This is a genomic window from Nonomuraea sp. bgisy101 (genome assembly GCF_057708945.1).
Genome location: NZ_JBYITD010000023.1, coordinates 54161 through 110441 on the forward strand (window position 1 = coordinate 54161; position 56281 = coordinate 110441).

The 56281-nt window shown below is 69.5% G+C and carries 53 protein-coding genes and 1 pseudogene (2 of these 54 cut by a window edge); 28 read left to right on the forward strand and 26 right to left on the reverse strand.

The features are described from left to right. Positions 1-224, forward strand: partial view of a carboxymuconolactone decarboxylase family protein gene (locus AC3EO4_RS35880; protein WP_431899864.1) — the 3' portion only. Its footprint begins 250 nt before the window's first position; only the last 224 of its 474 coding nucleotides appear in the window; its start codon lies beyond the left edge, outside the window; it ends in the stop codon at positions 222-224. Next, positions 221-775 (forward strand): HPP family protein, encoded by a 555-nt coding sequence (locus tag AC3EO4_RS35885; RefSeq protein WP_379573303.1) that lies wholly within the window; start codon positions 221-223, stop codon positions 773-775. Before AC3EO4_RS35880 ends, AC3EO4_RS35885 begins: the two co-directional genes overlap by 4 nt. 80 nt (positions 776-855) lie before the next feature. Here the strand turns inward: AC3EO4_RS35885 and AC3EO4_RS35890 are convergent, their stop codons facing one another. From AC3EO4_RS35890 to AC3EO4_RS35905, 4 genes are all read right to left on the reverse strand, one after another. Beyond that, positions 856-1749 (reverse strand): alpha/beta fold hydrolase, encoded by an 894-nt coding sequence (locus AC3EO4_RS35890; protein ID WP_431899866.1) that lies wholly within the window; start codon positions 1747-1749, stop codon positions 856-858. 174 nt (positions 1750-1923) lie between these two features. Continuing rightward, on the reverse strand, positions 1924-3561 hold the full coding sequence (locus AC3EO4_RS35895; protein ID WP_431900009.1) for a LuxR C-terminal-related transcriptional regulator: 1638 nt from the start codon (positions 3559-3561) through the stop codon (positions 1924-1926). Positions 3562-3902: 341 nt separating this feature from the next. After that, entirely contained in the window at positions 3903-4679 is a 777-nt protein-coding gene (locus AC3EO4_RS35900) for a DUF899 family protein (protein WP_431899868.1), read from the reverse strand. Positions 4680-4921: 242 nt separating this feature from the next. Continuing rightward, entirely contained in the window at positions 4922-6088 is a 1167-nt protein-coding gene (locus AC3EO4_RS35905) for a hypothetical protein (RefSeq protein WP_431899870.1), read from the reverse strand. 277 nt (positions 6089-6365) lie between these two features. Between AC3EO4_RS35905 and AC3EO4_RS35910 the strand changes: the two genes are divergently transcribed. The 5 genes from AC3EO4_RS35910 (at position 6366) to AC3EO4_RS35930 (ending at position 9723) form a co-directional block, all read left to right on the forward strand. Beyond that, positions 6366-6764: a VOC family protein gene (locus tag AC3EO4_RS35910; protein ID WP_379573298.1), complete on the forward strand. Its 399-nt coding sequence runs from the start codon at positions 6366-6368 to the stop codon at positions 6762-6764. A gap of 41 nt (positions 6765-6805) precedes the next feature. Then, a complete protein-coding gene (locus AC3EO4_RS35915) occupies positions 6806-7144 on the forward strand; it encodes a YciI family protein (protein ID WP_379573297.1) in 339 nt (112 codons plus the stop codon). Beyond that, positions 7141-8412, forward strand: a complete 1272-nt coding sequence (locus tag AC3EO4_RS35920; RefSeq protein ID WP_431899872.1) for an RNA polymerase sigma factor — start codon at positions 7141-7143, stop codon at positions 8410-8412. The genes AC3EO4_RS35915 and AC3EO4_RS35920 overlap by 4 nt, the downstream gene beginning before the upstream one ends. Before the next feature lie 103 nt (positions 8413-8515). Continuing rightward, a complete protein-coding gene (locus AC3EO4_RS35925) occupies positions 8516-8767 on the forward strand; it encodes a hypothetical protein (protein ID WP_431899874.1) in 252 nt (83 codons plus the stop codon). Then, positions 8761-9723 carry a helix-turn-helix domain-containing protein gene (locus AC3EO4_RS35930; protein ID WP_379573294.1) on the forward strand — a complete coding sequence of 321 codons (963 nt, stop codon included), beginning with the start codon at positions 8761-8763 and terminating at the stop codon, positions 9721-9723. Before AC3EO4_RS35925 ends, AC3EO4_RS35930 begins: the two co-directional genes overlap by 7 nt. Positions 9724-9726: 3 nt before the next feature. Here AC3EO4_RS35930 and AC3EO4_RS35935 read toward each other — a convergent pair whose 3' ends face one another. Both AC3EO4_RS35935 and AC3EO4_RS35940 read right to left on the reverse strand, forming a co-directional pair. Next, complete coding sequence (locus tag AC3EO4_RS35935) at positions 9727-13125, reverse strand: S8 family peptidase (protein WP_431899876.1); 3399 nt, start codon at positions 13123-13125, stop codon at positions 9727-9729. A 310-nt stretch (positions 13126-13435) separates the two neighbouring features. Then, positions 13436-14026: a TetR/AcrR family transcriptional regulator gene (locus AC3EO4_RS35940; protein ID WP_379573292.1), complete on the reverse strand. Its 591-nt coding sequence runs from the start codon at positions 14024-14026 to the stop codon at positions 13436-13438. 148 nt (positions 14027-14174) lie between these two features. Between AC3EO4_RS35940 and AC3EO4_RS35945 the strand changes: the two genes are divergently transcribed. The 6 genes from AC3EO4_RS35945 to AC3EO4_RS35970 all read left to right on the forward strand — a co-directional run bounded on the left by AC3EO4_RS35945 (position 14175) and on the right by AC3EO4_RS35970 (position 22441). After that, a complete protein-coding gene (locus tag AC3EO4_RS35945) occupies positions 14175-15194 on the forward strand; it encodes an aldo/keto reductase (RefSeq protein ID WP_431899877.1) in 1020 nt (339 codons plus the stop codon). Between the two features lie 153 nt (positions 15195-15347). After that, a complete protein-coding gene (locus AC3EO4_RS35950; protein ID WP_431899878.1) occupies positions 15348-15983 on the forward strand; it encodes a TetR/AcrR family transcriptional regulator in 636 nt (211 codons plus the stop codon). A 507-nt stretch (positions 15984-16490) separates the two neighbouring features. Next, positions 16491-18221, forward strand: a complete 1731-nt coding sequence (locus AC3EO4_RS35955; protein WP_431899880.1) for an L-aspartate oxidase — start codon at positions 16491-16493, stop codon at positions 18219-18221. Between the two features lie 380 nt (positions 18222-18601). Beyond that, positions 18602-19042: a carboxymuconolactone decarboxylase family protein gene (locus tag AC3EO4_RS35960; RefSeq protein ID WP_379573288.1), complete on the forward strand. Its 441-nt coding sequence runs from the start codon at positions 18602-18604 to the stop codon at positions 19040-19042. 369 nt (positions 19043-19411) lie between these two features. Further along, entirely contained in the window at positions 19412-21607 is a 2196-nt protein-coding gene (locus AC3EO4_RS35965; protein ID WP_431899881.1) for an alpha-L-fucosidase, read from the forward strand. A 177-nt stretch (positions 21608-21784) separates the two neighbouring features. Beyond that, complete coding sequence (locus AC3EO4_RS35970; RefSeq protein ID WP_431899882.1) at positions 21785-22441, forward strand: maleylpyruvate isomerase N-terminal domain-containing protein; 657 nt, start codon at positions 21785-21787, stop codon at positions 22439-22441. A 24-nt stretch (positions 22442-22465) separates the two neighbouring features. Here the strand turns inward: AC3EO4_RS35970 and AC3EO4_RS35975 are convergent, their stop codons facing one another. Continuing rightward, a complete protein-coding gene (locus AC3EO4_RS35975; protein ID WP_431899883.1) occupies positions 22466-23842 on the reverse strand; it encodes a PepSY-associated TM helix domain-containing protein in 1377 nt (458 codons plus the stop codon). 140 nt (positions 23843-23982) lie between these two features. Then, on the reverse strand, positions 23983-24522 hold the full coding sequence (locus AC3EO4_RS35980; RefSeq protein WP_379573284.1) for a hypothetical protein: 540 nt from the start codon (positions 24520-24522) through the stop codon (positions 23983-23985). A gap of 152 nt (positions 24523-24674) precedes the next feature. Between AC3EO4_RS35980 and AC3EO4_RS35985 the strand changes: the two genes are divergently transcribed. Then, complete coding sequence (locus AC3EO4_RS35985; RefSeq protein ID WP_431899885.1) at positions 24675-24878, forward strand: hypothetical protein; 204 nt, start codon at positions 24675-24677, stop codon at positions 24876-24878. Positions 24879-24940: 62 nt separating this feature from the next. Here AC3EO4_RS35985 and AC3EO4_RS35990 read toward each other — a convergent pair whose 3' ends face one another. The 5 genes from AC3EO4_RS35990 to AC3EO4_RS36010 form a co-directional block, all read right to left on the reverse strand. Next, positions 24941-25123 (reverse strand): CDGSH iron-sulfur domain-containing protein, encoded by a 183-nt coding sequence (locus AC3EO4_RS35990; protein ID WP_379573282.1) that lies wholly within the window; start codon positions 25121-25123, stop codon positions 24941-24943. A gap of 31 nt (positions 25124-25154) precedes the next feature. After that, entirely contained in the window at positions 25155-25814 is a 660-nt protein-coding gene (locus AC3EO4_RS35995; protein ID WP_431899887.1) for a HemK2/MTQ2 family protein methyltransferase, read from the reverse strand. Between the two features lie 33 nt (positions 25815-25847). Further along, positions 25848-26861, reverse strand: a complete 1014-nt coding sequence (locus AC3EO4_RS36000; protein ID WP_431899888.1) for an iron-containing redox enzyme family protein — start codon at positions 26859-26861, stop codon at positions 25848-25850. Further along, positions 26858-27982 carry a carboxylate-amine ligase gene (locus tag AC3EO4_RS36005; RefSeq protein ID WP_431899890.1) on the reverse strand — a complete coding sequence of 375 codons (1125 nt, stop codon included), beginning with the start codon at positions 27980-27982 and terminating at the stop codon, positions 26858-26860. The genes AC3EO4_RS36000 and AC3EO4_RS36005 overlap by 4 nt, the downstream gene beginning before the upstream one ends. A gap of 477 nt (positions 27983-28459) precedes the next feature. Then, entirely contained in the window at positions 28460-28810 is a 351-nt protein-coding gene (locus AC3EO4_RS36010; RefSeq protein ID WP_431899892.1) for an STAS domain-containing protein, read from the reverse strand. 430 nt (positions 28811-29240) lie between these two features. Between AC3EO4_RS36010 and AC3EO4_RS36015 the strand changes: the two genes are divergently transcribed. Continuing rightward, entirely contained in the window at positions 29241-29588 is a 348-nt protein-coding gene (locus tag AC3EO4_RS36015) for a PRC-barrel domain containing protein (protein ID WP_379573277.1), read from the forward strand. A gap of 63 nt (positions 29589-29651) precedes the next feature. On the opposite strand, the gene AC3EO4_RS36020 is transcribed toward AC3EO4_RS36015, so the two are convergent. Continuing rightward, positions 29652-30026, reverse strand: coding sequence for a hypothetical protein (locus AC3EO4_RS36020; RefSeq protein ID WP_431899893.1), 375 nt, complete (start codon positions 30024-30026; stop codon positions 29652-29654). After that, positions 30017-30811, reverse strand: a complete 795-nt coding sequence (locus AC3EO4_RS36025) for a hypothetical protein (RefSeq protein WP_431899894.1) — start codon at positions 30809-30811, stop codon at positions 30017-30019. The genes AC3EO4_RS36020 and AC3EO4_RS36025 overlap by 10 nt, the downstream gene beginning before the upstream one ends. 697 nt (positions 30812-31508) lie before the next feature. Here AC3EO4_RS36025 and AC3EO4_RS36030 point away from each other — a divergent pair. Genes AC3EO4_RS36030 through AC3EO4_RS36040 form a run of 3 tightly spaced genes read left to right on the forward strand, consistent with a single transcriptional unit; the run spans position 31509 to position 33937 of the window. Continuing rightward, positions 31509-32366, forward strand: coding sequence for an ABC transporter substrate-binding protein (locus tag AC3EO4_RS36030; protein WP_379573274.1), 858 nt, complete (start codon positions 31509-31511; stop codon positions 32364-32366). 3 nt (positions 32367-32369) lie between these two features. Then, positions 32370-33197, forward strand: a complete 828-nt coding sequence (locus AC3EO4_RS36035; protein ID WP_431899896.1) for an amino acid ABC transporter permease — start codon at positions 32370-32372, stop codon at positions 33195-33197. Further along, positions 33194-33937 (forward strand): amino acid ABC transporter ATP-binding protein, encoded by a 744-nt coding sequence (locus AC3EO4_RS36040; RefSeq protein ID WP_379573272.1) that lies wholly within the window; start codon positions 33194-33196, stop codon positions 33935-33937. Before AC3EO4_RS36035 ends, AC3EO4_RS36040 begins: the two co-directional genes overlap by 4 nt. A 214-nt stretch (positions 33938-34151) precedes the next feature. Here AC3EO4_RS36040 and AC3EO4_RS36045 read toward each other — a convergent pair whose 3' ends face one another. Further along, positions 34152-34484, reverse strand: a complete 333-nt coding sequence (locus AC3EO4_RS36045) for a hypothetical protein (RefSeq protein WP_431899898.1) — start codon at positions 34482-34484, stop codon at positions 34152-34154. 360 nt (positions 34485-34844) lie between these two features. On the opposite strand from AC3EO4_RS36045, the pseudogene AC3EO4_RS36050 reads away from it, so the two are divergent. Together AC3EO4_RS36050 and AC3EO4_RS36055 are read left to right on the forward strand one after the other, a co-directional pair. Beyond that, positions 34845-35557: pseudogene (locus tag AC3EO4_RS36050) on the forward strand (alpha/beta hydrolase); the annotation flags it as partial. 97 nt (positions 35558-35654) lie between these two features. Further along, entirely contained in the window at positions 35655-36239 is a 585-nt protein-coding gene (locus tag AC3EO4_RS36055; protein WP_379573270.1) for a mycothiol transferase, read from the forward strand. Positions 36240-36309: 70 nt separating this feature from the next. On the opposite strand, the gene AC3EO4_RS36060 is transcribed toward AC3EO4_RS36055, so the two are convergent. After that, on the reverse strand, positions 36310-37305 hold the full coding sequence (locus AC3EO4_RS36060; protein ID WP_431899900.1) for a DUF4386 domain-containing protein: 996 nt from the start codon (positions 37303-37305) through the stop codon (positions 36310-36312). On the opposite strand from AC3EO4_RS36060, the gene AC3EO4_RS36065 reads away from it, so the two are divergent. After that, positions 37202-40048 (forward strand): AfsR/SARP family transcriptional regulator, encoded by a 2847-nt coding sequence (locus AC3EO4_RS36065; RefSeq protein WP_431899901.1) that lies wholly within the window; start codon positions 37202-37204, stop codon positions 40046-40048. The two genes, AC3EO4_RS36060 and AC3EO4_RS36065, sit on opposite strands and share 104 nt — an antisense overlap. Positions 40049-40209: 161 nt before the next feature. Then, positions 40210-41679: a serine/threonine-protein kinase gene (locus tag AC3EO4_RS36070; RefSeq protein ID WP_431899903.1), complete on the forward strand. Its 1470-nt coding sequence runs from the start codon at positions 40210-40212 to the stop codon at positions 41677-41679. A 182-nt stretch (positions 41680-41861) separates the two neighbouring features. On the opposite strand, the gene AC3EO4_RS36075 is transcribed toward AC3EO4_RS36070, so the two are convergent. The 5 genes from AC3EO4_RS36075 to AC3EO4_RS36095 form a co-directional block, all read right to left on the reverse strand. Further along, the gene (locus AC3EO4_RS36075; RefSeq protein WP_431899905.1) at positions 41862-43238 is read right to left on the reverse strand and encodes a serine/threonine-protein kinase; all 1377 of its coding nucleotides are present in this window, start codon (positions 43236-43238) and stop codon (positions 41862-41864) included. A gap of 63 nt (positions 43239-43301) precedes the next feature. Then, positions 43302-44141, reverse strand: a complete 840-nt coding sequence (locus tag AC3EO4_RS36080) for an alpha/beta fold hydrolase (RefSeq protein ID WP_431899906.1) — start codon at positions 44139-44141, stop codon at positions 43302-43304. Next, positions 44138-44731 carry a TetR/AcrR family transcriptional regulator gene (locus AC3EO4_RS36085; protein ID WP_431900011.1) on the reverse strand — a complete coding sequence of 198 codons (594 nt, stop codon included), beginning with the start codon at positions 44729-44731 and terminating at the stop codon, positions 44138-44140. Before AC3EO4_RS36085 ends, AC3EO4_RS36080 begins: the two co-directional genes overlap by 4 nt. A 466-nt stretch (positions 44732-45197) precedes the next feature. Beyond that, the gene (locus AC3EO4_RS36090) at positions 45198-45710 is read right to left on the reverse strand and encodes a hypothetical protein (RefSeq protein ID WP_431899908.1); all 513 of its coding nucleotides are present in this window, start codon (positions 45708-45710) and stop codon (positions 45198-45200) included. Positions 45711-45886: 176 nt separating this feature from the next. Continuing rightward, positions 45887-46222 (reverse strand): YidH family protein, encoded by a 336-nt coding sequence (locus AC3EO4_RS36095; RefSeq protein ID WP_379573263.1) that lies wholly within the window; start codon positions 46220-46222, stop codon positions 45887-45889. A 274-nt stretch (positions 46223-46496) separates the two neighbouring features. Between AC3EO4_RS36095 and AC3EO4_RS36100 the strand changes: the two genes are divergently transcribed. Further along, positions 46497-48299 (forward strand): alkyl/aryl-sulfatase, encoded by a 1803-nt coding sequence (locus AC3EO4_RS36100; protein WP_379573262.1) that lies wholly within the window; start codon positions 46497-46499, stop codon positions 48297-48299. Between the two features lie 355 nt (positions 48300-48654). Beyond that, a complete protein-coding gene (locus AC3EO4_RS36105) occupies positions 48655-49467 on the forward strand; it encodes a Rossmann-fold NAD(P)-binding domain-containing protein (protein ID WP_431899910.1) in 813 nt (270 codons plus the stop codon). A gap of 206 nt (positions 49468-49673) precedes the next feature. Here the strand turns inward: AC3EO4_RS36105 and AC3EO4_RS36110 are convergent, their stop codons facing one another. After that, positions 49674-50024 carry a hypothetical protein gene (locus AC3EO4_RS36110; protein ID WP_431899912.1) on the reverse strand — a complete coding sequence of 117 codons (351 nt, stop codon included), beginning with the start codon at positions 50022-50024 and terminating at the stop codon, positions 49674-49676. On the opposite strand from AC3EO4_RS36110, the gene AC3EO4_RS36115 reads away from it, so the two are divergent. Beyond that, positions 50014-50244, forward strand: a complete 231-nt coding sequence (locus AC3EO4_RS36115) for an ROK family protein (RefSeq protein ID WP_379573259.1) — start codon at positions 50014-50016, stop codon at positions 50242-50244. The genes AC3EO4_RS36110 and AC3EO4_RS36115 overlap by 11 nt on opposite strands. Before the next feature lie 35 nt (positions 50245-50279). Here AC3EO4_RS36115 and AC3EO4_RS36120 read toward each other — a convergent pair whose 3' ends face one another. Then, on the reverse strand, positions 50280-51449 hold the full coding sequence (locus tag AC3EO4_RS36120; protein ID WP_379573258.1) for an ROK family transcriptional regulator: 1170 nt from the start codon (positions 51447-51449) through the stop codon (positions 50280-50282). Between the two features lie 78 nt (positions 51450-51527). On the opposite strand from AC3EO4_RS36120, the gene AC3EO4_RS36125 reads away from it, so the two are divergent. Genes AC3EO4_RS36125 through AC3EO4_RS36135 form a run of 3 tightly spaced genes read left to right on the forward strand, consistent with a single transcriptional unit; the run spans position 51528 to position 54612 of the window. Beyond that, the gene (locus AC3EO4_RS36125; protein ID WP_431899914.1) at positions 51528-52883 is read left to right on the forward strand and encodes an extracellular solute-binding protein; all 1356 of its coding nucleotides are present in this window, start codon (positions 51528-51530) and stop codon (positions 52881-52883) included. Then, positions 52880-53794: a carbohydrate ABC transporter permease gene (locus AC3EO4_RS36130; protein WP_431899916.1), complete on the forward strand. Its 915-nt coding sequence runs from the start codon at positions 52880-52882 to the stop codon at positions 53792-53794. Before AC3EO4_RS36125 ends, AC3EO4_RS36130 begins: the two co-directional genes overlap by 4 nt. After that, positions 53791-54612, forward strand: coding sequence for a carbohydrate ABC transporter permease (locus AC3EO4_RS36135; protein WP_379573255.1), 822 nt, complete (start codon positions 53791-53793; stop codon positions 54610-54612). Before AC3EO4_RS36130 ends, AC3EO4_RS36135 begins: the two co-directional genes overlap by 4 nt. Before the next feature lie 84 nt (positions 54613-54696). On the opposite strand, the gene AC3EO4_RS36140 is transcribed toward AC3EO4_RS36135, so the two are convergent. After that, positions 54697-55416: a DUF1045 domain-containing protein gene (locus AC3EO4_RS36140; protein WP_431899918.1), complete on the reverse strand. Its 720-nt coding sequence runs from the start codon at positions 55414-55416 to the stop codon at positions 54697-54699. A gap of 211 nt (positions 55417-55627) precedes the next feature. Then, a protein-coding gene (locus AC3EO4_RS36145) for an esterase-like activity of phytase family protein (protein ID WP_431899920.1) crosses the window boundary here: on the reverse strand, positions 55628-56281 show its 3' portion. It continues 465 nt past the right edge of the window; the window shows 654 of its 1119 coding nt (coding positions 466-1119); the start codon falls outside the window, past its right edge; the stop codon is at positions 55628-55630.

Below are 56281 nucleotides of genomic sequence, written 5' to 3' on the forward strand. Positions count from 1 at the left end.
AGCTGGCCAAGCAGGGCAGCGCCGAGGACGCCAAGGAGGCCGCAGCGGTCGAGTTCGCCCGGGCACTGACGGAGACGCGCGGCAACGCCGACCCGTCGAAGGCGCGAGCCGCGGGATGGAGCGACGAGCAGATACTGGAGATCATCGCGCTGGTGGCCCTGCAGACGATGACGAACTATGTCAACAAGGTGGCGGAGACCGAGAACGACTGGCCGGCGGCATGACGATCGCGCGCCTGGACGACGGTCGCGCCGAGGGCGCCGGCCGGAAAGAGCGGGCGGGCCGAACGGCGGACGCCGGCCGGATGGGGGGCGGCCGGGTGGGGGGCGGCGAGTGGGCGGCCAAGATCGGACGGATGCGGCCTGTGGGGATGACGCTGGTGCTGCTCGCGCCGCTGGCGGTCGTGCAGGCGGTGGCCGGGGAGCCCACGCTCGCACCACCGCTCGCCGCCTCGGCCGCACTCATCGCCGTCACCCCCGGCACCCCGGCGGCCCGCCCGCTCGCCGTGCTGCTCTCCCACCTCATGGCAGCCGCGGCAGGGCTCGGCGCGGCGTTCGCCGCCGGGCCCGGCACAACGGCCGCGATGCTGGCGGTGGGGGTGGGAGTCGTGGCGATGCTGGTCACCGGCACCTTCCACGCCCCCGCCGCGGCGTCGGCAGCGCTACTGGGCGTGACCGGCCAGCTGGTCCCCGCCCTCGCCCTGGCGGCCGGTGCGGCCACCCTGGCCGTCCTGGCCATCGCCCCTCGCCTTGCCCGCCTTCGCCGTACGGGTTGACCTGGAAGCTGTCGCCCGGCTGTGAACCGATCAGCCCTCGCTGCGCAGCCGCTCGGCCGTCAGGTTCCCTCCCTTGCCGGTCAGCGTCCGAGCGCGGGACGCATCGCCGCCATGAACGCTTCGGGCTGTTCCATGGCCGGGTCGTCGCCACAGTTCTCGATCACGTGCAGCGGCCAGCCGTAGCGGGCGCTCGCGGCCTCGGCGACGCTCAGCCGTACCTGGAGATCCTGCCGTCCCCAGATCAGCATCGTGGGGACGGCGATGCGTGCGAGGTCCGCCGATGGGATCGCGGGCACGCCGATGTGCGGCATGAGGCGGCCGAGTGCGGTCTGCTGGCTCGGCGTGCGGGCCCGCTCGAGCGCGTATCGCCCGAGCGGCTCCCAGCGCACGCCCATCTGCTCTCGCAGCCCGTCCAGATCGACGAAGCACTGCTGGAAGAGGCCGTCGCGCGTGTGCTCGGTCGGTTCGGCGAGGAAGTCGGTCAACGCGGCCCCGAAACTCGGCGCCGGTTCGAACGAGTCCAGGCCGAAGGAGTCCACGAGCACGAGCCGGCCGAGCCGGTCTCCCTGGTAGCCGGCCAGCCGGGCCGCGATGGCGCCGCCGAGCCCGTGCCCCACCAGGGTGGGCGGCGACGGGCAGGTCCGTTCGATCAGTTCGCCGAGCCAGGCGAGCACCTGCGCGGCGTTCAGCGGACCGGCGACCACCACCGAGGCGCCGTGACCGGGCAGGTCGGGGGCGACCACCCGATGGGTCGTCACCAGGTCAGGAATCACTCGCGTCCACAGGGCCGCGAACTCCCCTGAACTGTGCAGAAGAAGCACCGGCGGACCGTCACCGCCCTCCAGCACCGCGGTGGAGACGCCGGCCAGGCGCAATCGCCGATCCCTGACCGGGACCCCGGCCAGCAGCGCCCTACGGCAACCGTCATCGGCGAGAGCACGGCCGCGCTCGCTCACATCGAGTTTGCCCTTCATCCCCGCCTCCTCGTGACGCGCTCACCATCTCTCGACCATCACGCTAGGTGAGGGGCCCGATACGACGCATCGGCAGGATCACGCACTCCGGTGCGTGGGTATTTCTGTGTAGCGGCAGGTCGGTTCTCGCTGACACTCGACATCATGGCGGCCGCGGCTGGGCTCTCTGGAGGATCAGACGAGGCCGTGCTCGTAGGCGTACGCCGTGGCCGCTGATCGGGACGAGACTCCGAGCTTGGTGAAGATGTTGCTCACATGACGAGCCACCGTCTTCTCGCTGAGGAACAGGTCCGCGGCGATCGCCCGGTTGGTCTTGCCCGCCGCCACGAGGCGGAGCACCTGCGCCTCGCGCATGGTGAGCGGGCTCGTCGTCCTGGCGGCCGTCTTCCTGGACAAGGCCTCCACCCGGGCCACGTCGGGCCCGGCCCCGAGCTCCTGGAAGACCCAGCGCGCCGCGTCCAGCTCCATGGCCGCGCCGTCCTCGTCACCGAGCAGTCGGCAGGCGAGTCCCATGAGGACCCGGGCACAAGCGGTCTCGTACGGCGCGTCGAGTTCGTGCCATGTCCTCCACGCACGTCGCAACGCCTCCAGAGCGGCCTGCCCGTCGCCCTCGCCGACGAGGACGGCTCCCGTCGCATGCGCGGCCACCGCGTGCAGGAACGGCATGTCCACGTCAGCGGCGATCGTCCGCAGCTCGTCGGCGGCGACGCCGGCCGCCTTCACGTCACCGGCGGCCAGCATGATCTCAACGTGCGCGGCGAGCAGCTTGGACCGGGTCACCCGGTCCCGCGCCTCGGCGACCAGGCGGCGGATCGCCCCCTGCGCGGCATCGACGTCCCCCTGAACCAGCCGCAGCAGCGCCAGGCCAGGCTGCGGCTCTCGCCCCAGTTGGTTGGCCCGGCGGTATGCCTCCTCGGCCTTCACGAACTCGCCCCGCAGCCGGTGCAGCTCCGCCTGCAGATACAGGGCCGCGCCGACTGCCGGCTGGCGAGTCGGCCGAGAGAGCGGTTCGCACGCGCGCCGGGCTTCCGCCATGGCGTCCGACCACGCGCCGTGCACCTGCATGATCTCGGCGCGGTGCACCAGGCACTGCCCTCGGTAGAGGATCAGCTCAGGCTGGGAGGCACACCAGTGGCTCAGCGCCGCCGTCCACTCCTGCGCCCTGCGCAGGTCGAAAGCCTCCTGGCATCCCTCGATCACCGTGCAGTAGACGTCCCCGGCGATGACCGCGGACACCTCCCCGGCTGTGACGGCGACCATGACCTCATCGAGCAATGCCACACCAGGAGCGGTCTCCCCCATGCGGATCAGAGCCCTGCCCTGGCCAAGCCGGGCGAGGGTCACCAGATCCGGGTCGCGGAAGCGCTCGCCGATCTCCGCTGCCGAGCCGAAGGTGTCGTGCGCGGTCGCCGAGTCGCCGCCGAAGATGCACCGCAACGCGACCCCATACAGCAGGTACCCCTGTTCCACGCAGTCCCGCAGACCGTCGTCGAGCAGCCGCTGCCCTCGGGCGATCCAGCCGCCGCCGCGGGCCAGATCACCCTTGTTCAGCAGCTCGAAGCTCAGCCAGAACGCACACCTGACGGCCTGCGCCGCCTCGCCCCGGCGCAGTGACTCGTGATAGGCACGCGCCCACACGTCGGTGCTGTCAGCGTCCCTGCCGACCAGATAGGCGGCCGTGGCGAGCCGCTGGAGATCCTCGAGCCGGAGCGGCGACTCCCGGTCCGCCGCCGACAAGAGAGCGAAGGCCTCCGCCCACGCCTTCCGGCCGAAGGACTCGCGCGCCCGATCGAGGATGCCGGCCGTCGTCATCACCGTCCCCCACTACAAGAGCCGTCCCCCGCGGACACCCGGCCCCTCCCCCGATTCTCGACACTCCCCCGGGGACGGATGCCGGTACGCGTGCGTGCCGGAGACCATGTCCTCTATTCAACCCGGCCCTGCTCGCGGTCGTGAGAAGCCCCTCGCGACCGGAAGGGCGCTGAGCGGGTTCGGCTCGGCGAGATCGTCCGCTTCGTCGCCGTCGTCCGGCGCGACGCGTGGCCGGTCGCCGGGGTTGAGGGGCCGGCACTGGAGGAGGACCCGGCCGCCGCATCTGGTGGTGGCCCGGGAGCCGGCGGAAGCTGCGCTCGGTGTTGAGGAGCACGTGACGATCAGGGCCCGGCGGAGAGGTCGTCAGAGCGCCCGGCTTCGAGTCGCGACCATTGGGCGATGGGGCGTCCGCCGGTCCGCAGGTTGGAGCCGTCGACCTGCCACTGTTGTGGCCAGCCGGGAGGCGAGTCCTCCCACGGCTCCTGGCGTCCGTACACGGTGAGGTCCATGAGCGCGTAGCTGTAGTCCATCGCCTCTACGCCGCGGCGGGTCGTCCAGTAGGTTTCGAAGACGCGGTCGCCGTCCCGCAGGTAGCACACGAGGTGCATCATGCCGATGTGGCGCCCGACGAGGAGCGTGTCGAGGGAGGCGTGTGCCGAGTACCACGGCATGTCCCAGCCCATGAAGTCGCGGTAGCGGACGCCTTCGTAGTAAGGCCCCTGGCAGAAGACCGCGTAGGTGATGTCGCGAGAATGAAGGTAGGACAGCTCCGCGACCTGGGTGGTGTACCCCGTGCAGCCTTCGCACTGCTCGGGCGCGGGCCGGCCGGGGTTCCACATGAAGTAGTAGGCGATGAGCTGTCGGCGCCCTTCGAACGCTTCGAGCAGGGTGAGCGGCCCGTGCGGCCCGGTCAGCGTGAGGTCCGCGGCCACCTCGACCATGGGTAGGCGCCGTCGGGCCGCGGCGATCGCGTCGCCTTCCCGGGTGTGCGCCTTCTCCCGGACCCGCAGCCTGTCCAGTTCGGCTTGGAAGGTGGCCCGGTCGACGGCCGCGGGCAGGCTCGGTGCGTTGGTGGCGCCGGCCGCCTGCCCGACGAGGTTCGTTGATTCATCCTTCATGACTGTCCCCCCGAATCGTTCCGGCGACCATGCTCGTCGGCCGGCCGTGAGCGAGGCACCTCGCCGGGCAGGCGCTCACTCACGCCTGCCCGGCCAGAACGCACGGAAACGACTCGCCGCGGTGCCGCCGGGCCCGCTTCCTCGGGGCGGTGCGTCGCTGCCGTGGCGGGGACGGTGAAGACGATCCGCTGTCAGGCCGGGCAGGTCTGCCCGGCAGCGGCCCTCTCGGGAGGACGGACGGTTCAACCGATGAGATCCGGCCAATCGCCGCTGCGAACCCGTACCTCCGCGGCCACCTCTTCCACCGTTCGGCCTTCGGTGTCGACACGCAGATCACCTGCTCCGGCACGGTCGAGCGCCTCGGCCTCGCGCGCCGCTCGTTCGGCGATCCGGTGCAGGGCGGCCGGGCCCAGCCCTCGCAGTTCGTCACCCGGTATGGCCGGTCCTCCTCCCCGGCCACGCCGCGTGACGCGCTCGGCCAGCGTTGCCGGCCCGGCATGCAGACGACACACGGTCAACGCGGTTCCGGGAAGCAACGCGGCGTAACCCCGGACAGCGTCGTCGGAGTCGGCCTCGCCGGAGACGATCAGACACCGGGCACCGGCCGCGCGATATCCCGCCCAGACGGCCGCGAGGTTGCGCGATTTGAGGCGATGGCTGTCCAGGTCGTCGTCCGCGACGGGACGCAGCGCCGCGAGCTGCTTCACATCGACATAGGCGGCTCGCACGCCGGTCCGGTAGACCTGCGTGAAGATCTCGTAGCCGACCGTCGACTTCCCGACCGCCGTGGCACCGCAGAGCCACAGCACGGGTACCGGTGCGGCGTCCACCTGTGGTGTCGGCGTGCGGCTCGGCCGGTCGCCGAAACCGTGGAACGTCGCGCTGGGGAGGCCGCCCGGCCATCCCCCGGCTCGCTCACGGATCAGCCGGGCCGTCTCGGATACCGCGAAGCCGTCGGTATCCACGCACACGTCGGCGTAGTCGCTGCGTTCCAGGGCTTGCGCCTCCGCGACCGCATCCTCCACCAGATCCGGACGCCACCCCCGCCCGAGAAACCGTTCTTCGAGCTCAGCGCTGTCGACGCGCAGCCGGCACAACGTGAAAGCGGCGTCCGGAAGAAGGGCGGTGTACTCACGAACCTCCTCGGGAGTGTCGACGAAGCCCGCAAGGACCAGACACTGCACTCCTTCCTGCCGAAAGTGCGGCCACATCGCAGCCAGACTCCGCGCGCGGATGCGATGCGTCATACCCTCCGGCATGGGGTGACACAGACTGATCTGGTCAGCGTCGACGAACGCCACCTTGACCCCGCCACGACTCAGCTGCGCGAACACCTCCCAGCCGACCGAGGACTTCCCGACACCCGTGGGCCCCGACAGCCACAGCAGAGGCAGACGCACGTCATTCATCCGCGCGACACTAGCGGGCTGCCGGTGAAGCGAGCGAGCGCATTTCCCCGCGCGCGGGCCGCGCCCAGCCGGTTCGGCTCCTGCCGCGTGGCCATGGGCGACGACCTTGGGCACGGGCCCGGGGCCGTACTGGGCAGAACGCTGTTGAAAGTCCGCGTCGGAGGTGTCGTATCGGGGCCTGCCCCGATCGTCGTGCTGGTAAAGGGGCCGGTTCCCGCCACCGCCGACGCGGCGGGGCGGCGCGCCCGGCACGACCATGGACCACAGGAGCCCGATCATGAATCCGACGCTCAGCACCATCGACATCGTGGTGTCCGACCTGCAGACTTCGATCGCCTTCTACGCCCGTCTCGGGCTGGAGTTCAAGATCGACGAGCACTCGCCCGAGCACGCCGGCTGCGACCTGCCCGGCGGGATGCACGTGATGCTCGACACCGAGAGCTTCCGCACCCCGTTCCTGCCCGGCTGGACGAAGCCGTCCGGCGGCCCGCGCGCCCTGCTGTGCTTCGAGTTCGAGACCCCGGCCGACGTCGATGCCAAGTACGCCGAACTCCGCCAAGCCGGGTATCAGGGGCTGGCCGAGCCGTTCGACGCCTTCTGGGGCATGCGCTATGCCACGGTGGCCGACCCGGACGGAGGCGGCGTCGACCTGTACGCCGCCCTTCCGGCCGGCTGAGCCCGCCCGGGTACATCATCGTCGAGAAGGAGGTCCAGAGCGTGAAGTACGTGTTGATGTTCATCGAGACCGAGCAGTTCGCCCGCGAACTCGAGGCGATGGGCGAGCTCGAGCAGCGCCAGGCGTATGAGGCGGTGGGCCGGTGGTTCGCCGAGCACGCCGACAAGATCACTCACCATACGCATCTGGCGCCGGTGCACACCGCCACCACGCTCCGCCTGGACGGTGCTGAGCCGGTGGTCACCGACGGGCCGTTCATGGAGGGCAAGGAGGTGGTGAGCGGCATCGCCGAGGTCGAGGTGGCCGATCTGGACGAGGCGTTGAAGTTGGCCCGCTCGTGGCCGGCGTGCCCGATCGTGGAGATCCGCCCCGTCGCATGACGCCCCCTGCGGACCAGCCCACCGGCCACCCGGCCCGTTCTCTCGACGGCCTCGGCGACCTCGACGGCGTCAGCGGCGAGAGCGGGCGGGTGCTGGCCCGCGTGGTACGTGAGCACGCGGGCCGGCTGGCCGCGAGTCTGATCTCGCTGCTGGGGGACTTCTCCGCGGCCGAGGACCTGGTGCAGGACGCCATCGAGACGGCGCTGCGCCGCTGGCCGGTCGAGGGGATTCCGGAGCGGCCGCAGGCGTGGCTGTACACGGTGGCGCGGCGGCGGGGCCTGGACGTGCTGCGGCGCGAGTCGAACTATCGGGCCAAGCTCGCCCAGCTGGACTGGCCCGAGCCGGAGGCGGCCGATGACCGGTTGCGGCTCATCTTCACCTGCTGCCACCCGGCGCTCGCCCCGGCCGCGCAGATCGCCCTCACGCTACGGGTGGTGTGCGGATTGTCGACGGCCCAGATCGCCGCGGCGTTCGTCGTGCCGGAGACGACGGTGGCGCAGCGCATCACCCGGGCGAAGAAGAAGATCGGTCAAGCCGGCATCCCCTACCGCGTCCCCACCGAGGACGAGCTGCCGGAGCGACTGCGCTCGGTGCTGGCGGTCGTCTACCTGCTGTTCAACGAGGGATACCTGTCCAGCACGCCCGAACGCGCGCAGGCGCGCGACCTGGTCGACGACGCCGAATGGCTGGCCGCGCTACTCGCCAACCTGGCGCCGGATGAGCCTGAGGCGGCCGGGCTGCTGGCACTGATCCGGCTGCACCGGGCGCGCGGCCCGGCCCGCTTCGACACCGGCGGCCGTCTGGTGCTGCTGGCCGATCAGGACCGCGCCCGCTGGGACCGGCAGGCGATCGAGCAGGCGACCGCGCTGTTGACGCGGGCCGCGCGTGCGCATCGCCGGCCGGGGCCGTACCAGTTGCAGGCGGCGATCGCGGCCTGTCACGCGGAGGCGGCCTCGTTCGAGCAGACCGACTGGGCGCAGATCCTCGTGCTCTACGACATGCTGCTCCACCTGGCCCCCTCGCCGGTCACCCGGCTGCACCGGGCGATCGCCCTGCGGCACGTGCACGGGGCCACGGCGGCACTGGCCGAACTCGACGAGCTGGAGCAGGATCTGGCCTCGTATGCGCTCTGGCACGCCACCCGCGCCGAGCTGCTGCGCGAGCTGGGCCGCGCCGACCAGGCGCGGGCCTGTGACGAGCGGGCGCTGGCGCTGACCGCCAACCCCGCCCAGCAGGCGCTGCTGGCCGAGCGGCTCACCTGGAGCTGAGGTCCCGGTACGGCCGGCGCCCCTGACCAGGTCGAAGCCCTGCGGATCCTGTTAGGCCACGTGCGCACCCCTTTACCCGCGCTTCCTCGCTACGCTGGCCCCGATGAACCGCCTGGTCCCGCCCATCCCGATGCCGCCCGACGGCGACTCCCGCCGATGCGAGGAGCCCGACCTGACAGGATGCGGCCCCCTGCCGCGGGTCGACCCGCGGAGCGCGACCGGCGAGGTGTTCGCGCGCGAGGAGCCGACGGTACCGGCCGGCCTCGCGGAAAGGCGTGATCTCGTGCGGACGTTCGCCACCTCGGGCCCGATCATGGTGGGGATCCGCGACCGGGTCTCTCGAGTGACGTGCTGAGCGCCGCAGGGCTGAGCGCCGAGGAGGAGGCCGCCTACCGGCTCCTGGTCAGAACCGCCGGGGTCGAGCCCACCCAGCTGGCAGAAGAACTCGGCGTCGAGAACGAGGTGGCGCGGCGGGCGCTCGGCTCCCTGCTCGCCAAGGGTCTGGCGCGAGCAGTACCAGGAGAGTCCGACAGGTTCACCGCGGTCGCGCCCGACGTGGCACTCGCGGCCAGGCTGCACAGGCGGCAGGAGGAGGTGGACCGGGCCCGGCAGGCTGTGGAGCAGCTCACAGAGGAGTACCTGGCCCATTCGCGGCGCCGCGAGGCCGCCCAGCTGATCGAGGTGATCACCAGCAGGACGGCGCTGCGCGAGCAGTTGCGCCTGCTGCAGGACAACGCCCGCCGCGAGGTCGTCAGCCTCTGCCGGGCCGGGCACGTGGCGATGACCTCGCAGGAGAACACCGAGGAGCTGGCCGCGCTGCGACGCGGGGTGGGCTACCGCGTCCTGTACGAACGAGCCCTGCTCGAGGAGCCGGGCATGCTGGTCAACCTCGCCGACGGGATCGAGCTGGGTGAGCAGGCGCGTGCCCTTCCCACCCTGCCGGTGCGGATGATCATCGCAGACGGCGAGCTGGGCGTGCTCCCGCTGATCCAGCACACCGGCGGGCTGACCCAGCTCACCGCGGCGCTGATCAGGCCGAGCAGCCTGCTGGACGCGCTCAAGGCGCTGTTCGAGAGCCTTTGGGAGCGGGCCACGCCCGTCGTTCTCACCAGGCCGGGCAGCCCGCTCGACTCCGACCACCTCTACCTGCTGTCGCTGCTGGTGGCGGGCGTGCCCGACAAGTCGATCGCCACGCAGCTGAAGGTGTCGCACAGGACCGTCCAGCGCCGGATCACCCATCTGATGGAGCAGGCCGGCGCCCAGACCAGAATGCAGCTGGCCTGGCACGCCGCCCGCGAGAACTGGCTGTGACGGTCAGTACGCCCTGATCACCGTCTGCCTGATCTGGTTGCCGCCGGAGTCGATCGCGGTGACGCGAAGCGACGGATGCGGACGAAGGACGACCGCGCTGTAGCGACCGTGGCCGAGCGGGAGAACCGGCTGCCTGCGCCAGGTCGCGCCGTCGTCATAGGACAGCTCCAGCCGCAGGTCCTTGGCGGTCAGCCCGCTCACGCCCTTCTGGTGCCGTACGGCGAAGCCGAGCAGGCCTGGCCGCACGTCGTAGTCGACCTGCAGCAGCGGCAGCACCTGCTGGCCCTGGGTCGACCTGAACGTCCAGGCGGTCTCGGTCGCGATCGCCCTCGTCCATTCCTCGGAGGTCCGTCTGGTGGACAGTTCGAGGCGGTACTCGGCTTCCTGAGGTACGGCGGGGAAGGCGCCCCAGGCTGCGTCACGTTCCTCCACGAGCTTGCCGTCCCTCAGGAACCTGGCCGAGGTGCTGTCGTTGTCGACTCCTGCACGGGAGACGTGTCCGGAGGCGTCGACGAACTCGGGGACACGGATCTCCAGGGTGTCGCCCGTGCGGGTGGAGGGAGCCAGCCAGTCCGGGATGGCGGGCCGTACGACGGGGGCGTGCCAGCTCTCGCTGACCTGCTGACCGGGCTGGTAGGTGCGGGGCGGCTCGGTGAGCCCGTCCTGCAACCGGTTCATGTCGTCCCAGGTGAACTGGTGGTTGACGATGTGCTGCCAGAAGGAGCCGTCGGCGCTGACGTACTCGGCCCGCCGCAACGGCGTCTTCACGATCCGCTGCGTCTCCATCTGGGCGCCCAGGGAGTAGGCCTGCCATGGCCGCCAGCCGAACCGCTGCTCCTTGGCCCACCCGAACCCGCCCGTGTCCTGATATTTCGTATCCACGCGAGCGGTGTTGCGGTTGCTCACCTCGTGCACGATCTTGTCCGGCACGTGCCCGCCGGAGACCTGCATGACGTCATAGAGGTACGGCGACGCCATCGTTCCGCTGATGTCCAGCAGGGCATGGCCCTTTCTGATTTGTTCGAGCAGCCGCTGACCGTGATCGTTGGCGATCAGCATGACCGGGATGGGCAGCGACACGTTGACCGGGTTCCATCCACGCCCGAGCGCGTCGTCGGGAGTCATCACGATGATCGCCGCGACCGCCCCCGCCTTCACCGCCGCCGCAGCGGCGTCTTCCCATGCCACTGATGGGTCGCCCATCACGGCGACCTTGCCCCGAGCGCCGTCCGCCCCCTCCGCGAGCCGCCACAGGTGACGGCCCTCCACGCCGGGCGAGCCGCCCAGGAAGCCCATCGGGTACGCGGCACCTGCCACCCGCGCGGAGATCTTCGGAGCGACCAGCTGCCAACGGGAGGCGAACTCGAACGTGCCCTCGCTGACCGGCCTGGTCGGCGATACATTGAGCCCCTCGACGACGTCGAAGTTCATGACGCCTTGGGAGATCTTGCGGGAGCCGAAGGCGCGGTGGGTGAAGTAGGTGAAGATGCCCACCTGCTCCACCGGCTCGCTCACCTTGACGGTGACGGGGCTGGTCTTGCGGTAGTCGAGCAGTACCTCCAGGTCGCGGTCGACCTTGAGCTCCGGAATGACGAAGAGCCCGTCGCGCGGGTGCGTGCGGCCCCACCCGCTCGCCAGGTTGATCGCCTGCGTCATGTAGGTGCCCTCGGAGACCTCCACGGTCAGGCCCTGCTCGGGCACCCAGGTGAAGACGTCGTCCTGCTGCGACCCGCCGAACATCGACAGGGTGTCGGTGCCGGTGGGCCTGCCCGCCGCGTCCACGGCGGTGAAGCGGACCGTGTGCTGCGGTCCCTTCCAGGTGAGCGCCAGCGTGGTGTGCACGCTCTCGGCTCCCGCGGTCGCGGTGACCTGCCCGCCGTACCTGCCGAAGGGCAGCTTGGCCAGGTCCACCCGGACCTGGACCTCTGCGGTGCCACCGGCCGCGACGGTGACGCTCTGCGCGCCGAGCACGGCGCCCTCGAGGCTGCTGGAGAGCTGCAGGGTGATCGGCGCGGCCGTGCCGTTGGTGTACGTGATCGTGCCCTCGGCCGTACCCGTGCCCTCACCCTTCTGGTGTCTGCCGAGGTTGACCACGCCCGTGGCCGTCACTCCCTGCCGCAGGGCGCGCGCCACGTCGAGCCTGCCTGCGCCCGCGTCGTCGACCTGCTGGCCGGCCACCGTCCTGGCCGAGCCCACCAGGGCATCCTTGATCTGCCCCGCCTTCCACTCCGGATGGCGCTGCTTGAGGATCGCGGCGGCCCCCGCCACGTGCGGAGTCGCCATGGAGGTTCCCGACGCGGCCGTGTAGTGCTCGTCGACGGGCCGGCCCATGGCGGTGCCCGTCGCCCTGGCCGCGACGATGCCCACGCCCGGTGCCGTGAGGTCGGGCTTGGGCGCGTCGTCCAGGCGCGGACCCCTGCTGGAGAAGTCCGCGATGGCGTCCTTGCCGTCCACGGCGCCGACGGTCAGCGCGGACGTGGCCGCTCCCGGGCTGCCCACGGAGTAGGCCGTGCCGTTGTTGCCCGCCGCGACCACGAAGAGCGCACCGGTCCGCTCGGTGAGATTGTCGACGGCGACGCTGAGCGGGTCGGTGCCGTCGGTGACATCACCGCCGAGGCTCATGTTGATCACCGACGCGCCCTCGGCGGCAGCCCATTCCATGCCCTCGATGACGCCGGACAGGGTGCCGGACCCGTCGTCTCCGAGCACCTTGCCGATGATCAGCTCGGCGCCCGGGGCGACGCCCTTCTTACCGTCCCCTCCCGCGATGGTGGCGGCCACGTGGGTGCCATGCCCATGGGCGTCGTTCGCGTTCTGGTCGCCGGTGAACACCTTGGTCTGCTTCACCCGGCCCGCGAGGTCCTGGTGGGTCGCGTCGACTCCTGTGTCGAGGACGGCGACCTTGACGCCCTTGCCGTCGAATCCGGCCTGCCACGCCTCAGGCGCGCCCACCTGAGGCACGCTGTGATCGAGCGTGACCTTGACCTTGGCGTCGAGCCAGATCTTCGCCACGCCCTGGGCCAGGCTCGCCCGCTCCTCGTCGAGGGACTTCCACAGCTGGCCGATCGTGCGCTTGTCCGCCGAGACGGCTCGGCCGTTGACGCTCTCCAGCGGAGTCGCGGTCCTGGTGGTGGCCATGGCGTCGTAGACGAACAGCAGGGGCAGCTTGTCCGTCGTCGCGTCGTCGTATCCCTGCTCTATCAGATCGGTCACGGAGAACAGGCTCGGGTCCAGCCGCTTGGCCGCCAGGTAGGGCACCATGTCGGCCGGCAGGACCCGCAGCTCGCCATCCTCCTCGATGGTGTGGAAGCCCATCCGGTCACGGCCGGGCCCCGGCTTCACCTCTACCGCGCGCCTGCCCTGCGCCGCCTCCCTGACGGTGACCACATCACCGGTGATCAAGGTGACGCGGTGGACGCCAGAAGCGGCAGGCGGTGCCGCTGCCGGCAACGGAGAGCTCAACAGAGCGGCGGTGGATACTCCCACCGCCGCATGTGCGAACCAGTGCATGGGGGGTAAACCTCTCGCGTCAACCACTAGTGATCACGAGAGTGGGTGCCGGCGGGCCCCGCCCGCCAGCGTCTGGACCTGCCGTTTGTATGCCATGTCGTAAATGCGACAGCGGAGGCAGCTCCGGTCTCACGGGGCTGGGCGTCACGTCGTCACTCGGGACGCCCAGCATGCGGATCGCAGTTCCGGATGCGCGCTGCGGCTAGCGCGGCAGGCGCAGTCCCGCGATGAGCAGTTCGACCAGCCGACGTGCGTCGTAGCGCGGATCGCTGTCCGCGCCGATGCAGAGGTTCCCGACGCCACGCATGAGCTCGTAGGCGTCGACGTCGGGGCGGATCTCGCCGGCGACGGCCGCGGCGTCGAGCAGTTGGGCGCACACGGGAACGAGCCGGTCGAGGAAGTAGGCGTGCAGCGTGTCGAAGCCCGCGTCGCCGGACCGCAGCGCGGCGGCCAGCCCGTGCTTGGTGACCAGGAAGTCGACGAACAGGTTGATCCATCGCCCCAGTGCGGCGTGAGGAGTCGCGCCGCTCGCCAGCAGGGCCGGACCGGCCTCGGCACAGGCCTCCACCTGATGCCGGTAGACGGCGACGATGAGATCCGCTCGCGTCGGGAAGTGGCGGTAGATCGTCGCCACCCCGACCCCCGCCCTGGCCGCGATGTCGCGCACCGGCGCTTCGACGCCCGAGGCCACGAAGACCGCCGCGGCGGCGTCGAGCAGCACCCTCTCGTTGCGCCGGGCGTCGGCCCGCTTGCGCGGGGCCGCATGCCCCGCGCCTCCGTCACTGTCGTTCACCGCGCCGCTCCTCCACTCCGAGCTTGCCAAACGGAACAACGTTCCTTATCGTTTACGGAACACGGTTCCGTTTGCTCATGATGCCAGAGCAGGGGCCAACCAAGCCACGCATTGCCACCACGCCTTACCGCAATGGAGGAACACGGTCATGCAGTACCGCACCTTGGGCCGCACCGGAGTGCAGGTCAGCTCCCTCGTGCTCGGCGCGATGAACTTCGGCGCGATCGGACGCACCACCCAGGACGAGGCCACCGCCATCGTCGACGCGGCCCTGGAGGCCGGGATCAACCTCATCGACACCGCCGACCGGTACAGCGACGGCGAGTCGGAAGAGATGGTCGGCAAGGCCATCGCCGGCCGCCGCGAGGACATCGTGCTGGCCACCAAGGCGAGCATGCCGATGGGCGACGAGCGCAACCATCAGGGCAGCTCGCGCCGCTGGCTGGTCACCGAGCTCGACAACAGCCTGCGCCGCCTCGGTGTCGACCACGTCGATCTCTATCAGATCCACCGGTGGGACCCGACAACCAGCGACGAGGAGACGCTGTCGGCCCTGACCGATCTGCAGCGTGCGGGAAAGATCCGCTACTTCGGCTCCTCGACCTTCCCCGCCTACCGCATCGTGCAGGCCCAGTGGGCCGCCCGGGACAACCACCTGAGCCGTTACGTCACCGAACAGCCCAGCTACTCGATCCTGCAACGCGGGATCGAGGCCCACGTCCTGCCCGTGACCGAGCAGTACGGGCTCGGCGTGCTGGCATGGAGCCCGCTGGCCTCGGGCTGGCTGTCGGGCGCGATCCGCGAGGGCCGGGAGATCGCCACCAACCGCTCCACGTTCATGCCGCAGCGCTTCGACACCTCCATTCCGTCCAACCGCGCCAGGCTCGACGCGGTCGAGCAGCTGGCGAAGGTCGCCGACGAGGCCGGCCTGACGATGATCCAGCTCGCGCTCGGTTTCGTGACCGCGCACCCGGCCGTGACCAGCGCGATCATCGGCCCCCGCACGCTGGACCACCTGCACTCCCAGCTCGCCGCAGCCGACACCGTGCTCGCCGCCGACGTGCTCGACGCCATCGATGCGATCGTCGCACCCGGCATCGACCTGGCCGCACACGAGAAGTTCGACACGCCGCCCGCCCTGCTCGACCCGTCACTGCGCCGCCGCTGATCGCTCGTGTGCACGTGACCGCCGGCGGCGGACAGGCGCCACCGCGGGGCCTGAATGGCCAGGCGTCCCTGCTCCGCGAATGGGCCGACAGATGGCCTGCCCTTGCCCGTCCAATGGTTGACCCTGCCCGATTCCATCCATACCTTCCGCTTCATGACCTCTGCTGCCGACCAGAGAGAGACGATCCTGGAGATCGCGACCCGCATGTTCGCGGCGCTCGGATATGACGGGACTTCTCTTCAGCAAATAGCGGAGGCTGCCGGGTTCGATGTCGCCACGGTGACCTCCCAGTTGGGGAGCAAGCGAGACCTCTACCTCACCATCATGGAACGCGCCCACGAGGCTGATCGCGCCGCGATCGACTCGGTCATGGCCCGGTTCACTCCCCTGTCCCCCGCCGACGCCCCCCAGATGATCCACGCGTTGGCCGACAGCTACCTGGACTTCTGCCTGTCCAACCCGCAAATCCCCGCGCTCTGGGCGCACCGCAGCCTCTTCGACGCCCAGGACATCACCGATCTCGAGCGTCGCTATGTCTGGCCGCTGCACGCCCAGGTCCACGAGAGCGTCAAACCCGCCCTCGAGGCCGGACACATGGACGACGCCCCCGACTTCAGGTACGTCCTCTGGACGATGATCTGGTGCGTCGAAGGCTTCTGCTGCGGCGACGTACTCGACGACGAGGGCAACCGCCTCGGCCCCGATGACCAGCAAGCCCGCCGCGACTTCCGCAGGTTCCTCCACATCCTGCTCGACCGACTGCTCACCCCACCGCGGAAGAACTCCTGACGAGCCGATCCCTTCACCCGGGATCTCTCTGCGGCAGGCGCGCAGCCTGCCTGTAGCGCGTCAAAGCTCGGTGCCGTGTCCCGAGCTGCGGCGACGCGACGCCTGTCACAGATAGGCGTGCTGCCCTGTCTTTCTGCAGGACGGATTCACTCAGCGACAGGAGCGAGACCTTGCCACCAGCCAGCACCACCATCCGCATCCGCGTCAGGATGAGCGCCCGTTCCATCGACGAGCCGCACCGCGCATCGAGCCAGCTGGAGCTCCTGTTCGACCTCACCTTCGTGGTCGCTGGTCGCCGTCACGATCTGGACCGCGGCCGTTGGGGCCCGCGCCGAAGCGCGCCGCCATGGCCCGCCTTCCTTCAGTTGGTCATAGGGGTGACCTCCGTGGTGGCGAAGCGGTTCGCTCGCACGGGCGGCCGTGCGCACAGGCATGAATGTCACAAATCATGCCGTTGCGCGGTCTTGTTTCCGGAATGGCTTTCGTCGATGCCCCCAAAGGAGCGCCATGCACCCGCCAGAGAAGCAGATCGCCACGTCGGTCCTGGTCATCGGCACGGGAGGAGCCGGTCTGCGGGCCGCCATCGAACTCGCCGAGCGCGGGTGCGACGTCCTCGCGGTGGGCAAACGACCGAAGTCGGACGCGCACACCTCGCTCGCGGCGGGCGGCATCAACGCGGCGCTCGCCACGATGGATTCCGAGGACAGCTGGCAGCAGCACGCGGCGGACACCCTCAAGGAGAGCTACCTCCTCGCCAACCCGCAGACGGTGCGCATCGTCGCCGAGGGGGCCGCGCGGGGCATCGAAGACCTCCAGCGCTGGGGCATGCCGTTCGCCCGCGAACAGGACGGGCGCATCTCGCAGCGCTTCTTCGGCGCCCACACCTACCGGCGCACCGCCTACGCCGGGGACTACACCGGGCTCGAGATCCAGCGCACCCTGATCAACCGTGCGGCACAGCTCGACGTCCCCATCCTCGACACCGTCTACATCACCCGCATCCTCGTGCGCGACAACGCGGTCTTCGGCGCGTACGGGTTCAGCCTGGCCGATGGCAATCGCTATGTCATCCATGCCGACGCGGTGATCCTGGCCGCCGGCGGCCACACCCGGATCTGGCGGCGCACCTCCTCCAGGAGGGACGAGAACACCGGCGACTCCTTCCGCCTGGCCGTCCAGGCGGGCTGCCGCATCCGCGACGCCGAACTGGTGCAGTTCCACCCGTCCGGGCTCATCGCGCCCGAGAACGCGGCCGGCACCCTCGTCTCCGAAGCGGCACGGGGCGAGGGCGGAATCCTGCGCAACCAGGTCGGCGAGCGGTTCATGTCCCGGTACGATCCCGAGCGCATGGAGTTGTCCACGCGCGACCGCATCGCCCTGGCCGCCTACACGGAGATCAAAGAAGGCCGCGGCACTCCGGACGGCGGCGTGTGGCTGGACGTGTCACATCTGCCGCGCGAGACGATCATGACGCGGTTGCCTCGCGTCTACCAGACGCTCCTGGAACTGCAGATGCTCGACATCACCAAGGACCCGATCGAGATCGCGCCGACCGCGCACTACTCGATGGGCGGGGTCTGGGTGCGACCCGATGACCACGGCACGGGCGTCGACGGCCTGTACGCGATCGGGGAGGCGGCCAGCGGCCTGCACGGCGCCAACCGCCTCGGCGGCAACTCCCTCATCGAACTGCTCGTCTTCGGCCGCATCGTCGGACAGGCGGCGGCCGAGTACTCCGCAGGACTCGACGCCCAGCACCGCTCGGCAGAGGCACTCGACGCGGCGCGGGCAGAAGTGGACGAACTCCTCGCCGCCGACGGCCCCGAGAACGTGCGCTCACTGCAGCGCGCCCTCCGCGACATCATGACCGAGTACGCCGGCGTGGTGCGCGACGAGAGCGGCCTGGGCAAAGGCCTCGCAGAGCTCACCGCGGTGGAGGCGCGCATCGCCGACGTCGGCGTGCACCCGGACCGCGCTGGCTTCCATGACCTGGCCCACGCCTTCGACCTGAAGTCCGCGGCGCTCGCCGCCCGCGCGACGATCGAGACGGCGCTTGAGCGTCGCGAGACCCGCGGCTGCCACAACCGCTCCGACTACCCCGAGCTCGACCCGGCACTGCAGGTCAATCTGGTGTGGTCCGGTCCTGGATCGGTGGAGCGGGAGGCCATTCCGCCGATTCCCGGCGAGGTCGCGGCGCTCATGCGCGAGGTTTCGACCGTCGGCAAACTCGTCGAGTAGCGAGCAACCGCCGGTAGCCGCAGCCGGCCGCCCCCCGAGCAGAGCTTCTCGTCGTGGGCGGCCGCAGGCTCGGCGAGGTCGGCGGCCTGAACGTGATCGTGTGGCGCGCTCCGCACACCACAGGGCTGGGTAACGCCGGGCGCCGGCCGTAGCCCCCACATCGCGTCGACCAACCGCTCGATGCCGATCATCTCGGCGTCGAGGCCGGAGCAGCCCGATGACGTGGGGCGCTGTCCATCATGTGCGCCGTCAACGATCATCCGACGGGCCGTGAAGGGTGAAGCGCCGCATGCATCGCCCGCGCATCGCGAATCTATCAATCCGGGTGGCCACTCTGATCTCACACGAACCGAGACGGAGGAAACACGATGGAAGCCCGGATGAAGAACCCTGCCAGGATCATCCCCGCCGTGATGCAGCCGATCCAGGAGCTGATGAAGGCCGCTCAGTCGCAGGGCCTCCCCCAGGAGCTCATGGAGATGATCCACCTGCGGGTCAGCCAGATCAACGGCTGCAGCTTCTGCGTCGACGCCGGCCTGAAGAACCTGCGCAAGCTCGGCGAGAGCGACGAGCGCATCGGCCTGGTCACCGCCTGGCGCGAGGCACCGTACTACACCGACGCCGAACGGGCGGCGCTGGAGCTGGCCGAGGCCTCGACCCGGCTGGCCGACCACGCCGACGCCGTCCCCGACGACGTGTGGAACAACGCCGCCGACCACTTCGACGAGCGGCAGTTGGCCTCGATCCTGCTGATGACCGCCGTCACCAACCTCTTCAACCGCCTGAACGCCCCGATCCGGCAGGTGGCCGGCAGCTGGTGAGCCCCCACGGATGTCGTCCGCTCACTCCATGACACCGTCGCCGTCGCGACCTTCGAGCGGCGGCGGCGGACGATGAACGCCCGCACGAACCGCCGGCACGGGCCTGGTCGTCTCGGGTCTCCTCACCCTGCTGCTGGTGCCGGTCGCGGCGGTGAGCGTGCTGACGCGGTCGCCCGAGAAGCTTCCGTGAGGGTGAAGCAGCGCCGCACGGTCGTGGGGCCGATGCGAGCAGCCGCAGCCGCCAGAGCTTGCCGTGACGCATAGGGGCTCCCTGTCGTGGATCACCTCATTTTTGACACAGCCCCCTTGTGAAGACGATAACGCCGCGGTTACGTTTCATCCGATCAATCAACGTCTGGAGACCCCAACATGAGGCGAAAACTGCTCTTAGCTCCGGCTATCAGCCTCGTTATCATCGGATCTGTCTGCGTCACGCAGCCTGTCGCCAGCGCCGACACGCCGCCTGCGTACGAGCCCACGGTGGAGTCGCTGAACAGCCATCCGGTGCCTCAATGGTTCAATGACGACAAGTTCGGCATCTTCATCCACTGGGGCGCCTACTCGGTGCCCGCGTGGGGACCGCGCGGCAGCTATGCCGAGTGGTACTGGAACTACATGAACTCGCGTGGGAGCGCGACGAACGCCCATCACAAGGCCACGTACGGCCAGGACTTCAACTACGACGACTTCCTGCGGCAGTGGAAGGCGGAGAAGTTCGACGCGGCCGACTGGGTCAAGCTGTTCAAGGACGCGGGCGCCAAGTACTTCGTGCTGACCTCCAAGCACCACGAGGGCATGGCCCTGTGGGACAGCAAGGTCAGCGGGCGGGACAGCGTCGACCTCGGGCCGGGCCGCGATCTTGCCAAGGAGCTGTTCGACGCGGCGCGCAAGGACGACGCCAAGCTGAAGGCCGGCTTCTACTACTCGCTCTACGAGTGGTACAACCCCACCTACACCGGGCGGCCGGCGACCAACCCCTACACGGGAACGCAGATTCCGTACACCGGCGCACCGAGCGGGGGTGACTACGTCAAGGACTACATGCTCCCGCAGATGCGCGAGCTCATCGACGGCTATGACCCCGACATCATCTGGTGTGACGGCCAGTGGGAGAAGCCGGCCTCCTACTGGAACACCGCCGGCGTCCTCGCCGACTACTACAACAAGGCGCTCAAGAGCGGCAAGGAGGTCGCGGTCGCCAACCGGTGCAAGATTCAGAGCGGCAACCTCGACAGTCCCGAACTGGACTTCCAGACCCCTGAATACACCGTCAAGCCGGACATCGACCCGGTGAAGTGGGAGTCCAGTCGCGGCATCGCGCACTCCTACGGCTACAACCAGAACGAGCCGGAGGAGGACCACCTGACCTCCGACCAGCTCGTGGACTCCCTCGTGGACATCGTCAGCAAGAACGGCAACCTGCTGCTCGACATCGGCCCGAAGGCCGACGGCACGATCCCCGAGATCCAGCGGCAGCGGCTGCTGGACATCGGGGCGTGGCTCAAGGACAACGGCGAGGCGATCTACGGCACCACCTACTGGAACCGGGCCGAGGAGAAGGGCGGCCCCGACGACGTCCGCTACACGGTGAAGGACGGCACCCTGTACGCCACGGCGCTGGACTGGCCGGGCGAGCAGCTCACCCTCGGCGCCGACCTGCCAGTGGACCACAGCACCCGCATCACCATGCTGGGCTCCGCGGCACGCCTGTCGTGGAGCCGCGACGAGCAGGGCCGCGTGGTGGTGAACACCCCGCAGCAGACCGGGAAGCACGCCTACGTCTTCAAGATCGAGACGCCGGGCGTGCGCAGCCTGCTGCGCACCTCCTCCCACCTGGCCAAGGAGATCGCCCCCGGCCAGACGATCAGCGGCGAGCTCACGGTCGCCAACCCCGGCAACCGGCAGGCCCCGGCCACCACCCTCTCCCTCGCCGCACCGCAGGGCTGGTCGGCCACGCTCGGGGCGCCCAGCGTGCGCCCGCTCGGCCCCGGTGAAAGCATGAAGCTACCGATCAGCGTGAGCGCCCCCGCGGGAGCCGCGCCAGGCGAGTACACCCTCGTTCTGCGCCAGCGCACCGGGCGGATGGAGACGACCACCACCCTGCCCCTGACGGTCAACCGGCCCAACCTCTCGCTCGGCAAGCCGGCCGTACAGAAGAGCACCGGCTACGACGCGCCGGCCTCCCGGGCCGTCGACGGCGACACCGACGGCAACTGGGGCGCCGGAACGACGACGCACACCGCCGAACCGGAAAGCCAGGCCTGGTGGCAGGTCGATCTCGGCGCCTCGGCCGCGCTGGACAGCGTCGACGTCTGGAACCGGCTCGACTGCTGCGCCGACCGGCTGAAGGACTTCTGGGTGATGGCCTCCGACCAGCCGTTCACCACCGACGACCTGGACCAGGCCCGCACCGCGCCCGGGGTGACCGCCGTGCACGTCGGCGCGCAGGCCGGGTCGCCAAGCAAGATCAAGCTGCCCGAGGGCACCACGGGCAGGTACGTCAGGATCCAGCTCGCCTCTCCCTCCAACCCTCTGTCCCTGGCCGAGGTCCAGGTCAGAGGCTAAAACCTGTCTCCACAGGCGGGTCGGTCACGACCACGGCACGTGGACTGAGCGGGCAGGTCCGTCCTGTCCGCTCAGCCCAGCCTCGGGCTGTCTGAAAGCCGCAAGCGGCCGGATCGATCACGATCGATCGGGCCGACGGCGCCGCGAGCCATGCCGGCGCCGCACTACCTTTCTGATGTGGATCTCTTCTCACGCTCGTGGACGGCGTTGCGCGCGGCGGTCGCCGAGCTCCCTGACAAGGACTTCGCACAGCCGTCCGGCTGTACCGGCTGGCTCGTGCGGGACCTGGTGTGCCATCTGGTCATCGACGCCCAGGACGTCCTGATCACCCTCGTGACCCCCGTCGAAGCGGAACCGACCCGCGACGCGGTGACCTACTGGGACGTCGCCGAAACGCCGCCGACCGGCGACGACCCGCTCGACGCGTTGATCGTCCGGTTGGCCGCCGCCTACCAGGAGCCTTGGCTGCTCAAGTTCCACCTCGACGACGTCGGCTCCGCCGCCGGCCGCGCCGCCGAACTCGCCGATCCGGGCCTCCGGGTCGGCACCCGCGACGAGGTCATCACCGCGGCCGACTACCTCTCCGCGTACGTCCTGGAGTGGACGCTGCACCACCTCGACCTGGTCGCGCACCTCCCGGACGCGGCGGGACCACCCGCCGAGGGCCTCGCCCGGTCCCGCGCGATGCTGGAGCAGATCGCCGGGACCGCGTTCCCCGCATCGTTCTCCGACAGGGACGCGCTGCTGGTCGGCACCGGACGGCGCGCCCCGGCCGACGCGGAGAAGGCGGAACTGGGCGAGTCGGCGGCGAAGCTCCCGTTCATCCTCGGATGACCGTGACAGCCCGGTGCACCGGCCCTAACGAGCCATTCGGGCACGAACGCCGAGCAGGACGTCGATCACCAGGAAGACGGCCAGTGAGATGCCCATCAGCGGCAGGAACCAGCCGACGGCCACGGCCAGCAGGCACAGCGGCACCAGGACGGCCCCGTGCACCTTCCGCCATCCACCACGCGGGTAAGGGCTGCCGAAGCCGCGCGTCGGGCGGCGCTGCCACCACATGCGGTAGCCGAGCACGATGAGTGTGATCACGCCACCGGCGAGGAGGGCCAGCAGGAGCTGGTTGGCCAGGCCGAACAGCAGACCCATGTGACCGTCGATGCCCCACCTGGTGAGCTTGGCCGCGAGAGGATAGTCGGCGAAGCGCAGCTCGGCGCTCACCTGGCCGGTGGTGGCGTCGACGGCCACCTGGTCCAGGCGTTGGGGGACGCTCTTGTCGATCTCCTTGACGAGGTAGGGGCCGCCCGCCTCGCCGGGCCAGACGATCTCCAGCGGGCCCGACAGGCCCTTGCCGGCCGCGGCCTGGGCGACGCGGTCCACGTCCGCACCCGCACCGCCGTGCTGGTGGCCGCTGTTCTCGGAGTGGGCGGCGTGGTCGCCGGAGGAGGTGGCGATCGTGGGAGTGGTCCAACCGAGCGCGGCGCGAAGCTCGTCGACGTTCTCTCCTGCGTACTTCGACCACGTCAAGCCGGTGGCCGACAGGAAGAGCAGGCCCACCACCGCCCACAGACCCACCGACCCGTGCCAGGACAGGCGGCGGCGCGCTCCGGCGAGCGAGCGGTCAGGAGCGATGAGTCCGCGCAGGCGCTTGCGGCGGCGTCTGGTGACCCACAGAACCAGCCCGCCCAGGGCGACGATCCACAACCAGCCGGCCGCCAGTTCGCTGTAGATCCGGCCCGTTTCACCCAGGTGCAGGTGACGGTGCAAGCCGGAGATCCAGGCGCGGACCGGGAGCGCGCCCGAGCTGCCGTAGCTGTCCAGCATGCCGCGCACCTGGCCGGTGTACGGGTCGACGAAGACCGCCAGCTGGGTGCTGTCCGGCAGGCTGGGCACGTCCATCAGCACTCGCGTGGTGGAGTCGCGCTCGTCCGCCGGCCTTATGGCTGTGATCCTGCCGTCTGGGCGTGCCGTCTGCGCGGCGGCGACCTGCCGGGTGAGCGGCAGCCGGGACTCGCCCACCGGCGCGGTCAGTTCATGCCGGTAGACGATCTGCTCGACCTGGAAGGAGGCGGCGTACAGGAGCCCGGTGGTGGCGGCGACGAGGAGGAAGGGGGCGATGAGGATTCCGGCGTAGAAGTGCAACCGCAGGACCAGAGGCTTGAGCGCGGTCCACGCGGTCCCTCGTCCGGGCGACTGCTCAGGGTCGGCGACAGAGCGCACGTCGGTAGAAGTCAAGGGGGATCTCCGTTCAGGGGGACGCGCACATCGACAGGTACGCGCCGCCTCGAGTGGGGGTTCAGCCACGCGTCGGCATGGCGGGATACGGGCGTGACGGCAGAAGCCGGCCGCGGCCCGCGGATCGGGCTACAGTCCGATCAGAGAACGGAGACAGACGTGGGAGGACCGCGCCGACGGACGCCGGCGCCGAGCAGAAGGCGCCGCAGCCGGTCGATCCCGTGCTCCACCTGAGGACGACGCGGCAGGCGGGACTCGACCGGCGCGCCCGCGAGGATGAGCAGTCCTGCCCAGAGCACCCCGAGCGATGTGACGGCCAGGCGCAGGATGGTGGCCAGGGTCGTGTCGCCTCGCTCCAGCCACCATGACGACATGGCGGCGACGGCGACGTGGACGAGGAGCATGGCCAGGCCGCTGCCGCCGTGGGCGTGGTCGAGCGAGGCAGGCGGCGGGGTTTCGGCACCGGCGGTGAACAGGTGGTGCATGCCGTACTGCGCGGCGAAACACGCTGCGAGCAGTACGCCCATGCCTCGCTGACGTCTGCCGAGAAGGAACGCTCCGGCCCAGGTCAGCGCCACCGCCCCGGCCAGGGCGCTCGGCCGTACGGCGACGCCTCCCGCCAGCACGTGGAGGGCGGCCGACACCAGCACGCAGACCACGGCGAACGCCGTGGCACGCAAAGCGCGCAGAAGAGGCCGACCGACATCCACCCGCACATGCTGCCACAAGCGCGCCGGATCTCGGGGACGGAATCGCGCACGCACCGCCGGTCGAGGCGGTCCTGTCCTGGCCCGGTCATCGAACGGGTTCGCCGTCCACGACGTGGGTAGGCGTGAACCTCATGAGCCGACAACCCGATGAGCGGCCGCTCAGCGATCGCCGTGAGCGACCCGAAGACTACGACACGGCGGACTTCGCCGAAGAGTTCACGCCCTCTCCGACCGATCCGGCGAACCAGCCTGAGGATGATCCGGATGAGCGCGTGTACGGCCAGGCCGAAGGCTATGAGCGGCCCACCGGAGACCGTAAGCAGTAGAGATGGGCTCGCGGCCCTTGGTCCCTTCGGCGACTTCCCTCCAGGAGCGTCAGTCACAGGGATCAGGTGGATTCGGCGGGTCGCGAGCGGACGCGACGCCGGTGGCTGGTGTCGCAGAAGGGGTAGTGCCGGCTTCGTCGGCACGCGCACAACGCCACGAGGAAGCGGTCGGATCGAATGACCGAACCATCCTCCATGGTCACCTCGACCGGCCCTTGGACGAGGATCGGCCCACCGGGAATCATCGTGATCCTGGTGACGGCTCCCGCTCTCGTCTCATACGGCCCGCAACCCAGCGGCCGCTTCGGTACGGTCGGCACGGATCACCACCAGTTCCTCGTGACGTTGTCCCGGGCTGATCAGCCCATGGGCTTCCAGCAGCACGGCTCTGGCGCGCATCACCGGGCCGAATGACTCCGGCCTGCGGTGGACCACCCTGGGGTTCAAGCCGGAGTTCCTCAGGTATCGCAGCGAGGCGTCCACCCCGCACAGCGCGGACTGCACGAAGAGGAGCGTTCCGCCTGGTGAAAGATGCTCGGGCGCGTGTGCGCAGATCTGGTCCAGCAACCTGCGCCCGTCCATGCCCGCATCCCACGCCCGGTTTCTGCGATGCCTGCCGGGATAGGCGGCCTTTCCTGGAACGTACGGCGGATTGACCAGGATGACATCGAAAAGCTCACCCTCGACCGGGGCGAACAGATTGCCTCTCAGTACCCGTATGTCCCGCAGCCCATGGATCAAGGCGTTGAGCCGGACCGCCACGACGGCGCGCCACGAGATGTCGACCGCGGTCACCGAGGCGGCGGCCGTCCGGGCGACGGTCATCGCGATCACGCCCGTGCCCGTGCCCAGGTCGAGCACTCTGGAGCCCGGCCGGACGCCGATCTTCGCGACCGCCTCCGCCAGCATCGAGGTGTCGCCCTGCGGTCGGTACACGCCCGGTGGTCTCAGCAACAACATCCCGCGCAGCTACCCCGAATCGGACACCGCTAACGACCTGCGCAAAGACGAGCGAGCCGGGTCGGAACGCCAGCAGCCGAGCAGGTGGTCGCCGAGCCGTTCCTCAAGCAGGTTCGTGGCCTGGATCCCGAAGACGATGTCCGCGGCCAGGTCCGGCTCTGTCCCGAGAAGGTCGCCGATCACGTCACGGCGGAGCACCTGCTCGTGGACGGCGTCCGCCTCGATGTGCTCGGTGAAGAACAACGATCCGCGGGGACCGACGCCCAGGCGCTCCAAGGCGTCCGCCATGCGCTGGGCGCCGGGCGGGGTCGTGATCTCCGCCACGGCGAAATGGCCGACCAGCGCACCGCGCAGAGCTCGGTGCAGGCCGAACGCCGACATCATGTTGACCAGGGCCAGCATGGGCGCGGGAACGACGTTCAGGTAGGCGAGGTAGGAGGAGTTCAGTCCGAGCTCGTCCATCAGGTCGGCGAACAGCTGAGCATGCATCATCTCGGGGCGCCCGCCGCCGAACTCGTCGTACTCGACGGCCACGAGGGCGGCCTTGGCGCGGCCGCGTAGCCGTGGGATGACCCAGGCGTGCGGATCCGCCTCCTTCAGGTGGTAGATCGAGCGATGCGTGACGTACTCCCGCAGCTCCCACAGCTCACCACGGTCGTGCAGATGATGGGAGACACCGTGCGCGTCGACGGGTTCGACCAGCTGTTCCTCCAGGACTGCCGCGACATCGTCCCCTCCGGCCACCCGTCCGCGCAATGCCGTCAGGAACGCGTCCTCCAGCTCCCTGCGAACCCCCAGCAGTCCCGGATCCCACTCCCATTCCGGCGCGACTCCGTCGAAGCCCCTGTAGTGCAGTTCGTAACACAGGTGGAGGGCGAGCTGCAGGTCCTCCCCGAAAGGATCAGTCGCGTGGACGCCCTGCGCCGTCGACGACGTGGGCGGCGACCCACCGGACAGTACGGTGACGAGCGCGGCCGATATCGGCCCGCGGGATGTGGGCAATGACGGCCCCTGGGCGGTCATGTCCCTTGGCTTCCTTGTACGGCGAGCGTGCCCGAAAGGGTCTGGGCAATGAGCATGTCCACCACCGCCCGCCGGCCTCGAGCAGCGGCCGTCCGCTGCCGAACGGCCCCTGTGCCGTGCTGCCGCGTTCCGGCGACCAATGTGGTCACCTCGGCAAGGTCGCCGCTGACCTCCAGTGCGTCGCGCACCCGCCCCAGGAGCAGGTCCAGCAGGTGAACCGCCGGGACGCTGCGTTCCTCGAACGGGTCCACACCCGGCCCGTCGAGACCATGGCGCGCGGCGCTCCACACTGCGGCGGCGAGGATCGAGCCATCGACGCGCGGCGCCTCACGCCCGAGCGCCAGATCGGCCAGTGCCGTACCGACCAGGGCGCGGGTCAGGGCCGCCTGAAGGATCGCTTCGTCCACAGTGGCGGCCGCGTCCGCGGCCCGGATCTCCACCGTCGGCAACCGCGAGGAGGGACGCGCCAGCCAGACCGTCATGGCGGGATCGGCCAGGACACCGCAATCGATCAGGCGCTCCAACCGCAGCTGGTAGTCCGCCGCCGTCGCGAACCACGGCGGCACACCCGAGCCGGGAAAACGCGCCTGTTCCATCATGCGCCAGCTCGCGTATCCCGAATCCCGGCCATGGTCGAACGGTGAGTTGGCCGACAGGGCCAGCAATGTGGGCAGCCACGGCCGGAGATGATTGACCACCGCGACCGCCGTATCGCGATCCTCCACCCCCACATGGACGTGGCAGCCGCATGACTGGTAGTCGGCGACCACACCGGCGTGCATGCGGCGGATCCGCTTGAACCGCTCGCCCGGCGCCAGCACGGGAGCCGGCCCCTGCAGCACAGGGGTGCCCGTCGACACGAGGTGAAGGCCCTCGCCCTCGGCCACGCCGGCAAGGTGCTCGCGCGCCTGCCGCAGCTGGTGCCGCAGCTGACCGAGCTCGTCACAGGTTCCTGTCGCGGCCTCGACCTGGGTGTCGAACATCTCGGCGTGATATCCGCCGCCTTCACCTCCCCAGGGATGCTCACCCGCCCGCGCGAGCAACGCGCCTGCACGCGATACGGTCCTCCGCGTAGCGCCGTCGACCAGCAGGAACTCCTCCTCGACCCCGAACGTGAGCATGGAGGCGGAAGGTCGTCGGCACGCAGGGCGGTGATCGACCGCCTCACCCGTCCCCCTCATCACCGCCCCCGCTCCACAGCGCTGACCAGCATCTGCACCCCTACCCACGGTGCGCCTCTCATGCGCGGAAGCTCCGGACAGCCCGCATACGACGCCTGAATGCGCCGGCCAGGTGGCGCGCGTCCGCGGACAGGACACCCGCGGCGTCCCGCTCCACCGAGGCAGACCTGCCCCGAGACGAGCTTCGCGGCCGTCTCAGGGCAGGTGCCCAGCAGCGGCACGTGGCAGGCGGAGCCGGTCCCGCAACCGGCCCCGTGCCCCTACAACCCGCACGCGCCGCGCTGCCGGCAGAACGCCTGGCACGCCTGCCCCGGGACGGGGATCCTTTCGAGGCAGGTGCCCCCTCTGCCCGCCGAGAGCGCCCGGAAACCTGGCAGGACGGGTTCCGAGACCTCGGCGCGACCGGTTCCGCGCGTGCTACCGATCCTCTCGCGCGGCCAGAGCGTCACCGACGCTCGTGTACACCGGCAGGTGGGCATCGAGGCCGGTGATCCGCAGGAGCCGGGCCGGGACCGGCTGGAGAGCGGCCAGGCGTACGCTGCCGTCGTGCTGACGGCTGAGGTTCTGCGCCTTGATGAGCACGCTCAGGCCAGTGCTGTCGATGAAGGTCAACGCGCTCAGATCAAGGACCAGATGCTCGCCCGGCATTCGGCGGGCCTGCCGGAGGAAGTCGTCCAGCTGCCCGCTGGTGGTGGCATCCAGCTCCCCCACCACGGTGACAAGAGTGGCGTCGGGAAGGTGCTGGAAGTCGAGCACGAGCGGTCTCATCACCACACCATAGCCGTGGCGATCATGATCGGCTTCCGCCGGAATCATCGGCCGGCTCGGGCCTGTACGTCCCGAGCCCGCCGGAGTCCCCGGAGCGTTCGGCCCGGCTCGAACCACTCGTGCCCAAGGGCAGCCAACAGACCCTCTTCTGGCGTCGCGACGGCCGGGCACCGGCGCCGGCCGTGCAGGTCGCGCCGGCCGACAGCAGCGACCGCCGTCACATGGGTACCGGCGCCGGAGCCTCCGCCACGTCCAGTCGTCCAGGGCGCCGGCGGTGGGGAGCCGCCGCACTGGCCACCTTCTGAGGTGAACGCACGAATCAAGCCTTTCCCACCTGCATGCCGGGTGATGTGCCGGGGCTGGGCGTTTCGCGGACGTGGGCCGGGTAGCTGACCGACCACGAATCTTCGACCATCTGGAGTGGACATACATGAGTGACCCGTGGAGCTACCGCGAAGACGTCGTCTCCGACCCGACCATGAGCCTGGTCGGCTACGACGTCGAAGCCACCGACGGCAAGATCGGTTCGGTGGACGAGCAGAACAACGAGGTCGGTGCCAACTACCTCGTCGTCGACACCGGATTCTGGATCTTCGGCAAGAAGGTCGTCCTGCCCGCCAGCACCATCATCCGGATCGACCCCCAAGAGGAGAAGGTCTACCTCGCCCGCACCAAGGACGAGATCAAGGACGCTCCGGAGTTCGACGAGAACACCTACAAGGACACCGCCTACCGGCGTGAGGTCGGCGACTACTACGGCCGTTTCCCGATGCCGTAGACAAGGCGCGGCCTGTCGGGCTCCCCGGACCGGGGAGCCCGACTCTTCATGTCGAGGGGAGGCTCACCGGGCGACGGTCAAGTCCGGCTCGCGCACCGGTGGCCACTTCCCTGAGGAGTGCTTCTGCGCAGGCGATCCAGCCGGCTGCGGACTCGCCTGTGGGTCGGGTTGGTAGAGCTCCTTGAGCGGCGCCACATCGGCACGGGTGACGTTGAGCCGCACCTCGGAGGCGAGCGCCTCCACCTGTTGCCAGGTGACGAAGCGGCTGTCGTGGTGGAGCCGCCGGATGAGCATGCGGACCAGAGCGGGGCTTCTGCCTCCGGGCCCGCGCTCGTAGCCGAACAGCTGGCCGGTGCTACGGGGCGCCACGACGAGCCCGCTCAGCCGGAAAGCGTGTCCCACCTCGCCGAGCAGTGGGCCGTCCTGACTCAGTTGCACGTCGGCCACCTCCCGACCGGCCGCCCTTCGCTGTCGATGACCCGGCAGCCGATCACGTCGCTCATGCGCAGGAGACCACTCCTGCTGGTCCTGGCCGGAAAGAGTGCGGCGGCATGCCCCGCTGCGCCGCTGCCGGAAAGCGGCGCGATCACACGGGTGCGCGCCCAGCGTTCCAGCGCCGCCTCCTGGGGGTCCCCGCCCACCGTGATCGCGCTCCCGATGCCGGCGACCTCGCGGATGGCGATCCGCTGCGGCGCCGGGTCCTCCTCCGGGCGGAACAGCTCGGTGGTGGCCACCATGAGGCGCCCGATCACTCCGCCGATCCGCGGCCCCAACGCCAGCGGCCCTGCCAGGATCGCCGTGACGTAGGGACAGCCGTTCCGGTCCAAGGCCAGCTCCAGATCGTCGACCTTGCACACCAGGCGCCCGTCATCGGCCCGCGCCACCTGCCGGTCCAGCAGATGCAGCTGAGCGTGCAGGGTCCTCGCCGCGATCATTGCCCCGCCTTGGTCGCGATCATCAGAGGGATGGCCGCCACGGCCACCACGAGGAGAAGGAGTGGCGGCGAACACTCCGAAGATCACCACCACCAGGCCGATCCGCCCCAGCCCCAGCCCGGCCGGTAGCGCCATCTGCCCGAGCGAGTCCACCTCGATGTCCAGCGGCAGGAAGACCGTCGCGGCGCACGCGGCGATGGCCAGCGAGAGGAATCCGCCCAGAGGGATACCGATGAACACGTTGGCCCTGGCCTCGCCGAGATCCTTGCGCGTCCAGCGCTCCTCCACACCGCCGGAGGAGAAGTTCCTCAGCGACCTCGCCGACGAACCGGGAGAACCATTCGGCGGCTGCGGCCGAACATGGGGCCGCCGGCGCGAGCCGGCCCGCATGACACCGGCCAACGAGCCGCCCTCGCTGTCGAAGCGCCGGCCCTGCCCATCGTCGCCGCCCCGGGGCGCTTTCCCACCGGCCACTCCCCCGCTCCCCCACCCCCACTCCCCCGCTCCCCCACGAGACGGCGGACCGGGTTCACCGGGTCTCAGCTCGCCGGACCGGTGCACCCGGCACGCGCATACGGCTTCCCAACCCGGACCACCGAGGCGCGGGCTCTTGCTCGCCGGTTCGGCCGGGGTGGTCGCTGCGGGTTCCCTACCTCTGGCGTCCGAGAGGGCAGCAGGACCGGCGCGTCGGAGGCGGCCCGCTGTGGGACGCGAACCGACCCGCAGGATCCGCACGTTGACCGCGGGACAGAGCAACTCGTGTTCGGCCCGGACGGTGAAACCCCCGCCGGCGTCGCCGATACCGTGCGCCTATGGTCAGCGCGTTGGCCTCCGCCCGCAGACGGCTGGCCTCAAGGTGCTCTACGCTGTCCAACGCGGCCATAGCAGGATCTGGACGAGGTTCTGCTGACGGATCGTCACACGGGGCGAATTAAGCTACACAAAATGCAAATATTCATGACATACCCCTTTGAGGAGGCCTGACATGGCCCTCTGGTCCATGAGCCGCCGCAGAAACGCCATCAGCGCGCTCGCCTTGACCGCCGTCCTGGGACTGTCCGCCTGCGGCGGCTCAGGAGACGGCACCACCACCGCGACCGCCAGCCCTGGCGGCGCGGGCGCGTCCGGTGCTCAGCTCGTCAACCCGGGCAAGCTCACGACGTGCACGAACATCCCTTACGAGCCGTTCCAGTTCAAGGACGCGAGCGGCAAGGTCGTCGGCTTCGACGTCGACATCGTCGATCTGGCGGCCAAGAAGCTGGGGGTGACGCAGGATATCGTCGACATCGACTTCGCCGTGATCAAGAGCGGCGCCGCCATGGCCGCCAAGAAGTGCGACGTGGCCGCCGCCGGTATGACGATCACCGATGAGCGCAAGCAGAACATCGACTTCTCCGTGCCGTACTTCGACGCCACGCAGGCGCTGCTGGCCAAGAAGGGCACCGGCGCCAAGTCCCTCGAGGACGTCAAGGCCAAGGGTCTCAAGCTGGGCGCTCAGGCCAGCACCACCGGCCTCGACTACGTCAAGAAGAACGGGTTCGACCCGACCGAGTACGCCGACTCGCCCAAGGAACTGCTGGCTTTGCAGGCGGGGCAGGCCGACGTGATCGTCCAGGACCTGCCCGTGGTCCTCACCTGGCTGAAGAAGCCGGAGATCGCCGCCAAGTTCGAGCTAATAGCCAGCCTCGACACCGGCGAGCAGTACGGCATCGGCCTCAAGAAGGGCGCCGACCCGGTCCTGCTCAAGACGATCAACGACACGATCACCCAGGCCAAGGCCGACGGCACCTACGAGCAGATCTTCGTGAAGTGGTTCGGCAAGAAGCCCGGCGAGCTGGGCTAGTACATGTCGGATCAGCCTGTTGCGGCTGCGCCGGGCCGTGCCCGGCTCAGCCCTCGCAAGAAACAGAAGATCATTCGCGGCAGCCAGTACGTCGTGCTCGGTGTCGCCCTTGTCGCGCTGGTCCTGTATGTGGACTGGGCGAGTCTTGCCCAGAACTTCGCCAAGGGCGACGTGGCCGACAAGGCGCTGCCTGAGCTGTTCACGATCGCGCTGCGGAACACGCTCATCTACACGATCGGCGGCTTCGTCCTCGCCTTCGTGCTTGGGCTGATCTTCGCCCTCATGCGAATCTCACCGGTGCGTCCTTACCGGTGGATCGCGACGATCTACATCGAGATCTTCCGTGGCCTGCCGGCTCTCCTGATCTTCCTGTTGATCACCTTCCTGCCCCTGGCGCTGCCCGGCTTCGAGGTGCCTGGCGGCACCTACGGCCAGGGCATCCTGGGGCTCGGCCTCGTCGGCGCGGCCTACCAGGCCGAGGTCTTCCGTGCCGGGCTGCAGGCCGTGCCGAAGGGACAGACCGAGGCGGCCAGGTCGCTGGGCATGTCGGCGGCCAGGGCGCAGTTCACCGTGGTGATCCCCCAGGCGATCAGGATCGTGATCCCGCCTACCACTAACCAGTTCGTCAGCCTGCTCAAGGACTCCTCGCTGGTGCTCTTCCTCGGAGTCTCAGGGCAGTACGTGGAGCTGGCCAAGTTCGGCAACGATCTGGCTTCCCAGTACGCCAACGCCACGCCCATCATGGTCTCGGGACTGACGTACCTGATCGTCACCGTCCCGCTCGGCTATCTCGCAGCCCGGCTGGAGAAGCGCAAGGGGAGTGGTCGATGACGCCCGCCATCGAGATCAAGGGGCTGCACAAGTACTTCGGCGCGAACGAGGTGCTCAAAGGCATCGACGTCACGATCGAAGCGGGCCAGGTCGTCTGCATCGTCGGCCCCTCGGGCTCGGGCAAGTCCACGTTGCTGCGCTGCGTGAACCTGCTGGAGCAGCCGACCAAGGGCACCGTGCACGTCGAGGGAATCGAGATCACCGATCCCGACGCGGACATCGACGCGGTCAGGCGCCGCATCGGGATGGTGTTCCAGCAGTTCAACCTGTTTCCCCACATGACAGCGCTGCAGAACGTCATGATCTCGCAGCGTCGGGTCCTGAAGCGGAGCAGCAAAGAGGCCGAGGTCATCGCCAGGGACAACCTGAACAAGGTCGGCGTCTCAGAAAAGTGCGACGCCTACCCCGCCCAGCTCTCCGGCGGTCAGCAGCAGCGGGTGGCCATCGCCAGGGCGCTGGCCATGAACCCCGACCTGATGCTGTTCGACGAGCCCACCTCTGCGCTCGACCCCGAGCTGGTCGGCGACGTGCTCGCCGTCATGCGCAAGCTGGCGGAGGAGGGCATGACCATGCTCGTGGTCACGCACGAGATGGGCTTCGCTCGCGAGGTGGCCGACCGCGTGGTGTTCATGGACGGCGGTGTCATCGTCGAGGACGGCCCGCCCGCCCAGGTGATCGGCGACCCCAGGCACGAGCGCACCCGCTCGTTCCTCAAGCGCGTCCTGCATCCGGAAGGCTGAGCACGGAGAGCGCGTCTCTCATGGCCGGCTGCCGGCCCCTTACCCGCTCCCAACCTCTGTCGCCTACGTCAACACCCAGCTCGTCCCAGCCGTTCTGCTCGATCCGCACGGGTCGACCGGAGGTCAGGTGCCCGGCGACCGCCTGACCCGGCTGGCGAGCAGCGTCACGGTAATGATCACAGGCCTGCCGCCGCTGTGCCGAGAGGATCACTCTTCATGGGGCGAAGCATCGGGTCGCGATCACGACGACCGCGCTGAGCGCCAACAGGGCAGAAGAGATCTTCAGTAGCGTCGTCTTGACGAGCCGGCGTCGAGCAGAAACCTCCGCAGGCGACTCGAGTCGCAAGGCAGATCCGTATCGGCCGGTGAACAAGAGCGCTGCGATCGCGAACACAAGACTGATAATGCTCAGCGGAATCGCGACAAAGGCGATCGTTCGCCAAACCAGAGACAGGTGGAGCTGGGCGCCGAGACTTTTCACGCAGATCATCATGGCGACCGCGACGATAGCGATGGCCAGCAGATTCTGCGCAGCGGCCCGAAGCATCCAGCCTCCCATGTTCCAGATACGCCATGCCGACGTCGTACACGAAAGATCGCGGACGTCATCCCAGACAACGCCGCGGTCACCGGTGTCGACGGCTGTCCCGGGAGTCCCCGGGGAGGTTCCGCGTCCCGTGGTCCTCCTACTGAAGCGTGCGCCCATGTCTCCCCCTGCACATGACGCCTGGCCGGACGAGGGCGGCCGGCGATACTCGCCGATTCTCCGCGCATGGCGCCAAGTGATCATGTTCGCGCATGAGCCTTGCGTACATCTTGTCGTCCGCATGTGGCTCGAAGTCTCCGAGCGGTGGAGCGGGGTCATGGTCCGTCACCGGGCCGCCCGGCGGACGTGATCATCAAGGACCTCTACATCCACAGCGCCGGGTGGGCCTTCGGCAGCGCCCACACCCACGACCGCCTCGTGCGCGAACTGGCCGGCAGGACCGGCGCCGCCGTGGTCCTCTCCGAGTACGATCGCGCGCCCGAGGCGAAGTACCCGACCGCGATCGAGCAGGACTACGCCGTCGCCAGTAGGTGACGCGCCACGGCTCCGGCAAGGGCCTGGACGCCTCCCGCATGGTGGTGGCGGACGACTCCGTCGGCGGCAACATGGCGGCCATCCTGGCGATCATGGCGCAAGAGCGGGGCGACGTCGCGGTCAAGGACCAGATCCTGTTCTACCCGGTCACCGACGCCGACTTCGACACCGGCTCCTACCACCAGTTCGCGCTCGGCTACTTCCTCAACCGCGACGGCATGAAGTGGTTCTGGGACCAGTACATGACCGATCCCGCCCAGCGTGCCGAGGTGTACGCCTCACCGCTGCGCGCGAGCCTGGACCAGCTGAGCGGGCTGCCGCCCGCCATGATCCTGAACGGCGAGGCCGACGTGCTGCCCGACGAGGGCGAGGCCTACGCCAACAAGCTGCGCGAGGCGGGCGTGGAGGTCACCGCGGTCCGATTCCAGGGCATGGTCCACGACTTCGTCATGGTCGACCAGCTCCGTGACACCCACGCCAACAAGGCGGCGCTGGAGCTCTCCACCGCGTTCATCCGCCGGTTGCTGGGCACCGGCTGAGCCAGGCGCGTGGAGCTCGAAGCACCCGGCATGACGCCGCACCGGCTTCGATGGCTTCCGGACACAGAACGTCCGGATTGGCCTCTACGGTGGCGCCATGACCAACAGCGACTACTGGTGGGAACCACCCGCCGCCGGCACCGAGGCCGAGCACCTCCTCGGTGCGCTCGGGCGCCTGCGCACGACCTTCCGATGGAAGACCGACAACCTCGACGCGGCCGGGCTGCGGACTCGCATCGGCGCCTCCTCGCTGACGCTGGGTGGACTGCTCAAACACCTGGCATGCGTCGAAGAGCAGATATTCAGCACCAAACTCAGCGGCGCGCCGCTCGGCCCGCCATGGAACACCGCAGACTGGGCCGCCGACCCCGACTGGGACTTCAACTCGGCCGCCGACGACACCCCCGAAGACCTCTACGCGCTCTGGGACGCCACCGTCGAACGGTCGCAGGCGAGGCTCGAAACGGCCCTGGCCGCCGGCGGACTCGACCAGCTCGTCCACCTCGCCTTCCCCGACGGGCGCCATGTCAGCCTGCGCCGGCTGATCTGCGACCTGATCGAGGAGTACGGGCGGCACACCGGGCATGCCGACCTGCTCCGCGAGGCCGTGGACGGGCTGGTCGGCGAGGACCCACCGGCTGGATGGCACGCGAAGTCACACGGACCACACCCGCGCGGCTGACCTGCATCCGGCAGAAGCCCGCAGACCGCCGGCCGGCTCCCCACTACTTCCCCAGCGGACGACCAGCAGCTCAAACCCGCACAGTCGCAGGCTTGATTCCTTTCACCAGCAGCCACAGTGCCAGGACCATTTCGTTCACGGCCAAGGGCAGGATCAGCAGAGTGTTGACCGCCGAGGAGGTGGTGAGCAGGCCGAACATGACCAGAAGACCGCCCGCCAGGTAGGGCGGCACAGCGGCGAGAGCCCAGCCTGAGATCAGCCGGGGAACGACCCGGGAACGGTACAGCAGATAGTTCAGGAGGAGGACGCTCAGGCAGAAGAAGACGACGCTGGCGGAATATCCCCACGTGTCGTACGTCTGAGCCAACTCTCGCACGTAGTCGAACCGTTCGGGGTCGTTCGGCGCACCTTGCGGCTGCGGTGAGGCCATCGAGAGCAGCAGGAGCGGGCCGATCGCGGCAGGAAGCACCAGAACGGCTTCGATACCCCTGGCGACGACGTAGCCGAGAGCGAGCGCCTCGTTGTGTTCCTTGAGAACGGGATAGAGGATCGGGGGGATCATGGCGATCGCGGCGGCCATGACCAGCACCATGAGGGCGCCCGCCGCTACCTGGTGATGGATCTTGGCGAACTCGTGTGGTGCGGAGATGTGGTCCGATGGTCCCAAGAGGGCCACGCTGAGTACTCCCGCGGCCGTCGCGATGACGAACAGCGTGCCGACGACTCGTGCCGTTGTGCGCGTTTGCATACTTCTGCTACTCCCTCGTCCCAGCCACCGGCCCGGTGGTCTGCGTTGCCACGTGGCTTCGGGGCCAACGATGCCCTTGCGTGGTGGGCAGACGGTTGGCCGCCGGTGTGCGCGCGGTGGGGATGCCGTCGGCGTCCGGGACAATCGGCTGTGAGCGGCATGTCGTCGGCCTGCGGCCGGGTCAGTCAGGGTTGAGATGTCCGGGAGTCCCGTGGTGCGGATCCATCTGTTCGGCGGCGTCGGTGCCGTCACCGATGACGGCCGGCCGGTCGACATCGGTTCGGGTCGTTCCCAGGCGGTGCTGGCCGCCCTCGCCATGACGCCCGGCACTCCCGTACCGGTCTCGCGGCTGGTCGAGCTCGTGTGGGGCGACGCACCGCCCAGGACGGCCGAGAAGACGCTGCAGTGGCACATCTCCCGACTGCGCAAGGGGCTGGGTCCCGCCGTGATCGTCAGGGCGGGCGCGGCCTACCGCCTCGACGTCCGGGCCGATGCGGTCGACATCGCGCGTTTTCAGCGGTACCTCCGCGAGGGCGACGTCAGCGCGGCCCTCGCCGAGTGGACGGCGCCTCCCCTGGCCGGGGTGGATGCCCCCGGCCTCGCAGCGACATTGGACGGGCTGACCGAACAGTGGCTGAGCGCCGTCGAGGTCGATCTGGAGTGCCGGATCGAATCTGATCCGCAGGCGGCCGTCGGGCCGTTGACCGAGCTCGCGCGGCGCCATCCCTTCCGCGAAGGGCTCTGGGCGCTGCTCATGACCGCGCTTTACCGGGTGGGCCGTCAGGGCGACGCGCTCGAGGCGTTCAGGCAAGCCCGGCACAACCTCGTCGAGCAGCTCGGCGTCGAACCCGGACCGCGGCTGCGGGCGCTCGAGTCGCAGATCCTCGGTCACGACGATCGGCTCGGTGAACGCCGCGAGGCGGCGCAAGGACCAGCCCGTCCTCCGTCGGGGACGGAGAACGTCGCATCGATCGACGATTCGACGGTGGGCAACCTTCCCCATCGGTCGGGCCGGCTCATCGGCCGGGATGAGGATCTGCGGGTCATCGACGACATGGTGGCCGCATCGCCCCTGGTGACTCTTGTCGGGCCGGGCGGAATGGGCAAGACCCGGCTCGCACTCGCGGCGGCCCGCATCGCGGCAGGCAACCGCGGCTGGGGCGGATGGCTGATCGAGCTGGCGACGATCAGATCGTCAAGCGAGGTGCCCCGCGCCGTGGCCGACGCGCTGGGTGTCACACAGCGCGCGGGACAGAGTCTGACGCAGTCGGTCATGACTGTCCTGAGGTCGCGTCCGGCGGTATTGCTCATCGACAACTGCGAACACGTCATCGAGGGCGCCGCCGAGCTGGCCCACGCCATCGTCACGGGCACCCAGGCCCGCGTGCTCGCCACGTCCCGTGAGCGGCTCGGCGTCGACGACGAGCTGGTCCTCGTCGTCGGGCCGCTGGATCGCCCCGCCGGCGCCGAGCTGTTCCACGCCAGGGCGCTGGCCGCGGATCGGACCTACGACAGACGCCTGTATCGGGACGAGGTCGACGACATCTGTCGCCGGCTGGATGGGATACCGCTTGCCATCGAGCTGGCGGCCGCACGCGCGAGAAGCCACAGGCCGGCCGACCTGGTCGCCCGGCTCGACGATCGTCTCCGGGTGACCGGCGAACGCCGGACCGGTGTCCCGCGCCATCGCACCCTACGGGCGGCCATGCGATGGTCCTACGACCTGCTGGCACCGGCCGAACAGGCCCTGTTCCAACGCTTGTCCGTCTTCAACGGCTCGTTCGACCTCGGCGCGGCGGAAGCCGTCACCGATGAGGCCTCGACGCTGCTGGACGTCGACGGCATCCTGGGCGTGCTGGTGGAACGGTCGATGGTCGACGTCGAGTCAGGCCCGTTCGGCCGGCGGTTCCGCTTGCTCGAGACCATGCGACAGTTCGCCGCGGAGCAGCTGCGGGATCACGGGCAGACCGACCCGGTCGCCGAGCGTCACGCGAGGTGGTGCCTCCGCCAGGTCGGCGTCATCGGCGGCCTCCTCAGAGGACCCCGCGAGATCGAGGGCGTCGTCAGGCTCGCCGAACTGTGGCCGAATCTGCGTGCGAGTGTCGCCTGGGCCTGTCGAACCGGACAACCGCGACTGGCCGATGCGCTGGTCCGGCCGGTCGTGACCGAGATCACTCTGCGAGGGCTGCAGGAGATCGGCGACTGGGCCGAGCGCCTGCTCGCCGTGACATCGCAGGGCGATGAGGACCTGGTCGCGTTCTGGCTCGTCTGGGTCGCCGAGCGGTACACCCAGAGCGGCAACCCCGACGGCTATGACGACGTCGTGAGCCGCTGCGGCGAACCCGACCTGCCCTTGAGCCGGTACGCCCGAGCGTACGTGTCCGGCGACGGCGAGGCTCTGCGACGGTGCCTGCCGACAGCCACATCCGAGCTGCGCGACCAGGGCGAGGAATACCTCGCCGTGTTCCTGGAGATGACATCGGCCGGGACGCTCCTGGGTATCGGGCGCTTCGACGAGGTCGACGCGTCCGTCTCGGCGCTGGCCGACTTCTACCGGGCCCAGGGACCGCCGACGCTGCTGCACTGGGCGTTGCAGACCCTCGGGTACTCCGCCTCGTTCCAAGGTCGCCGCGACCAAGCCGAGCGGTACTTCGACGACGCGGCCGACGTCGACCTCCCTGAGGGCGCGCTCTCGGCCAACAAGGCCATCGAGGCCCGGACGGCGTTCCGGCGAGGGCACCGGGCGCAGGCCTTCCGACTGCTCCGTTCCTACATCGATGAGCTCATCGAGACTGGCAACGTGATCGCCGCCGGCGTGGTCTCCATCGAGTTCATCACCATGATGGCGGCGATCGACCGTCTCCCCGAGGCGGCGTACATGATCGAGTATCTGGAGGGGATCAACGACTTCGGCGCACTGGCCACCCGCACCCTGGTCGCGGAGGCCGTGCACAAGGTGGCCGCCCGGTCCGATACGGCCCGGGCAGGGGCCTCAGGGAACCGTCTCGACGACCGTCAAGCCCTTGCCTACATGCGCGACGTTCTCGGACGTCTCGCCTGAGGTTCGGTGGCTCGACGCCGACTCCCGTTCGTAGCCGCTCGTGCGGGTTCTCATCCGTGTCACGGCCGCCTCACGCTTGCCCGCTACGCCCAGATAGCGGCTGATGCGCCCACTAGGGTGAGGCGGGATACGTGTGGCGTAAGGGGAGATTGAGAACGGGCATGACAACGCAACAGCCGGTGCTCGTCGCCGGGCGGTACGAGCTGATCGACCAGATCGGCCGCGGTGGCATGGCCGAGGTGTGGCGTGGCCACGATCGCAAGCGAAACCTGTCCGTCGCCGTGAAGATCCTCGACCCGCTGGCCGGAGGCATCACCGCCGCCGAGCGATTCGCCCGCGAGGCTCGCGCCGCCGCACAGGTCATCCACCCCAACGTGGTGAACGTCCTGGACGTCGGAGCCGACGAGTACCGCCGGTTCCTGGTCATGCAGTTGCTCACCGGCCGCAGCTTGGCCGCCGAGCTTGTTCGGCGCGGCCGATTCGACGTCGCGGAGGCCTGTCACCTCCTCGCCCAGGCGGCAGCCGGGCTCCATGCCGCTCACGAGGTGGGCGTGGTGCACCGGGACATCAAACCGGCCAACCTGCACCTGACCGCCGACGGCATCATCAAGGTGGTCGACTTCGGCCTGGCGCACATCGCCGCCGAGGCGGCCCGGCTCACCACGGTCGGCACCATCATCGGTACCCCCGCTTACCTGGCTCCCGAGCAGATCGACGGCTCGGGCGGGATGAACACCACCGACCTGTACGCCTTGGGCTGCGTGGCCTATGAGCTGCTGTGCGGGCAGCCGCCTTTCAGCGGGTCCCCCGCTGAGCTGGTCTACCAGCACATCCACAGGTCACCCGTGCAACCGGGCGCCCACCGCCCTGGTCTCCCCGCGGAGCTGGAGCGGCTCATCCTGGCCATGCTCGCCAAGGACCCCGCCGCCCGGCCCGCCAGCGCCGACCAGGTCCGGCAGATCCTTCTCTCCGTCGTCCACACCGCCCAGGCAGGCGGCCGCCATGCCGGATCGCCGGCTCAGGCAGCACCTGTGCCGCCACCAGCTGGGATGACGCGGGTCGCGGACACCGCCGTCCTCTTCACGCCACTTCCACGGCCCGGCTCCACCAGGACGTCGCCGGCGAGCAGCCAACGCCTGCTGATCCAGCTCGCCGCCGCCCTGGCCGCCATCGCGCTCGTCACCTTCGGCGCCGTCGCTCTGTTCTCCGGCTCGGGACAGCAGGCCGCGCCGCCCTCCTCCTCCTTGCCGGTGGCCGTCACGGCAGAACCACGGCAGCCGACCTCGGCCGCCGCGCCGACCAAGCCGATGCCACGGCCGACCCGCAGACCGAGCGCGGCGCCCACTCCTCCACCGCAAGGCCCCCGAACCTGGCTGGCCGCCTTCGACCGCGCCATCACCGCTCAACAAGCCAGCGGCGGCATCGACGCGAAACTGGCCGACAAGGCACACAGGAAGATCCGGGACGCGGCCAGGAAGCTCGCCCAGGGCAAGGCGGGCGAGGCACGCGAGAAGATCCAGGAACTGGGCCGCGACCTGGCCAAGGCACAACGCCAGGGCAAACTCACCGACGGCCCGCTCACCGCCTTCCTCGACCGCTCAGGCCTGGGCGGAGTGAAAGACGGCGGCTGAGCGCTGTCTCCTGGATCAGGCGCGGAGCCAGATCGCCAGGGCGGCCAGCGTGATGGCGCCGAGGAAGAGGTAGGCGCGTTCGTCGCATGGAGCGGCCGCTACCCGAAAGGCGACACGCACAGGCGGCGGGGTAGGTGCACGCGAGTCCACAGCCTGTTCCTCCGCGCGCAGCGGAGGGCGGTCTAGCTTCGGCGAAGGCACCAGCGGCCGGTGGACGGGAGTACGGCCATGAGCATGGCGGCAGCCGCCACCACGGCCGTCAGCGGGGCGACGACGAAGACGACCATGGAGGCGGGCGTGTCCATGGACAGCCTCCCGCCTGTCAGAAGGTACTGCGCGCTGGCGCTCATACCGTGCACGGCCACCACGCCGCCGGTCGCCGCGATCATCCAGCGCCCTGCCGTCCTCTGCCGGAACAGCAACAGCGCGCCCTTGGCGAGCACGTACCCCTCCACCACGCTCACCGCGAGATTCGCCAGCAACAACGTGACCGGCGCATCGCCGGGGAAGCGCAGGAGCAACTCGGCGACCTGAAGGATCATGACCAGAAGCCCTAGAAGGCACAGCAGCGCCAGCGCTATCGCGGCGGTCGCGGTGCCGCCACCGTGCTTGATCCCCATGGTCGGACGGCCCGCCGTCTGGGGCGCGGGCGGGAGCGTGTCCCCACTGCGCCGTTCGGGGTGGATCTGCCGTGGCGCTGCGGGCCCGCCGCTGGAGGAGGGGCGAGGGTCCGGGCCGCGCAGGCGTTCGGCGACGGTGGCCGCGTCCTTGGGCCGGTCATCGGGCCGTTTGGCCAGCAAGTCCAGCACCAGGCTGCTCAACCGGTCGTCGATGTCGGGCCGCACGGAGTGCGGGGGTGCCGGGATCTGGTTCAGGTGCTGGTAGAGGACGGCGCCGACGCCCGAGCCTGTGTCCACCCATGTGGTCCCGGTCAGCATCTGGTACAGCACGCAGCCGAAGGCGTACAGGTCGGTGCGCTCGTCGACGGTACGGCCCTCGATCTGCTCGGGCGCCATGTAGAGCGGAGTCCCCGCGGACGACCCGGTAGCGGTGATCTTGGTGGCGTCGGCCAGGCGGGAGATCCCGAAGTCACAGACCTTCACCCATCCGTCGTCGGTCAGGAAGAGGTTGGCCGGTTTGATGTCGCGGTGTACCACCCCGTGCCGGTGGGCCGCAGAGAGGGCATCGAGGATCTGCGCCGCCCAGTCCGTCACCTGCGCGAGGGGTAACCCGCCCGGCCGCTCGTGCAGTACCGAGGCCAGGTCACGCCCCCGCATCAGCTCCATCACCAGGAACAGCAGGTGAAGCCCCCCGTCGGTGTGTTCGTCGATGTCGAACACCGTGGTGATCCCCGGATGGTTCAACGCCGCGGCGATCTCGGCCTCCCGCCGGAAACGCGCGACCCCGGCCCCGTCGGCCGACGCGCTCAGCAGGAGGATCTTGACCGCGACCGGGCGGCGCAGGCGCTGGTCCATGCCCCGCCACACGTCGCCCATGCCGCCCTGTCCGAGAGGCGCCTCCAGCCGATATCGCCCGGCCAACTCCAGACCACTGCGCATCGGCTCTCCTCGGCTTGGAAGATGAGGCGTCCAGGTTAATGGCGGCCCGGCTCGGCGGCATCCTCAGGCGCTCAGCACCTTGCGGAGCACCTCGCCGAACTGGGCGGGGTGCGTGCTGAGTCCCGTGTGCCCGCCGGGGAAGTGGATGAGCTCCGTGCCGAACCGCTCGGTCAGGAAGGCGGCGGGACGGTAGGGCAGTTCGCCACGCGAGTCCGCTCCGCCGCCGAGTACGAGCCGGTCCGACAGAGCCTTCAGGCGATCCAGGTCCGGGGCGTAGGCCATGAAGCTCGGCACGATACGCCCGATGAAGTAGGGCATGTCAGCCATCGTCCGCTCAGCTCGCGCCGTCGCCTGTGGCGGTAGCTCCGTGGCCGCCTGGGCGTCGACGGGATCGTCGCCGGGCCGCCGGAGGCCGGCCGCGAACACGGCCACCGCGGGCATCAGTCCCTCCCGGCGGAAGGTGTCCTGTACTCGGGCGAGCATCGCGCGATGCTCGGCGGCGTCCGGCAGCACCTCCACCACCGGCGGCTCGTGCGCCACGACGCGTTCGATCCGCTCGGGGTGGGTGGCGAGCAGGTCCAGCGCGACGATCGCACCTGAACTGCTGCCGACCACGCGGGCGGGCGCGCTGGGAGACAGCAGCTCCAGCAGCCGGTACGCGTCGTCGGCGTGCTGCGCCACCCGCTGTTGGGCCTCCGGGTCGTCCAGCGGGCTGCGGGACAGGCCGCGCGGGTCGTAGGACACGACGGTGTATTCGGCGGCCAGGTCGTCGGCCACGCCGTCGAAGGACGCCGCGCCGCCCGCGCCGCCGGGGATCAGCAGCAGGAGCGGACCCCTTCCGCGCACCTCGTAGTGCAGGGTGGCACCGTCCACGCGCAGGCGGCCGATGGTCGGGCTGGTCATGTCGGATCTCCTTCATGGTGTGCGGGCCAGTGCTCCAGGAGGGTGTGCAGAGCATCGAGGCAGCGGACCCATGAGTCCTCCGCCGGGCGCGCGTGCGCGAACCCGCCCGCGGCCTCGAGGCCGATGAAGCCGTGGAGCATGCTCCGCATCAGCCGGACCGCGTCGGTCAGGTCAGGCTCGTCCAGTGCGTAGGCGCGCAGCATGCTGTACGTCAGCTCGATCGCGCGTCGTGGCCCGGGGGCCTGTGCCACGAGCTCGGGGTCGATCTCCATCGGGATCTGCGTCGCCGTGTACCGGCCCGGGTGTTCGTGGGCGTACGTCCGGTAGGCGTTCGCGAACGCCACCAGGGCGTCCTTTCCCGCCCGCCCGGCGGTCGCCTCCGCGATGCGGATGGTCTTCTCGTCCGCCGCCAGCAGGGCGATCCGCCCGCGCAGGTCCTGCAGGTTACGGACATGCGCATAAAGGCTGGCGTCTTTCACCCCGAGGCGCCGCGCCACTGCCGACATGGTCACGTGGTCAAGCCCGACCTCGTCCGCCAGCTCGGCACCGGCGAACGTCACCCGGTCCGCCGTCAACCCGGCCCGCGCCATGGGCACGCCACCCTTCTCCTAGAACACTTCGATCGAAACTAATGAGACTAGGCTAAAACTAAGGCTCCTAGGATAGCAAGGCGAGCCGCAGCAGCCGGGGCACGGGCGCCCGAGCCCTCGGCGCCGTCGTCGCAGCCTTGGATCAGGTGTGATCACGAGTTCGTTGTCATGCGGATCGGGGATGCGGATGAGCCCAGTCCGTGTGGGCATGGCGAGCAGCGGCCGAGGAGGAAGAGGGCGATGAAGCCGCGGGAAAACGCCGTCCCAGGTGCGGAGTTCGGCCTGGTCGGCATCGACCCGGACGCGGGTGGCGCACCAGATGCGCCCGGGGCCGGTCATGGACAAAGGCCCTCGCATCGGCGGATGCGAGGGCCTGCTGGTGTCCGGCAGAGCGGCATTCACTTCTTATGGCTGTTTCGCGTCAGACGCGCTCCCGGGTGCCACGAGTCGCCTTTGTGTCCTGCGCTCACTGACCCGCGGGGTTCCGGGGGTCCCCCGGCGGCAGCCGATCCACATGACCGTCCGGGCCAGGTGCGGGCGCGGGCGCAGGCGCGGGTGCCGGCACGGGCGCAGGCGCGGGCGCGGGCGCGGGCGCGGGTGCGGGTGCCGGGGCAGGTGCGGGCGCGGGCTTGGTCTCCGGCTTGGTCTCCGGCTTGTGCTCCGGCTTGGTCTCCGGCTTGTGCTCCGGGTAATAGTGGTGGTGGTGAACCTCCCGGCCACCCGGGACGACGATGATCGTGTGCCTGTCGCCCCTGCGCTTCTTCTTCCAGCTCTTCTTCCACTGCCTCAGGAAGCATTTGTTCTTGCGGCACTGGCTGGTGTCGACCGACGCCTGAACAGGGGTGGTAGCGGACTGCGCCACGGCGCTGGTGGTCGGGTTGGTGCCGGCGCCGGCCGGCTGCGCCGACATCAGCAACGGGGCGACGAGCGCCGAGGCCGCGATGACGCCGGTGGTGACGGCCTTCTTGAATGCCTGCATGATAGAAAACTCCCGTTATGTGCGGTTTCGGGTCTTTCAGGAGTATTTCTATGTGAACCTCCTTGCATGTCGCTTTCGCGGAGGTTTATTGATGAAGCAATGGCTTTCGTTAGCGGCCTGCAAGCGCAGGGCCGCGCCCTCCCTCATGCCCGCAGGCGTTCGTTCCATCCTCGGTGTCAGATGAGGACCACGACGGCGATCAGAGCCAGGACGGTGACCACGGTCGCGGCCGTGATCGCGCCGAACCGCGTCGGGGCGAAGAGCCCGGAGTCCAACTGCCGCCCGACGGAGCGGTACCGCACCGTCCCATAGGCGCTCACCAGCAGGCCGGCGAAGATCAGGATGCCGCCCGAGACCACGGCGTGGATACCCCTGTGCGGTGCGAACTTCGCCACCGCGACGCCGAGCGCCGCCACGCTGATGCCGGTGCGCAACCACGCGAGGTACGTTCTCTCGTTGGCCAGGTGATCCCGAGCGCGAGTGCCGACATTCGGTGTGGCCTCGTCGTTCATGCGTCCTCCCGGTGCGTTCGGTGACCCGGAGCGGGTCGAGGAGGCGCGAGGGCGGGCGGGAGTTCCTCCACCTCCGGTGACAGCCAAGCCGCCGGCCGTTCGGAATGGGTGACGCCACGCTGAGGAGCGAAACCGCAGGCACGGCCCGGGCGTACCCCGGCCGGCCGCAGGTCGGCCATGTCCACGCACGACAGGACGCCACCCGCTTGGCCGACGGCCGACTCTTAGACCCTTTTGTACCCTGTTTATAACTTATGTCGGGAAGGCACCTTTTATGGCTGACCTTCCTTTTCATGACCGGACCGACTTCGACAACGCCGAGCGTGGGTTCGTCGCGCGGCTGAGCCCGGCTGTGGTCAAGACCGCCGACGGCCGGGTCGTCTGGGACAACGACTCCTACGACTTCCTCAACGGCGAGTGCCCCGAGGGCGCCCACCCGAGCCTGTGGCGCCAGGGCCAGCTGTGCGTCAAGCAGGGTCTGTTCGAGGTGACCGACGGCATCTACCAGGTTCGCGGCCTGGACCTGTCGAACATGACGATCGTGGAGGGCGAGTCCGGCGTCATCGTCATCGACCCGCTGATCTCCACCGAGTGCGCGGCCGCCGCACTGCGGCTCTACCGCGACAACCGAGGTGACCGGCCGGTCACCGGCGTCATCTACACCCACTCCCACGTCGACCACTTCGGTGGCGTGCGCGGCATCACCGACGGTGAGGGCATTCCCATCATCGCCCCCGCCGGGTTCATGGGACACGCGGTCTCCGAGAACGTCTACGCCGGCATCGCCATGACCCGACGCTCCGTCTACATGTACGGCCCGGCACTGCCCCGCTCAGCCGAAGGACAGATCGGATGCGGTCTGGGAATGACCAACTCGACCGGCACCCTCTCCCTCATCGCACCCACCGTCGACATCACCCGCACCGGTCAGGAGGAGACGGTCGACGGCGTACGCATCGTCTTCCAGCTCACCCCCGGCACCGAGGCGCCCTCGGAGATGAACTTCCTGTTCCCCGACCGGCGCGCGCTGTGCATGGCCGAGAACGCCACCCACAACCAGCACAACATCCTCACCCTGCGCGGTGCGGTGGTGCGCGACGCCCGTGTCTGGGCCCGCTATCTGACCGAGGCGATCGCGCTGTTCGCCGACAAGGCCGATGTCGCCTTCGCCTCCCACCACTGGCCCACCTGGGAGAAGGACAACATCGTCCGCTTCCTGTCAGAGCAGCGCGACCTGTACGCCTACCTGCACGACCAGACGTTGCGCCTGCTCAACCGCGGCCTGACCGGCATCGAGATCGCCGAGGGAATGCAGATGCCGCCCGCCTTGGAGCAGGCCTGGCACACGCACGGCTACTACGGGTCGGTCAGTCACAACGTCAAGGCCATCTACCAGCGCTACCTCGGCTGGTTCGACGGCAATCCCGCCCATCTGTGGGAGCACCCGCCGGTCGAGCAGGCCAGACGGTACGTCGAGTGCCTGGGCGGCACCGCGGCGGTCGTCGGGCTGGCCGATCGTTACAGGAAGGAGGGGGACCTACGCTTCGCCGCCACACTCCTCAACCACGCCGTCTTCGCCGACGAGCACGACACCGAGGCGCGCAAACTGCTCGCCGAGGTGTACACCGCTCTTGGCCACGGCGCGGAGAACGGCACCTGGCGCAACTTCTACCTGATGGGCGCTCTGGAGCTGAACGGTGACGTCGTGCCGGCCGGCGTCGACGTCACCTCACCCGACATGATCGCCGCCCTGACCCCTGAGCAGATCTTCGATTCGCTGGCCATCCGCGTCAACGGGCCTCAGGCGTGGAACGAGCGCTTCGCCATCGACTGGCACCTCACCGACTCCGGCGAGCGCTTCCGCACCAGCATGTCGAACGGGGCGCTCATCCAGCAGCCCGACCCGCCCGCCGCCGCTGTGGACCTCACCGTGCGGCTCACCAAGGCGCACCTGCTCGGCCTGCTCGCGGGAAAGGGCACCGACGGCCTCGACCACGACGGGGACATGGGCGTCCTGCGGCGCCTCGTCGCCGTCCTGGACGACCCGACGCCCGACTTCGCCATCGTCACTCCCTAGAAGCCGTCTTCGGGCAGAAAGTCCTCAGCCGTGCTTCCGCCGGGGATGCGCGTTCGAAGGCGGCCTCGCGACTCATCGTGCCGACCCGTTCCGCTCCCCCCGGGGATCTCGCGCCGCCGGGTGTCCGGCGGCTCCACCCTCGGCCGACGGTCTCGCCTGCCGCAGGCCGGCCTGCATCCAGTCACGCGCCGGGGTCGTCGACGCAGAAGATCCACCAACCGGTCCGGTGGGACGGGACTCGGGACGGCCTGGCGGATGGCGGCCGCCGAACCGCGCATCGCGGACGAGACGATCGCTTATGCGCTCGCGCGTCTCGGCCATGTTCGATCTCATCGCAGGCTGGTGGACTGGAGCCATGACGAACAACACCACCATCCTCGTCCTTGGAGCCACCGGCAAGACGGGTCGCCGCGTGGCGGAACGCCTGAAGGCCATGGGCCGCGACGTGCGCGCCGGCTCCCGCCCCGACTTCGACTGGGAGGACAGCAGCACCTGGGCGCCGATCGTGCGCGACGTCCATGCCGTCTACATCACCTACTATCCCGACCTGGCCTTCCCCGGCGCCTTGGACCGCATCCGCCGATTCACCGCGCTGGCCGTACAGTCCGGAGTGCGCCGTCTGGTGCTGCTGTCGGGCCGTAACGAGGAACTGGCCCAGCAGGCCGAGCAGGTCGTACTGGGCTCCGGCGTCGAGGCCACGATCGTGCGCTGCAGCTGGTTCATGCAGAACTTCAGCGAGGGCTGGCTGCTCGACCCGGTGCTGAGCGGCACGATCGCGCTGCCCGCCGGGGACGTGACCGAGCCCTTCGTGGACGTCGAGGACATCGCCGACGTGGCCACCGCCGCCCTCACAGAGGACGGGCACGCAGGCAAGGTGTACGAGCTCACTGGGCCGCGCCTGCTCTCCTTCGCCGATGCCGCCGCGGAGATCTCCGCCGCAAGCGCGCGCGAGGTGGCCTACGCACCGGTCACCCCCGAGGAGTTCGCCGAGGGCGCACGAGCGGCGGGCCTGCCGGAGGACGAGATCGTCGGCCTCAACGCGCTGTTCGCCGAGGTGCTCGACGGCCGCAACGAGAGCCTCGCCGACGGAGTGCGGCAGGCGCTGGGCCGGCCGGCGCGCGACTTCACCCAGTACGCCAAGGACGCCGCCGACGCCTGGCGCGCCTGAGCCGCGCAGGGAGTGCGGGCCGGGTGATTCCTCCCCTGCCCGCACCCGGCGGTCAGGCCTTCTTCTCCGGTACCCCAGCAGCAGGGCGGAGGTGTAGCCGATGGGTCACCGCGCTGCTCCGGGAGGGTGGCGCGGTGTTGACGGTGGCGGTCGCCCTGACGTGGGGGGCGGTGGCGGAGGAGACGGTCATGGGGGTGCCTCCTGGCTCAGAGGGTGACGACGGCGCCGGTCAGGCGGGCGCGTTCGGCGGCGAAGACGACGCGGTGGCTGTCCACGCTCTCCCGGATGCCGGAGCGGATCAGTTCGGGGCGGCCCTGGTGGAGGGCGTCGACGAAGGAGCGGGTGAGGTTCTCGTCGCCGCCGGCGTGTCCCTCGGCGGCGGACGATCCGTCCGCTGAGGTGTCCCAGGTGGTCGTCTTCTCCGACGCGAAGTCGTAGATGTGGATGAGGCGGCCGTCGCCGGTCAGCTGGCCGGCCGTACCGAAGATCTTGGTGTGCCGGTCCGCCTCGATCGTGGGCGCCTTCGTCGCCGACCTGGCCACCGGCGTGGCGGCCACCGTACTGACCGTCGATCCCCAGCTCGTGGTCATCGGCGGCGGCCTGTCTCAGGCCGGAGACCTGCTGGCCGAGCCGCTGCGAGCCGAGCTGGCCCGGCTGTGCCTCTTCCCTGTGCAGGTCGAGACCTCGATCCTGGGCGACGAGTCGGTGGCCATGGGCGCGGTGCGGCTGGCGCTGGACCGGGTCGAGGAGGAGCTGTTCAGCGTGGCGGAGAGCTGATCGCAGCACCTCCCCCGGCGCCGTCCGTCCAGGCGCTAGTCGCCCAGGCGGGGCGCGTACGTGGCGTGGAAGACGAGTGAGGCCGCGCCGATCGCGGCGGCGTCGTCCGCGATCGGCGAGGTGTGCACGCGTACGGCGTGCAGCCGCCTGGCCAGCGACCTGGTCGACACGGCCCGCGCGATCACCTCGCGGTAGATCTCCGCGACCTCCCTGAGCGCGGGCCCGCCGAGCACGAGCAGGTCGATGTCGAGCATGTTGACCACGCTCACGGCGGCGTCGGCCAGCCGTCCCGCCACCCGCTCGATCACCCGCCGCGCCCCGGGCTCCCCCGCGGCGGCGGCCGCGCAGATGACGTCATGGGGGATGTGCCCGCCCATGAGGGCCTCGATGGCGCTCGGGCAGCAGACCGCCTCCACGCAGCCCCGATTGCCGCAGTAGCACTCGGGCCCGTCGGGCTCGACCGTGATGTGCCCGAACTCGGCCGCGTTCAGCGACCGCCCCCGATACACCTGGTTATCCAGAAATATCCCACCACCTATCCCCGTCCCCAGATACAGGTAGGCGAAGCTGGGTGTGATACGGGCGATTCCCGCCCACCGCTCGCCGATGGCTGCGGCGGTGGCGTCGTTGTCCACGGTCACCGGGAACCGCGTGTACTCGTGCAGCAGCGCCTTGATCGGTACCTGATCCCACCCGGGCAGCCTGGGCGGGGACACCATCACGCCGCTCTCGTCCAGCGGCCCAGGACAGGCCAGCCCCACGCCGAGCACCTTGCGGTCGGCCACTTCGGCCTCACGCAGGATTCGCCTCGCCGCCCTGGCCATCTGCCGTACCACCGACTCCGGCTCGAGCCCGGGACGCACGGGAAGGCGCAGCCGCGCGACAGGCCGCCCGGCCAGGTCGGCCAGGACGCACGAGATCTCCTTGGGATCGAAGTGCACCCCGACCGCGTACCCGGCGCCGGGATCCACCCGCAGTATGGTGCGCGGCTTGCCGCCTCTGGACGGCATGGAACCGTCCTCGACGACGAGCCCCTCCTCCAGCAGCCTGCGCACGATCACGGACACGGTCTGCGCGGTCAGCCTGGTGCGGGCGGCGAGCTGCACCCGGCTGATGCCGTCGGACGCCTGGATGGCCTCCAGCACCACGGCCCGGTTGTAGGTGCCCACCTTGGGCAGGTTCGTGCCCAGTCGCATGTGAGCCATGTCACCACAGAGTGTTGACTTAGTAAATCAAAAAGATTTACGGTCACCGCAAACCCAAGGAAACGTGGGGAGAGCGTGATGAAACGTACGCTGACCGGTTGCCTCCTCCTCTTGACTGCGGTCGCCGGGTGCGGCGCCGACACCTCGCAGAACGCCCCAGGTGCCAAGGAACTCGAGGTCCTCTACAAGGTCGAGCCGACGTGGCCACATCTGGAGCGGATGCTCGGCGATGCGAAGAAGCAGTACGAAGCCGCCCACCCGGGCGTGAAGATCAAGCTCACACCCGTCCAGGGCAACAACGAGGCGTACTACACGAAGCTGGCCCTGCTCAACCGCTCCCCCGACTCGGCGCCCGACCTCTACTACCACGACACGTTCCAGGTCAACGCGGACGTCGCGGCCGGCAAACTGGCCCCGCTCGACGACTACCTGGCCACGTGGCCGGACTGGAGCACCCAGTTCCCCGATTCGGTCAAGCAGGCCGCCAAGGGCGGCGACGGCAAGATCTACGGCGTGCCGATCAGCACGGACACGCGCGGCCTCTGGTATCACAAGGACGTCTTCGCCAAGGCCGGGCTCCCGGTCCCATGGGAGCCGAAGACCTGGAACGACGTGCTGACGGCGGCCCGTACGATCAAGCAGAAGGCCCCGGGCGTCGTCCCCTTCAGCATGTACTCCACGAAGGTCCACGGCGAGGCCTCGACCATGCAGGGCTTCGAGATGCTCCTGTACGGCACGCCGGGCGGCACCCTCTACGACGAGACGCAGAAGAAGTGGGTGGCCGGAGGCAAGAACTTCACCGACGCGCTGACCTTCGTCAACACCGTCTACCGCGAGGAGCTCGGCCCGAAGCAGGCCGACGCCCACAACGCCAAGCTTGGTGACAAGGTGACCTTGGAGTGGTTCCCCAAGGCCGGACTCGGCATCTCCCTCGACGGCGCGTGGGCAAGCTCGGCCTGGAAGCCGACCGGCACGAAGCCGTGGCCCGAGTGGACGCAGAAGATCGGCTGGACGCGCATGCCGACGCAGAACGGCGAGGCGCCGGGCGCGGTCAGCATGTCGGGCGGCTGGGTCATGGCGATGAGCGCGTACACGAAGAACAAGCGGGAGGCGTTCGACTTCATCACCACGGCCACGAACAAGGACAACTCCATGACGTACTCGGTCGGCACGGGCGACCTGGCGCCGCGCAAGGACGTGGCCACCGACCCGAAGTACAGCGCCGACAACCCGAGCGTCACGTTCTGGACCGACCTTGCCGCCGTCACCCACTACCGGCCGGCGTACGAGGCGTACCCGAAGGTGTCCACCCAGGTCCAGGAGGCCATGGAGGCGGTCACGACGGGCTCCCAGACCCCTGAGGAGGCCTCCGCGAACTACGCCAAGGCGCTGCCGGCCGCCGTTGGGGGCCCTGACAAGGTCCTGGCTCGATGACGATCACCACCGCCCCGTCCCATCCCGTGACGAGCCACCCGGTACGCGGCTCGTCACGGGGTGGCGCCCTCCGCTGGCTCCTCCCCCTGGCCCCCGCCCTCGTCCTGCTCGCCCTCTTCCTGGCGGGGCCGATTCTCTGGAGCGTCTACATAGCCTTCACCAACGAGACGTTGACAGGCTCGGCCTCGGTTCATTCGCAGTTCGTCGGCTTGGGCAATTTCGTCAAGCTCTTCGGCGACCCGAACTTCCTGAACTCGTTCCTGCTCACGTTCGTCTTCGTCATCGGCTCGGCGGTGATCGGCCAGAACACCCTGGGTTTGATCATCGCGCTGCTCCAGCGTGGCCGCGCCCGCGTGACGCGCGGCATCGTCAACGGCGTGGTGATAGCCGCCTGGGTGGTGCCGGAGGTCGTGGCCGCGGCCTGCTGGTTCTCGTTCCTCGCCGACGAGGGCACCCTGAACACGGTCCTCGGCATCTCCCAGGAATGGCTCTACACGGCGCCCATGCTGGCGGTCATCCTCGCCAACATCTGGCGCGGCACGGCCTTCTCCATGCTCGTCTACTCGGCCGCCCTCTCAGAGGTCCCCGCCGACCTGCTGGAGTCCGCCGCGGTGGACGGCGCCGGCCCCGGCCGCCGCCTCCTCCACATCACGCTCCCGCTGATCCGCCGCTCCATCATGGCCAACCTCATGTTGATCACCCTGCAGACGCTGGCGAGCTTCGGGCTCATCTACGCGCTGACGGGCGGCGGTCCAGGTGCGGCCAGCCAGACGACGCCGCTGTACATGTACGAGCAGGCGTTCCGCTATTTCGAGATCGGTTACGGCTCGGCGATCGCCCTGGTGATGCTGGTGATCGGTGCGCTGTTCTCCTTGGTCTACCTGCGCCTGATCAAGGTGGAGGACGCATGAGCAGGCTCGCGGCTCGCGCTGCGGCGTCGCTGTCACTCGCGCTCATCACTCTGGCCTTCGTCGGCCCCTTCCTCTGGGTCCTGATCGCCGCGTTCCAGCCGGAGGCGACCTTGGCCGCCCAGCCGACGCCCACCTTCTCCCTGGACAACTTCAGGGCAGTCCTGACCTGGGAAACGATCATCCTTCCGTTGATCAACTCGATCGTCATCTCGGGCGCCACGGCCGTCCTGACCGTTGTCGTAGCCGGCTTGGCCGCATACCCGCTGTCGCGCTACCAACTGCGCTACCGCCGCCACTTCATGCTGACGCTCCTGTTCACCACGGGCCTGCCGGTCACGGCGATCCTCGTGCCCGTTTACGCGATGTTCTTCCGCTTCAACCTGTACGGCTCCGTACCGGCGATGGTCCTGTTCCTGACGGCGAGCTCGCTGCCCTTCTCGATCTGGATGATGAAGAACTTCATGGACGGAGTGCCGGTGAGCCTGGAGGAGGCCGCCTGGGTGGACGGGGCGGGCTGGTTCCGATCGCTGACGGCGGTGGTGGGCCCCTTGATGGCCCCCGGGATCGCCGTCGTGGCCATCTTCGTCTTCGTCGGCCAATGGGGGAACTTCTTCGCCCCCTTCGTCCTCCTGGACACCCCGGAAAAGCAACCGGCGGCGGTGACCGTCTACACGTTCTTCTCCCAGTACGGCCAGGTGGCCTACGGCCAGCTGGCCGCGTTCTCGATCCTGTACACCGCGCCGGCCGTGGTCCTCTACGTGGCGGTCAACAAATACCTGGCCGGCTCCTTCAGCTTCGCCGGCTCGGTCAAGGGCTGAGTCGAAGATCGCAGCGCATGACGAGGACCGCCGGAAGGAGCCGTTCCGTGTCGGCCGTCGACGGGGCTGGAACGGGAGGCCCTGCTAGTCGGCGGACGGGCCCACTGCCACCGTGGCCAGGTCGAACTCCGCGACGATGTCGGTGCAGGTGCCGTGTTCCCCCATGACGCACAACGCGAGGGTGCGATAGGCCGCGGTGAAGACCTTTGCGGGCGGTAGGAGCGCGGGGCCGGGCCGCTGGTCGCGGTGCTGGAACCGGGTGACGGTGATGTGCGGGCGAAACAGCTCGCCGACCTCGTCATAGCCATAGCGGTCGAGATTGGCGCGGGCGACGGATGAGGCGGTGAGCAGGAGGTCGGCCAGGGCCCGCCCGACCGGGTCACGCTGTCGAGGGCCGGTGCGCAACGGGTTCATCGCGGCCACGACATCCTCCTGCAGCCGCGTGATCGCGTCGGTCTTGTCGTAGAACAGCTCGAACATGCCGTGCTCGTTGCCGGCGAAGTGGCTGGCTTCGAGCACGAACTCCGGCGTCCGCACGCTGATGGCGTGAAGCCGGTTGATCGCCTCATCCCGTTGGCTCGCCGTGAAGTTGGCCATGTAGAGCGACAGGTGTGGGTAGACACCCTTGTCTCGCAGGACGAACTCGGTGCCGTACAGGTCGGCCAGCTGTTGACTCAGATGGATCGATCGCGCGTTGACCTCTGACGCAGGCAGGAGAACCACGTCATAAACCGGAAGATCGCCCATGGCAGCCGAGTGTAGGGAATGGCCCGGGAGTCGGCCAGATCCGATCACGGCCAACATGATCCGACCGTGCTTTCCCTCCCGGCTGGATCAGGATCGTCCGCTGGCCACCGGACCCCGGCCCGCCGACCCCGCCGCGTGGATCCTCGACGCGGCGGAGTCGAACCTGACGTCGCCAGCCATGCCGGCATCGCCCTGACCGCGGCCGGTGCGAACAGCAGGGGCCGAACCACGATGTGCCGGGAATTCACACCGAGGTCGTCGACGGCGCTCAGTACGCGGAAAGGCAGCCGCGCACGCCGTAGGCCAGGAACTGGGTGACCTCGCGGTCGTCGAAGTTGTCGTCGGAGCCGATCACCAGCGTGCACTCGCCGCTCCTGAGCCGCGGCCCCCAGGCGAGGCTCTCCAGGTTCTGCGTCGGTTGCCGCTGCGTGCCGAGGTCGAGCAGGAGCCGCTTGCCGACGGGGCGGTACGGCCCGCCGGTCGTCAGGCTGTTCCTGCGCAGCACGTTCGTGGCCGGCCGCAGGTCGATCTCGTACAGCCTGACCTCGTAGCCGACGCCCTCGATCCAGGAGCGCTCCAGCGAGAGGTAGCTGTCGTCGTCGATGGCCAGGATCTCCGAAACCCCGCTGTCGGTGTGGCCGGTCGGCGGGATCGGCGCCGCGGGCAGCGGGTCGATCGGATAGGCGTACTGCGCGAGCGGACGGCCGCCGCGGCTCCACACGGTGATGCGGGCCGGTGCTCCCCTCTCGACGGTCGGCGGCTGCCCGTCCTCGAAGCGCGGCCCTTCGACGACGGCGGCGATGGTGCGGGGGGCGAAGGTCAGTCCCTCGAAGCCGAAATTACGCCGGGGGCCGCTCGAGGTGCGGGTCAGCCGCAGATTACGCGGGATCGGCAGCGCGCCGATAGTCCGCCCGTCCGTGTC

Bases quoted from the DNA above. Each gene is read 5' to 3' on its own strand.
- AC3EO4_RS35965 (WP_431899881.1), top strand. From the start codon at position 19,412: ATGAGGCGAAAACTGCTCTTAGCTCCGGCTATCAGCCTCGTTATCATC.
- AC3EO4_RS36045 (WP_431899898.1), bottom strand. From the start codon at position 34,484: ATGCTTCGGGCCGCTGCGCAGAATCTGCTGGCCATCGCTATCGTCGCG.
- AC3EO4_RS36135 (WP_379573255.1), top strand. From the start codon at position 53,791: ATGAGCAGGCTCGCGGCTCGCGCTGCGGCGTCGCTGTCACTCGCGCTC.
- AC3EO4_RS35990 (WP_379573282.1), bottom strand. From the start codon at position 25,123: ATGATTCCCGGTGGGCCGATCCTCGTCCAAGGGCCGGTCGAGGTGACC.
- AC3EO4_RS36140 (WP_431899918.1), bottom strand. From the start codon at position 55,416: ATGTTGGCCGTGATCGGATCTGGCCGACTCCCGGGCCATTCCCTACAC.
- AC3EO4_RS36055 (WP_379573270.1), top strand. From the start codon at position 35,655: ATGACCAACAGCGACTACTGGTGGGAACCACCCGCCGCCGGCACCGAG.
- AC3EO4_RS36125 (WP_431899914.1), top strand. From the start codon at position 51,528: ATGAAACGTACGCTGACCGGTTGCCTCCTCCTCTTGACTGCGGTCGCC.
- AC3EO4_RS35960 (WP_379573288.1), top strand. From the start codon at position 18,602: ATGAAGAACCCTGCCAGGATCATCCCCGCCGTGATGCAGCCGATCCAG.
- AC3EO4_RS35905 (WP_431899870.1), bottom strand. From the start codon at position 6,088: ATGAATGACGTGCGTCTGCCTCTGCTGTGGCTGTCGGGGCCCACGGGT.
- AC3EO4_RS36090 (WP_431899908.1), bottom strand. From the start codon at position 45,710: ATGCAGGCATTCAAGAAGGCCGTCACCACCGGCGTCATCGCGGCCTCG.
- AC3EO4_RS35925 (WP_431899874.1), top strand. From the start codon at position 8,516: ATGAACCGCCTGGTCCCGCCCATCCCGATGCCGCCCGACGGCGACTCC.
- AC3EO4_RS35890 (WP_431899866.1), bottom strand. From the start codon at position 1,749: ATGAAGGGCAAACTCGATGTGAGCGAGCGCGGCCGTGCTCTCGCCGAT.
- AC3EO4_RS36080 (WP_431899906.1), bottom strand. From the start codon at position 44,141: ATGACCAGCCCGACCATCGGCCGCCTGCGCGTGGACGGTGCCACCCTG.
- AC3EO4_RS35885 (WP_379573303.1), top strand. From the start codon at position 221: ATGACGATCGCGCGCCTGGACGACGGTCGCGCCGAGGGCGCCGGCCGG.
- AC3EO4_RS35955 (WP_431899880.1), top strand. From the start codon at position 16,491: ATGCACCCGCCAGAGAAGCAGATCGCCACGTCGGTCCTGGTCATCGGC.
- AC3EO4_RS36015 (WP_379573277.1), top strand. From the start codon at position 29,241: ATGAGTGACCCGTGGAGCTACCGCGAAGACGTCGTCTCCGACCCGACC.
- AC3EO4_RS36105 (WP_431899910.1), top strand. From the start codon at position 48,655: ATGACGAACAACACCACCATCCTCGTCCTTGGAGCCACCGGCAAGACG.
- AC3EO4_RS36010 (WP_431899892.1), bottom strand. From the start codon at position 28,810: ATGAGACCGCTCGTGCTCGACTTCCAGCACCTTCCCGACGCCACTCTT.
- AC3EO4_RS36130 (WP_431899916.1), top strand. From the start codon at position 52,880: ATGACGATCACCACCGCCCCGTCCCATCCCGTGACGAGCCACCCGGTA.
- AC3EO4_RS36005 (WP_431899890.1), bottom strand. From the start codon at position 27,982: ATGCTCACGTTCGGGGTCGAGGAGGAGTTCCTGCTGGTCGACGGCGCT.
- AC3EO4_RS36075 (WP_431899905.1), bottom strand. From the start codon at position 43,238: ATGCGCAGTGGTCTGGAGTTGGCCGGGCGATATCGGCTGGAGGCGCCT.
- AC3EO4_RS36030 (WP_379573274.1), top strand. From the start codon at position 31,509: ATGGCCCTCTGGTCCATGAGCCGCCGCAGAAACGCCATCAGCGCGCTC.
- AC3EO4_RS36060 (WP_431899900.1), bottom strand. From the start codon at position 37,305: ATGGCGAGGGCGGCCAGCACCGCCTGGGAACGACCCGAACCGATGTCG.
- AC3EO4_RS35920 (WP_431899872.1), top strand. From the start codon at position 7,141: ATGACGCCCCCTGCGGACCAGCCCACCGGCCACCCGGCCCGTTCTCTC.
- AC3EO4_RS36035 (WP_431899896.1), top strand. From the start codon at position 32,370: ATGTCGGATCAGCCTGTTGCGGCTGCGCCGGGCCGTGCCCGGCTCAGC.
- AC3EO4_RS36070 (WP_431899903.1), top strand. From the start codon at position 40,210: ATGACAACGCAACAGCCGGTGCTCGTCGCCGGGCGGTACGAGCTGATC.
- AC3EO4_RS35945 (WP_431899877.1), top strand. From the start codon at position 14,175: ATGCAGTACCGCACCTTGGGCCGCACCGGAGTGCAGGTCAGCTCCCTC.
- AC3EO4_RS36000 (WP_431899888.1), bottom strand. From the start codon at position 26,861: ATGACCGCCCAGGGGCCGTCATTGCCCACATCCCGCGGGCCGATATCG.
- AC3EO4_RS35900 (WP_431899868.1), bottom strand. From the start codon at position 4,679: ATGAAGGATGAATCAACGAACCTCGTCGGGCAGGCGGCCGGCGCCACC.
- AC3EO4_RS36120 (WP_379573258.1), bottom strand. From the start codon at position 51,449: ATGGCTCACATGCGACTGGGCACGAACCTGCCCAAGGTGGGCACCTAC.
- AC3EO4_RS36085 (WP_431900011.1), bottom strand. From the start codon at position 44,731: ATGGCGCGGGCCGGGTTGACGGCGGACCGGGTGACGTTCGCCGGTGCC.
- AC3EO4_RS36040 (WP_379573272.1), top strand. From the start codon at position 33,194: ATGACGCCCGCCATCGAGATCAAGGGGCTGCACAAGTACTTCGGCGCG.
- AC3EO4_RS36100 (WP_379573262.1), top strand. From the start codon at position 46,497: ATGGCTGACCTTCCTTTTCATGACCGGACCGACTTCGACAACGCCGAG.
- AC3EO4_RS35910 (WP_379573298.1), top strand. From the start codon at position 6,366: ATGAATCCGACGCTCAGCACCATCGACATCGTGGTGTCCGACCTGCAG.
- AC3EO4_RS35950 (WP_431899878.1), top strand. From the start codon at position 15,348: ATGACCTCTGCTGCCGACCAGAGAGAGACGATCCTGGAGATCGCGACC.
- AC3EO4_RS36095 (WP_379573263.1), bottom strand. From the start codon at position 46,222: ATGAACGACGAGGCCACACCGAATGTCGGCACTCGCGCTCGGGATCAC.
- AC3EO4_RS35895 (WP_431900009.1), bottom strand. From the start codon at position 3,561: ATGACGACGGCCGGCATCCTCGATCGGGCGCGCGAGTCCTTCGGCCGG.